Here is a 57671-nt window from a genome sequence, read left to right as displayed (position 1 = left end):
CTGAACCAGCCGCAAATGCTCGCAGCTTCCCAAGCTGATGTCCTCAGAGCGGTCCTCGCACTGATGTCTCTGTCCTCACTGTTACGGGGAGATCGTTCAGCGTGCTGTGGTTCTGGCACGACCCTGGGGGAGACCTCTAGCGACCCGTTCAAGGCCAGCTGAGGGAGATGGGCCCGTGACAAGGCACGACGAAGCGCAGACGCCAAAGTGGACGACCGACTACGCCCAGAAGGTGCTGAGTCCTCAGCACCTTCTCGACGCCTCTCTGCCTGAGCTTCTCGCTGAGCTAGACGTCACGTTGGATGAGTCTTCGATCACCGACCCAAGCTTCACGGGTGCTGCTGTCGTCACCGGAGACCGCTTGATCCTTTCGATGAGACCAGGCCAACCGGGCTCAGAGCGCGACGCAGTTGCACGAGCCCTGTTGGGGCGCGTGCTCGGCGTGCCGTTGTCGCCGTTGCCTGAGCCGTACCGGATGAGTGAGGTCTGAGCCGGCTGGCTGTCTGGGCCGTCCCTGGGCCGTGCGAGGCCGCCCGTCAGTGGCCAATGACGACCAATGACGACCACCAGGCGCTCGGGCCCACCGCCCCTGAGCAGGGAAGAAGCAGGGAGCCGAGACCCCCGACAAGACCCAGGGCAAGAAGAAGTAGCCAGCCCGACCCTGCCTCCTGACTACAGCGTTCGCGTAGGCAGGAGGCTAGAAGGGACCTGCGCGAGCCTCAGCACGCCGAATCAACCAGTCGGCGCGTTGCGCCGATTGTTTTGTCCCTGAGCCGCCGGCCAATCGCGGGTCGGCACAGGGGAACCCTCTGACCGGCTGCGCGTAATACCAGTGCTTTGGCATTCGCTCACGCCCGGCTGGTTAGAAGTCGTCGTCCTCGACCCGAACGCGTGCACCTGCCTGTTCTGCCTTCTGCTCGATAGCCCCCTGTGCGCCCTCAGACGTAACAAGCGTGACGCTCAGACTAATGAGCTGGTGGTTAGTGCCGGGTGCATCAATGACCTTGCTCAGTTCCTTGAGGAGTTGCCAGACCTGCTCACGAGAATCCGGAGCGGTGATGCTGCGGTTGGTCAGGTCGATGATGTACCGCTTAAAGGAGTTGAGCTCCGAGCTGCTCGGAGCGGCATCTCCGGTGCTGGCCTCGCTCGCCTCTCCCGTCGTGGCTCGGTACTCATGGTCGTCGACGCCAAACAGCCTGCTGGACTCTCCGCCGCTGACTGACCCGCCTGGCTGCCTAGGGATCGAGATCGTCGTGGTGCTCTTGGACGCACCACCGGCTGCGGGCACGGTCTCAGCCACTTTGACCGCGCGGCGAAGATTCTGGCTGATGGAGCCGATCGAGATATGTTCCGGAGAGGCGATGGCGAGCTTGTTGCCGTCGGAGTCTGCCAGTTCCCAGCCGTTGTGGAGCAGAGCAAAGATTGCCTGGCGTATCTCGTCGGTCGCGGCAACCAGGGGGAACATGGGGTTCTTGTAGAAGGATTGGACGACTTCGCGCGGCGTAAGGGTGCGCTCGAAAGTGTCCAGCAGGGCTGCGAGATAGTCCGCCGAGAGGCCTGCCGTGTTCGTTGCGCGACCAGCCTCGACGAGCGCCGCCCACACCTGGTCCCCGCGCAGTGATGACTTGCTATCGTCGTCAAACCGCTTGAACTCCACATGCAGCCCGTCCGAGGCGCGGACGAGGTAGGCGTAGTGCTGGAAGGCTTTCTCGATGTCCTTCTTGAGTTTATCCTCAGCCTCGGTCACCTTGGTGGTGGCCTCGCGGAACTCGTCGGCGTCCTCGGGGTTGATCTGCTTTAGGACACTGCGCCAGGCGAGGACCTCTCTGGCGCGCTTGCGTGCCACGTCCCGCCTCTGTGTGTTCACGCAGGCCACGACGCAGCTGGCGGCATTGTCCACGCGCAGCGCGTCGGGCCCGAGCCCGAGGAGAGCGGTAATCTCGGCGCGGCTGAGGGTGTCCTTGCCGTTGAGCAGGGTCCAGCGGCGCGAGTCGAGCACGACGAGGCGGGTGACGGCCGAGTCCACCCCGTCAAACGTGCGCGGGAGGTCGATGTCCCCGGTAGCGGTCGGCGCGTCGATGAAGCGGATCTCGTCGAAGGTACCGCGCCGAGCGAGTCTCTGCGTCTGCTCCCAGACCAGCTTTTCGCACGAGGGTGGGTCTACGAGCGCGAAGGAGGCGGTGAAGTACATCCGGAGCGTCTGTCTGATGGACAGGTAGTAGCGCCCGGGTGCGTTGGTCGGCTGGGTGATCTCAAGTGCGCCGAGTCCGTCCTCGCCGGTGAGGGCGTTGAAGATCTCCTCAGCGTCGGTGTAAGGGGTCCCGGGGGCCGGAGTCGGCTCGAGGATGGCCGCAAGCATCTCAGCCTTTGTCGCCCCCCGGCCGCCGCGCGGGCGGGCAACCATGGAGTAACAGAACAGGGCGGTGGCCATGCGCACGCCCGCGTGGTCTTGGAGGGCGGTGACACTGGCAGCGCGCAGCCGCTGATCGATAGCGACGGCGCGTCCTGCGGACCCGTCGGTGCTGGTGATGTCGGTGGTGGCGACGGAGCGATAGCCCTGGATGGCCCGGTCGTTGCCCATGAAGAGGCCAGAGGAAAGCAACTGCTCGAGGGCGGTAGTAAGAGGGATGTCGCCGACGCCGATGAGGGCCGGCGCCCAGCGCCCGGCTTGGTGCTCGGTGACCCAGTGCAGCGCGGTCCGGGCGAAGATCGCAACCGTGGAGCGGACACGCTGGAAGTTCTGGACCTGTGACCACTCCTCTCGCACCAGTCGCATGAGCTCGGGGTGGAAGGGGTAACTTGCCTCGACTCGCTCGGCAAAGCCGGTCAACCCACGGTTCGGACCGAGCTTGTCAAGCACCTTGTCTCGCCAGGCGGTATCGCTCACCGTTTCGTACTGCCTGGCCACGCGCGACGCCGCAGCGCCCACCTCGGCCGGCTCGAACAGGCGACGCTGGATGATCGAGGCGAAGTCGTGGGACTCAGTCACCGCGACTCTGCCGTCCGGGCCGTTACGCACGAGCCGGTCGGAGACATAGCTGCGGAAGTCATCGGCTAGCGGCGGGTACCCGCGCTCGTCGAGCTCGCTGCGTATCATGACCACGACACATACGACGCGGGGAACGTCGTCGCAGGCGTCCATGAGGGCGTTGAGGAACGCCTTCTCGTTGGGCATGCGGTCGATGTTGGTCGCGTCGGCGAGTTGCAGCACGTAGTCCATGAGCTCGTCGAGCAAGATGAGCACCGGCCGTCCCGCGTCACTGAGCGCCTGCTGCAGCGTCCCCTTGTTTGGCCCGCCCTTGACGTAGCGCTTGTAGCGGTCCATGTCGCCGCCGGTCAGCGACCAGAGAAACCGCTCGAACAGGTTCGTGGCCGGGCCGAATGTCTCGCTAGGCCTACCCGGGCTGAAGTAGTCGGCTGTGAGGACAACGGCCTGGGCACCGGTGAGGTCTACGTCGTGGCCACCCAGCCCCGCTTCACTGCGGACCTTCCGGCCTAGCTCTGTGGCGAAGAACTCCTGCGGCGAGTTGGCCATGTGGTAAAGCCCGACGAGGGCGTGGCTCTTGCCTCCACCCATGCCTTGGTCCAGGTGGAACAGCGCCGTGGTCTCGGCGTCGGTGCCTAGCCGACGGGCGACACGGCTAAAGAAGCCGACGAGGTTCGGGGTGGGCTGAGTGATGTCGCCGTAGTAGTCGACCTTGCGGTATGGCACGTCAACGGTCTGGTAGACGGCCTTGTGCAGGCTCATCTGCAGCTCGCCGACTGAGCCGTCGGACGCAGTGACCTCGGGGCGGAGCGTGAGGACGTCGGCCCAATGCGAAGCGGTGCCGGTCGACATGCTCAGGACTCCTTAATGGTGAACGGAAGGGTGGGCTGGTCATCCCGCTCGCTAACGGCGAGCTCGGTAGCGACGCGGTGCGCAAGGTTGGCGATGGTGCCGGCGTTGCGCTGAACGGCTGTGAGAGCCTTGGCCACTGTGTCGCTGGGAGGTAGCTGCGCGAGGATCTCCCCGACGACGGCCCACAGGTGCGCGTCAGTGGGCTGCCGGTCAGACTCAGCGACGACAGCGGCAACGCCTTCAGTGGCGCCCTGGTCCCAGGCGGCGGCCATAGCCCGGACCACCTCGAACGTCGAGGACTTATCGCTGATAGCGCTCGGGGCGTCGAGACGCAACTTGTAGCCGCTCTTACTCTCGGTGAGTAGCGCGCCGCGCAGATCCTCCAGGCGCAGGTTGTCCGCCTGCGCCTGAAATCGGGCCTCGCCCTTCGGAACGTCCGAGCGTGCGAAGAGCCGCTGCCAGAAGACGGCGAAGCGGGTCGGCGCGTCGAACGTCTCAAGCGGCAGCTCGTCCAGCTTGAGCGCTGTGGCGTCGCGGACCGCGGTGCGCGCCAGAGTTAGGTAGCGATCGAGCTCGGCCTGAGTGCCGTCCGGCTTGAGGATTTTGGCGTAGCGGCCGTAGACCTCCATCGCCGGCCCGTAGGCAGCCATGAGCTGGTCGGTTAGGGCCAAGCCGTCACGGTCCCACTCCCGTACGGCGGTCTTGACCCGCTCGGCGACCTCACGATCGACCTGAGCAGCTGTGGCGACCGGTCGGTTCGCGGCGGCTACGCGGCAGCCGATCGCGACTGTGACCTTGATGCTCGCCACCCCGGTCGAGGCCGTCTCGGTCCTCGACGGCCAGGAGCTAGTGACGACGAAACCGGCATCGTGCAGCGCTCCAAGCAGCCGCCGCCACGCATCAGGGTCAGAGTGCCCGAACACGACGACGAGGTGGCCGTCCGCGCGCAGCACGCGCCGTGCCTCGCCGAAAGCACGGCTGAGCATTTGCTCGTAGAAGTCGCGGGTTCGGTGCTCACCCGGAGCGTTGCCGCGTTTGACGATGATCTCGTCGGTCTTGTCCTGCAGCCCCGGAACGTCGAAGAGATCCGGGAACACGTCGAAGAGGCAGCGCTTCAGCCAGACGTGGAAGAGATCCGACGCATCGGCGTAGTCGATCATGTTGTAGTACGGCGGGTCGGTTACGACCGCATCCACCGACCCGTCGCGGAAGGGGAGAGCTGTGGCGGAGGCTCGGCGGAATCGGCCCGGACGTCCTGCATCGCTTCCCTGGATGACCTTCTTAAGCGCCAGCAAACCACTGTCAGTGACGCTCTCCCAGGTGCCCGGCCCGGTGCCCGGCCCGGCCTCGAGGTAGTCGAACTGAAAGGACACCTTGCTTTCGTCCGCGAAGATGTCGTGAACCTGGACCCACGTGCCCTTGCGTGAGGCATTTCCACCGAAGGCGCGTAGCTTTGCGCCCCGAGTGGAGTACCTGAGTCGTCGCTGCATGTTGGCTGCGGCGTAGGCCGTGAGCGCGTCCACATAGTCGGTGGTGAGTCGCGCAGCCAGAAGGTCGGCGCGTATGCCTCGTATCGCACGGACTGTCTCCGCGAAGAGAAGAGCCTGCCGGTCGTTCATGAGGGCGCCGTAGGTGCGGTAGCCGTAACCACTGGCTCGGATCGTGTCTTGATTGCCAGGCGGGATCGCCTCGTCCGGAACAGCAGTGAAAGGGCCGAAGCCGTCGAGCCGGGCAAGGTCGACGGACTTGGCGGCTGTAATGTCGTCAGCCGTCGGGGCGCGAAAGGTCTTGCCGACCCCCTCGTTCTCCTCACCAACGGCGAGGATTTCGTCCTCATATTGGCCGGCGAAACCCTTCGCCTTGACGGTGTCGAGCGTGTGGACGTGTCCGCAGGAGGGAAACGGGCAGCGGGCGCTCTTACCCTTGCGGCCCGCCGCGGCCGAGAACGTCGGCTGCTGAGCGGGGTCCCCGTCCACCACCTGGGAACGCCATCGGTCCCCATCGATGACGAGCTCGAGCGACTGCCCGAAGTCCCCCTCACGCCCGGAAGGAAACTGCAGCCGCATGCTGCCGATGAGCGGGAAGCGCCGACGGCACTGGTCACAGGGGATGCTGACGGCCCACAGGTAGGCCCAGGGCACCTTGCCGCGGCTATTGGCCGGGTAGTAGGGCGCGACAGCCTTGGCCACACGCTTGTTCACTTCAGCGAGTACGGCGCGGACGTCGCGCAGCAGTCGAGGCTCATCGTCGCTGAAGAGTGTCTCTTCCGACTCAGCTCCGCTGGCGAAGGGAACGGCAGCCTCGGTCGACCAGTCGCGCAGCGGGTAGTCGGCCAGGAGGCGCCCACCCATTGTTGCGACCGGGCTGAGGTCCGTTCCGACCGCGGTCACGCCGAGGCGCGCTGCTTCGAGGGGGATGATGCCTCGGCCACTGAAGATATCGAGTACGACTGGGCGACCGGTGGGGTACTCCTCCGCGATGGCCTCGCGCAGACGACGCAGCGCAGTGGGGTTGCCCGCTTCGATGGCCGATCGGACATCTGCGTGAAGATCTTCGCGGTCAGGCAGCAGGGTGGTCAGAACGGCGGCGCGGGCCTGCGCGATGGGACGAGAGGCAAACCAGGTGAAGAGTGCCTTTTCGCTGCGGCCGGATCCCGCGGTGGTACCGACGGAGGCGTCGACCGATGAGCACGGGAACCAGTGGTCGATGAGGCGGCTGTGCACGTCACTGACGCGATCCGAGGTGGCCGCTGTGTCCGTCGACGGCGCCTTGGTGGTTGTGGTCACCGCTGCTCTCCCATCAGCCGACGCAGGTCGGCAACCTTGATCTGGAACCGCTCGATGCGCCGTGGCCCGGTGGCTAGGAGCTTGGCTGGGTCCTGGGCGCGGACGAGGACTGTCGGGGATGTGGCGCAGTCGGCCACGACGTAGAGCCAGTAATCCTGACCGCGCTGCTGCGCCTGAGCCCACTCGTGCTGCTCCAGCCACACCGGCTCCAAGCCCGCATGGAAACCCTTGACCTCGACGAGGCGTTGCTCTCGGGTCGTGCGGTGCCGGGCAAGCAGGTCGTAGCCGACACCAGCGGACTGGCGGTCGTCCACGTCGAAACCGAGCCGGTCAAGCTCGGCCAGGACCGTGGCCACCGCGACTGCTTCGCTGTCGGGGTCGTAGCCAAGCTGGTCGACGAGGGCCTCACCGACAACGTGGGCCCAACCGACCAAGCGGGGAGCGCTCTGCCCGACCTTGCTGATGTCTTCAAGCTGGGCGAGACGGTGGCGCTTAAGCTCCTCGAAGCGGGACATCCGCTCACGCCGTTCGGTGGCTGGCAGCTCCTCGAGCTCGTCCATATATCGGTACTCGACCTGGTCAAGCTGCTGGCGCGCCTTGTCGACCCACGCCTCCCGCTCCGCGCGGGCGCGGGCGACCTCCCGCGTAAGCGCCGCCCGGGCTTCCAGTGCACTGTCGTGCCGCAGCGCCGGAGATAGGGGCGGCGGGACATGGCTGGAACCGGTGGGCCTGAGCAACATGAGGGACTCCCAGGCGCTCTCGAATGCCCCGGCGCCGGAGTACCGAATGAGGACCGGAGACTTGCGCCGCTGCCGGCGGATGCCGTCATGTACTTCGACCTCGGCGTCGTAGACCAGGACGGTGTAATTCGTCAGCGACGCGGGGTCGCTGAGGACCGTGCCCCGAATGAGCTCGCTCTCGCCAGTGCGCAGGGCGAGGTCAGTCAGTTCGGCGAACGACTCCTCGGTAGGCCCAAGCACAACGACGTCATCCAGCCCCTGAGAGCCGTCGTTGATCGCCTGCCGGACAGAGGCACCGTCAGCAGCAACGAGCGCCTCGTGCGCACCGCCGAGTGTCGGCGGCAGCAGCCGGGCCGAGGTGACGCGGCGGATGCCCTTGGCCGGCCCCGGGCCGAGACGCCACTGCTCTGCACGGGCGAGCTGGTCGACGAAGCCATCGACGATGACCGGGTTGATCGCTTCCAGGCGGTCGCTACGGAACCGATCGAGCGCGGCCTCGGTGTTGGCGGGGGTGTGGAGCCGGTCCTCGTCGGTGACCAACTCCCGTGCCTTGGATAACAACTCGGCTGTACCGGGAACCGTGACGGCCTGACCGGCTTGAGCATCGATGAGCGCACGGGTGTAGTCGAAGCCAGCACGGGCGGCGGTCGCGTCGAGCAGGTCGAAGATCCGTCCGTCGAGCGCCTCGCCGGCGGCCTCCAGGTTACCGAGCATGACCTCCTGGACCCGGCCCTCACGGGTATCGGGCGCAACGAGGTGGTAGATGTGCACCGGCTTGGTCTGACCGATACGGTGCAATCGACCCATGCGCTGTTCGAGGCGAACCAGGGACCACGGAATGTCCCAGTTAATCATGACGTGGGCGGACTGCAGGTCGATGCCCTCGCCGCCGGCGTCGGTGGAGACGAGGACCTGGAACTCCCCGGCGAGAAACCGCTGCTGGAGCTGGTCGCGCTCATGGTGCTTGACTGCACCCTCAAGGGTCTCGACGCTGTACCCGGCGCGGGTGAACTGACTAGCAAGCCAGCGGGCAGTGTCGGCAAACTCGGTAAAGATGAGCAGCTGGCCCTGGCCCGGTGCGATGCCGTGGTGGGTGAGAAGTTTCTGGGTGCGTAGCCACTTCGCGGACGGGCCAGCGGTCGTGGCCAGTCGTATGGCCGCGATGACCTCGTCGATCGCCGTGAGCTCTTCGCTCTTGCTGCGGCTGCGGGCGTTGACGACGATGCCCTCGGCGCGTTCCCACGCCTCGTCGTCCTCGACGGCGAGGTTGACCGACCCGTCGCTCTGAGTGAACTCGTCAGGTGTGGGGCCGTCGACCCGGCTGGCCGCCGGCCCCTTCAGGGCCTCATGCCGTCGCGTGATCGTGGCGGCGGCAGCCACCAGTGCAGAGGCGGCCCGCTTGCCATATATAGAGCGGGCTAGGGTTGCGTTCTCTCCGTAGTACGTGTCGACGTAGTCCATCACCGCGGTGTAGGCCGCGAGTTCGGAGCCGCTAAGGTCAACGGACACGGTCTTGGCATACCGAGGCGGAAAGAGATCGTTGCCGTCGAAGTCTTTCAGCTCCTCCTTCATCCTCCGCAGAAAGGTCAGAGTCGAGGGCCTCAGCGCATTGTCGTACTCGGTCTGCCGCGGGTCCCAGGGGTACAGCGTGGGGTCAAGAAGACTGAGCAGGCCACGGAAGTAGTGCTCCTTACCGCGGTGCGGCGTGGCGGTGAGCAGCAGCAAGTGGTGGGTGCGGTTCGCCACCTCCCGCGCGGCGCCGAGGTACTGGGACGTAGGCGTCAGCCGGTGCGCCTCATCGAAGACCGTAAGTGACCACGATGCCCGGGCCCCGGAGATCTTGCGCCTAACGTCTGGGTTGTAGGTGTACAGGTCCACGCTCACAACCCACACGCTGACGCGCGGATCGAGGTCACGGGGGTCCCGGGCGACGTCAGGGGTGACTGTAGCCGCCTCGATCGCGAAGTAGCGAAGCAAGTCCCGCTTCCACTTCTCCACGAGGTGCGCTGGCACGATGATCACCGTCCTGCCGGGTATCAAACCTCGCCGCGTGCCCTCGGCGATGTACATACCCGTCATGATCGTCTTGCCAGTGCCCGGTTCGTCGGCGAGCAGGAACCGCAGGCGTGGCTGGGCCAACATGTGGCTGAACACCGCCTCGTCCTGGTGCGCGTAAGGCCGCAGCGGGCGTGTGGCGAGGACAGCGGACCGGATGCGGGGGACGGCATACTGCATCCACCGCCCCCACAGTGCGGCGAGCGCCCGGGCAGGATCACCACCGGCGTCGTTGACAGGCACAACAGCCGCATGCAACTCAGCGAGGCTCAGAGCAACGTCAGTGAGCGTCCCGTCACTGCGGCGCACGACGAGGTCGACTCCATCGCCAGCGCCGGTAGCCGCGACGACGGTAGCCATCCCGCCGTCGATGAAGAGTTGGCTACCAGGGGACGGTAGATCGTTCGAGTCCGTCCCGCTCATATCTAACCCCGCTCGCGACTGACGATCCCCACCCGACAACACACCTGCTAGAAGTCCCTCGCGGCGCCCACTACCCCCTGAACACCACAGAAAATCGTACGGAACTGTACGTGTTCTTGGGAGAGTTGGTGACCACAGACCTCTGGACCGCCGCCCTTGAGCATGTCGCCGACGTACCCCGCGGCGACGAACATCGCTGGTGAGCGGTTATGTGGATCATCATGCACACCGCGGAGGTCATGTGGTGATGGTGTGATCAAAGTGTAATCTACACGAAGCAGCATCACGAGGGCGACAGACCTGCACCTGTGAGCACTCGTCAGCACGGATAGAGCGCGGCGACAACGACTGCACCTGCGGGTCTGTAAACGTGTGCCGCCAGCCCTCCCGGTGTCGGCTTGGACTGGCCGACACCGTCGAACCTGGAACCCCAGTAGCTGGCGCTGACCACCCTCGGTCGCCCGTGGACCATCCGTGGACGGGAGCAGGTCATGGCGAACTATGAACAGCTCTGACCAGCACAGATACTGAGGAAACAATCGCCCTCCGGAACTGTTGCGAGTGCACCGCAGCCGAGCCCGTCGGCCGACGAGAACCATGGGGTTTCCGCAGGCAGACTGATCAGCACCTCAGAGTCTGAGAGAGCAGCGACGGCTACGGACCTCGCCCGACAGCGTCCGAGGCTGGCCGCTCTGCGGCCCCAAGCACGTGCCACGGGGCCGCAGAATGCTGAAGGTCGTCACCTGGGCCGTCGGACGTCAGTCAGAACGTCATCCAACAGTCCTCTCACGTCGCTTCCGCCCAGGACCAGCTGTCGATCCAGCAGCCGGTTTCCGGTCTCGCAGGAAGTCTCACTCACCAGGGAACACCCGTGGCAGGCCGAGAGGTTCAACTGTGAGGCTCCCTGACGGTCGCTTTCGATGCAGACCGGGTCGTTGGAGCAGAAGTCCGCGTCGTCCAGGGCTGCCACCAGGAGTGAGATCAGCTTCTTGGGATCCCCGAGCCTGACGAGACCACCCAGAGTCCCCTGGGCGTCCCCCGCTGCGGTATAGATCAGGATCCCGGCGGTCTTGTCCGTCCGGTCGGAGTTCGCGTAGATCCTTTCCTGCAGCGAGGCAGACGCGTAACCGCTGGCGAACGCCAACCGCCGGATGAGCAGGTGCGCCAGCGTGTGCAGGGCGATGTACCTGGGTTCCGGCACGTCGAGGCGGCTGGCCCAGGGAGAGTCCGCCCTCCTCTTCTTGAGGATGCCGGCGCGTGCCTGCACCTCCGGCTGTGCCTCCCATGCGGTGAGCTTCGCCTCGTCGAACTGCAGGAAGATTCCTTCCCCGAACAGTTCAATCGCCGGGTAGGTGGGTCGATACGACCGGTCCGACCCCAGATCGGCATTGATCAGCGTCGCTTCCGCGTCGTAGCGTCGGAACCCCCGCAGGGCACGGACCTCCCGTACCCGGCGTACCTGTCCGATGCCGCTGATCTTGGCGAGGAGGCTCCGCGGTCCCGCGAGCCCTTCGAGTCTTCTCCCGTCGACGACGAAGTCGCTTCCCGTGCGGTCGCGCCCTTCGTCGAGCTTCTTCAGGAACGCCGACCACTCACCGTCCTTCAAGTCGAGCAGCAGCTCACCCGCGGGACTTTCCTCCCCCGCCGCGACACCGAGGACGGTTTCCGCCGTCACCCCGAGATCGTCGGCGATCAACCGCGCCAACACTTCCGACTGGGGGCCGCCGTTGTCGGTCACGACTTTCCCGAAGAGCATGTGCCCACGGATCTTGTCGGCCATCTCCGCGGACTGCGGGCGCTCCTCCGGTATGTCGAGAGCCGAGATCCTCTCGGCGATGTAGTTGCCCGTGGCACCGCGCTGCACGGCGACCAACTCGTACGGGCAGGGCTTCTTGACGGAGGTCTCAGGCTCCCAGGGCTGCCGTCCCGCGCAACGGATCCCGTCCTGGTGCAGGGTCCCCTTCGTCACAAGTTCCGCGAGCTTGCGCTCGTTCTTGCACCCGTAGCACTTCACCACCAGTGCCGCGAGGCCTTCGCCGCGGGTGGCCAGCTTGTGAAACCTGAGTGCCTTGTAGTCACGGCAGAAGCGGACCCCTTCATTCAGGCTCGCCGCGCGCCCACGGTGCGCCCACTGGAACCAGTTGATGTCCTGAATGTGGCTGCCCTTTTCACAGACGGCGACATATCGCATCGGTACGAGCGCGCCGCCGCAGTCGCAGGTGTTGCTCCACTTGCCTTTCTTCCTACCGGTCAGCTTCGAGAGCTTGTCGCAACGCTCGCAGAACCGCCAAGCGGGAAAGCGCCAGTACGGCAGCGCAGGGGTTTCCTTTGCGGCCCGGTCCGCGTGCGCCGGCGGTTGTCTCAGGACCCCGGCACCGAGGCGGGCCATCAGACGCTCACAGCTGATCTCATGGGCGAACTTCTTGTCCCACCAGGACGTGTCCGGCGCCATGAGCGACTCGCCTCGCACGTCGACGATCGCTCCCACACCGAACGGTGAGATCGTCTCGGAGAGGCGCAGGTCATGCCTGATCTTCTCCATGGTGCACCTCCTCCTGCGGTTCCTGGACCTCGACCGCCACGTTGGGCTCCACGGACCTCATCGAGTCTGCGACGAGCCACCCCTCGCCGGGTTGGCCGAACTTCTTCAACAACGCTGCCTGGTCTTTCTTCGTCCGCTGGTAGTACAGAGACTCGCCCGACTCCCGTGCCTGACCTGCCCGTCGGTCCCAGTCCCTCAGGAGGCTCCATACCGCGGAGCGTGTTTCCGGGGCTTCGAGGCCGTCGGCGCGCGTCACGTAGCCGAGGAACCGTTCCACAAGTCGATCGACCGCTTCGCGGATCCTGTCGTCCCCGAGGTCGAACCGACCCGCCGCTTCGTTCGGGGCGAAAGCGGTAAACGACTGCCGCAGCAGTGCCACGAGCGCGCCGGCGAGCGATCGCTCGCGCGAGGCCAACGACCACGGTGTGACACTCGTGGGCTCCACGCTCCGGTAGAGGGCCTCGTGGTAGCCACGGAAGGTCTCGAAGTGCGACCGATCGCGGGCCCTTCCCGACCGGAACAGCGTGACGACGACGCCCTTCGTGTCTCCACGTCCGACGCGGCTCGTGGCCTGGATGTACTCGGCCGTGGTCTTCGGCTGCCCCACCATGAGCATCAGCGCGAGCCGCGGGATGTCGATGCCCACGGAGAGCATGTTCGACGAAAGGACCACGTCGACAGCCTCCGACGACTCGTCGGCTCTGACCCTGAGCGCGCGGAGATCGTTCGGCAGCTCCTCGGCTCCGCGACGGCTCGTCAGTTCCAGGACCTTCCCCGCCCTGACGGGCCGCAGCGGGAAGCCGAGCCTCTCGGCTCGGGGCTCCAGACGACCGTTGACGTCGTCGACGACCAGCGTCCCGGTACGTCCGAGCTCACGAAGACTGTTGTGGTACATGACCAGCGTCCAGTACGCGTCCCGTGACGCGGCGGACGGGGCGCGGGCGGCGAGCGCCTCCGGCATCTCCACCATGGGGGTGACGGCTGCGATGACGGCCGACGGTTGCGAGACCGACTGTGGCATCAGGCCGACGTAGAGACGTCCTTCTCCGCTCTCCACCGGGCGGGAGAAGAAGGTCCGGTCGTCGTCGAGTCCCGAGGGCGGATACAGGGCGACCTCACGCCCGTACAGTCCCTCCACCTGCTCCTCGGACGCGCGGATGGTGGCCGTCGAAGCCACGATCTTGGGACTGGAGCCCGACCGGCTCAGCAGGAGCTGGATCACCGCGTCGAAGACGGCGACGGTGGTTCCGAGCGGCCCCGAGAGCAGGTGCAGCTCGTCCTGGATGATCATGGATGGTTGCCTGAAGGTGGTCCCGAGACCGAGCAGCCTGCCCGCTTCCGGCTTGAACTGCAGACGCGCGAACTTGTCGACGGTGGCCAGGAGGATGGTGGGTGGTTCCTTGTACAGCACCTCGTCGACGACAGCGAGCGGAAGCTCGCCGGCGAAGTCGCACGACGCGTCGACACAGTGGAGCACGACGTCCACGCCGTCCAAGCGCATGCCGTAGTCCTCTGGCTTGTCGCTCCTGAGGCTCGGCACCAAGGGCGTCAGACACCATGGGCAACTCTCGACCTGGAATTCGTTCGCCTCTTCCGGGCGCGCGGCCTTCTGAAGCCGCTTGAGTGCTTCACGCGCCTCTGCTCGCGTGCCGGGGGTGACGTCGTTGCCCACCCACAGACCGATCGAGAACGGCGCCATGCCCTTCGCCCGGTCGTCCGTGGCCCGCAGCCGCTCCATCGCGCAGACCAGTGCCGCGGCCCGTTGGAACTGTTGAGAGGTCAGGAGCCGCAGGGTGTAGCGAGTGATGACGGCGGTTCCCCCGCCGGCCGTGCCGTGAGCGAGCCGTCGGCGAAACACCTCGATCGCGGCGAGACCCAGGTATGCCTCGGTCTTGCCGCCACCGGTCGGGAACCAGATGAGGTCGACGAGGTCCCGGTCCTTGTGCCCTTCATCGACGGTGGAGGCCAGCGACACGAGCAGGAAACCGAGCTGGAAGGGGCGCCACCGCGGCTCCGACTCCTGCTCCTCCGGCTTCCCGCGGTTGATGGACGCCTGCCGCATCTGAAGGCGCATGGCGGCCATGCCGAGTGAGAAGGCCGTTCGAAGGTCCTGTCGTCCCGGCGCCCGGAGGAGGTCTATGCCTTCCCTCATCCTGTCGACGGCGTCCTGCGAACGCCCGGCGATGCGGACGGCCACGGCCCTGTCGTCGCTGAATGCCTCAGCCCGTTCCATCTGTCGGGAGGCCCAGCCGGCGAACGCCTCAAGGAAGGCGTCCAACGATCGAAGGACCGCTTCGGGATCCTTGTCGATCTGCTGGAGATGCCCCAGCTCCAAGGCCTCGGCCTCGGCCGTCCCTTCCTCGAACCCCGTGGTCTCGACGGCGGGCACCACGAAGGCCGGCACGGGCTCGAGGAAGACCTTGGCACAACGGCCCTCCGCGAACTCCCAGTCCGCGGCCATTCCGTGTCCGACCGCGTAGACCTTTCGGTTGCGATATCGCAGGCGCAGCTCGGCGGCTTCCGGGTCGGTGTCGATCGAGCGCGTCGTGTCGTACTCCCGGATCTCCGCCCCGGCGGAGGGAGCGGCGGCCAGGTGGACCTGGAACAGCGTCCGAGGGATGTCGTGTCGGTCGTCGCCCGTGGATTCGGTCAGGACCCGTACGTGGACGGTGACCAACGAGTCGCCTTGGAAGTCACGCCACCGCGAGCCGATCTCGACCGAGACACCACCCACGGAAAGGCGCTCGGGCCCCTTGCCCCGCCGGAGGTCGAGGCCGTCGACGGAGAACGGGGTACGCCGCCACCTGGGCGGCCCGTCTCCCCCGACAGCGGCGTACGTACCGCACGAGAAGTCGACGTCGACGGAGTCGCCGTCGGTGACGAAGGAGAGCGCGACGGACGAGGGCTTCCAGTCCTCGGCCAGAGGGACACCGGCCCCGCTCTCCTCGACATCGCCGTCGGGGACATCCGCCGATACCTCTTCGTCCGTGTTCCCGTCGCCGTGAGAGCCTCGTGCCTCGGCTTCGACCGGGAACAGCATGCCGACGGCGTACTGCCGGTGAGGCAGGTTCGCCGTGACCTCCTCGTCTCCGGCCTCGGGCCCCACGTAGGAGGCTCGGAGATGGTGAAGGGCCTCCTTCTGGGCTGCTGTGAGGTTCACTTCCCAACCTGCTTTCGAAGAAGATCCTGGAGCCGCTTCTTGTCGTTCTTGGACGCGACCACGTGGAGCGTGACCCGCGCCCGCGTGACAGCCACGTAGAAAGCGGCGAGTCCCCGGTCGTTGTATTCCTGGGGCAGGTCGCAGACGATGACGTGCTCTGCCTCCAGCCCCTTGGCGTAGCGGGGGTTGGTCACGAGGAAGCCTGCCTCGCTCCTGCGTGGCTCGGCGTCCTCGGACACACTGATGATCCAGATGTCCTGTCGGCGGGCCCCGTTCGCGACGAGGTCGCGAGCCACGGTCTCGGCCGCGGAGACACCGGCCGTCCCGTCGGACCACCGCCATTCCACTCGGTCGCCATGGACGATGCCCGGGTCCCCGACGTCGGCGCCGAGGTACTCCTGCACGACGTGGACGATCGCACGGGTGTTGCGCACGTTCCGGTCCAGGTCGTACTGAAGCGCCTCCTGCTGGACCAACTCGCAGACCTCCGGGTCGAACTCGCCGTCGACGCGTGCCTGGTTGTTGGGGTCGAGGAACATCCTCCACCGGCCGCCTTCTCGACCCCCGCGGATCACGGCGTCCAAGGCATCCATGCCGCCAGCGTTCATGAGGTCCTGTGCCTCGTCGACGAAGACGACGTCGTACTGCTTGTCACCGGACAGGTCCGCGAACGGAAGGAGATCGATGTCTCTGCCCTCGATCCGCGGGCCGAAGAAGTCGACCAGGGCGGGCGAGTGAAAGGTGATGAGAACCGACTTCCCTTCGCCCGCCTCCTGCTTCGCGCCCTCCGCCAGCACCAGGGACTTCCCGGTGCCCGCGCCACCGAAGACGAGCATCCTTGGGTTCCGGGAGAGCGCGGCCAAGACCCTGGCCTGGCCCTCGGTCGCTCGATTCTGCTCCTCCAGCACGGCGCCCCGCTGCGCGTCGATGACGGGCATCCTGGTGAACTCACCGAAGAGGCGCACCCGGAGCGTCTCGGACCGGGCGACTCTGATTCCGTGGGGAGCGGTCCTCGCTTCGCCAGCGACCTTTTCGAAGGCTTCGGTCAGTGCGGCAATGCTCATCTGCTCCTTGGCCCACCAGTGGCTCCCCTTCCATTCGACGGCTGCCGGAGGCGCGTCTATGTCGGGGGTGAGGGCAACGGCCTCGGTCGCGAACCAACCGACGCCTTCCTCCTGGAGGATGTCGCGCAGCGCGTACATCGCCGACTGCGCCTGGTCCATCGGCGACTCGCGCAACTTCTTCCAGTCACCGTGGCGGTCGATGGAGTACCAGACACCGTCGTACTTCCTGACGCCCCCGCCCTTGACCTCAACGATGATGACTACGCCGTTCCAGAGCACGACGAAGTCCGCTTCCCCCTGCTGCTTGACCGCGTGACTCCGCAGCTTCACGGAGTGGAAGGCGACGGCGTCGGTGGGGCCGTCGACCGCACGCAGCAGTCGGGCCACCCGCCGTTCGGCGTTGCTGGTGGTGGTCGCCTCGATGTCGGCGAGATCCGGTATGAGGATCATGATCCCTGCTTTCGCCAGAGGCCCTCGTACGCACGGAATCCGAGGAAGTCGTTGACCGCGCCGAAGTTGTCGGCGACGTCCACGATGAGGCACTCCTCCTTGCCGCCGTTCTCAGGGCCACGCAGACCGCGGCCGGCCATCTGGATGTAGGCGCTGGGACTGAACGTGGGCCTCGCGATGTACAGCGCCCGGACGCCGGGCGCGTCGAATCCCTGAATCAGCAGGTCGCAGTTGGCCAGAACCCTGATCTCGTTCCTCTTGAACCTCTCGATGACGTCACGGCGCGTCTGCCGTCCGGTCTGGCCGCTGACCGCCTCGGCCGCGACCTTCCGGTAACGCAGTGTCGCGGCGAGGACCTGGGCGGACAGGACGTTCGGCGTGAACACGAGGATCGGCCATTCCGGATCGCGCTTCAGGATGTCGTCCACCAGGATCTTCATGCGGGCCTGGTCCCGGCCGATGCGGTCGAGGACCTGGGGTTCGAGTTTGCGCAGGGACCGCACCTGTGCGAGTTCATCCGGCTCCAGCGCGACCTTCACGCCGTCCAGCACTTCGTGTCGAACCCTGGCGAGGACACCTCTCTTCGACAACTCCGGGTAGGCGTTGCCGTCGAAGGCGCTCATCTTGTGGTGACCGAAGCGGGCCGCCAGTTCCTTCGTCGGCTCGGTGACATCGCCGCTGCCCTTGAACGGCGTCGCCGAGATGCCCACGAGAGGCCGTTCCCAGCTACGCCCGTCGACTCCGAGCCATCTGAGGATCTTCGTGTACATCTTCGACCCGCCGGCTCGGTGCGCCTCGTCGATGAACACTGCGGAGGCCTTGCTCAGCCACTCGTACTCAGGAGTGTCGGCCACCCGGTCGAGCTTGGCGTCGGTGGCCACGACCACACTGAACTCGGTGTCGGGTTCGTGGACGACATTGGTGTTCCAGAGCCGGCCGATCGTCAACGGACGCTCGTCCCCGAGCCAACGCCAGACGGTACCGAACGTCTGCACCGCCTGCTCGCAGAGCTCCTCCGACTGCGCGATCCAGAGCACGGTTCCGCTCATCTCGCCGTCGACGAACAGCCGCAGCACGGTTTCGGTGGCCACCCGGGTCTTCCCAGCTCCCGTCGGAAGTTCCACCATGCCCTTGAGCGCACGACCATCCCGTCCCCGGGACGTCAGGACCTCCTGCAGTTCCTCCCTGATCTTCTCCTGGAAGTCGTGCAATGGCTTGAGCTTCACGGCACCGGGCACGACGAACTCATCGTCCTGGTGTCGGGTGCGACGCCCGGCGTACTTGGCGCCGAACCCCATCTTCCGAAGCCAGGCGACGGTCGATGCTCCCCCCGCCCATGTCGTGGGAACGTCCGTGTACCCCTCGGCGCTGAACTCCTCCGCTAGAAGCTTGATCGAGTCGCTGCCATAGACGGTCAGGAACAGCTCGGCGACGGACGTGGAGCCGTCCACCAGGCCTTGGCCCTCAAGCGCCTGCCAAAGTCCCTTCGGCAGGTTCTCCTTCAGCGTGTCGTCACCGATGTAGATCGCCAGCCGCTCCACGTCACTAAACGCGCCCCGGGCATCTTGCCGTTGCATCTCCAGGTGTTGGTCGACGCGTGCCTGGAGGATGTCGCTCAACTCGGCGTTCGACAGGCGCAGGTCGAATGCCTCGTTGACGATCTGCAGGACACGAGGTTCGTCGAGTTCTGCCTGGACCACCAGGGTCATTCCCTGGCGGTGCCATTCGAGCGACTGGTCCTCGACACCGTCCTCCGTGGTCACACGCTTCGTGATCTGGACGGCCTTCGCCACGGTCGCGTTCGTGACCTTGTCCTCGACGAACGTCGAACGCAGTCCGGTGTACAAGTCGATGACGCGCTCCTCGACCTGCCGACCGTCGACCAGGAGCGAGAAGGAGAAGCTGTCCTCGAACCGTCGGCATCCGACCACTTCGACGAACTCGTCCGCTTCGTCCTCATCCACCTTGAGGTACGGCTTCTGCCTCAGGTTGAGGAACTCGCGTTCCTCTTCGGTCGTCGCCAAGTACACCGCGTCGGGACGCCTCCTCTCGATGGCACGTCCCACCCGGGCGGGGATGAACATCGGATGCCCCTCCGGGAATGCGAACCGACTCGCGGTGAGGACGAACCCCGTCAGCGCCACGTTGCTGATCGGCGAGGTGACCTCCGCCTCGAGCGCTTCACGCAGGACCTCCGCAGGGACCTCGCCCAGATCCTTGGGCAGCTTCAGAGCGTCCTCGACGTGGCGCGGTCCTCGGAACAGAGGCAGCAGGGCCTCGTACTCGACGAGCGACGCAGAGACTACGCGGTCGGGAGTCCGGTAGCCGCGAGCCGACTTCAGCAGGCCGGCTCGGCCAGCCGCCCATCGAACAGGGGACAGAACCCGGTGGCTGAGCCCCGTGTCGATGTCCGTGCAGAGCCAGTGACCTGCCTGGTCGAGTCTGAGCAGTCCTTCCGTCCACCGCTCGCGTACGAGTTCGGACGCGCCCGCGTCCTCCAACATCAGGAGTACCGAGAATGGACCGGGGCCGTCCCCCCTGTCGAACTCCACCTGCTCGATGGGGCGCTCTCCGGGCCCGAGCCTCCGGTTCACCTCGTCCAGCACGTACTGGCAGTAGTCATCGAAGTGGACCTCGTCCTCGAGCGAGTACGAGCCGACCGGCTCGGTGATGACACCTGCCGCGTGTGCGAGCTGGGGAACACACCTCGTCCGGTCCAGAACTCGATCGGGTGCGCTGTCGCCAAGACCGTCGATGTCCAGCACGTATGTGGGTGAAGCCCAACCCCCGTCGCGTGTAGGGACCTTGAGAGCGCCCGCCTTGTTGCCCGCCACGACCTTCTGTGCCTGTGCCATGGGCACATCGGTGGCAGCGTCCCAGAACTTCGGGAGCTCGTCGTCCTCGGCCTCCGGCGACAGCCTGGCCATCCTGGCCTCGAACATCGAGAGAGGATCGAGGTCCCGGAAGCCTCTGTCCCCGAGCTTCTTTTCGACGCCGGGAACGGCCAGGAACTCCGGGTCGACGAAGCACGCTCCTTCGATGTCGACATCCTCCGTACGATGGAGGAAGACCCGGTCACGGTCCTTGATGGACAACATGCCCCCGGTCGTCGGTATGACCTTCGCCGGACCGAAGCCGTTGGGATTGCGCAGCACGAAATCGAGCGCCTTCGCTGCAGAGGCCACGTCGGGCCCCTCCGCCCACTCACGCAGCCAGGACAGGACACCTCGCTTGGGGATCCTCTCCAACGCCTTCAAATCATCTCTGGGCCGTGAGTCGGCGAAGGCGGTGGAGACGCTGCACACGTAAAGCGCCCTCAAGCGAGTCACACGCTGCTGACCGTTGGCATAACAACGCCAGTGCGGCACGGCGTCGTCGGTGTGGGGCGACTTGATCCACTCTTCGTGGTCACGTTCGGACGCCTCACTGACGCCGAAGTCAAGGGGACGGAGCTCCGGCGGCGTGCGTAGCACGCCTGTTGCGTCGGGGATCAGAGCCTTCTCACAGCCGAGCTGCGGAACATGGGCACAGAGGATCTCGTCGCCGAACGAGTGGGTCTCACGGCCACGCGCCGGCATGTAGTCCAGGTGTGCTGCCGGATCGTCGACGGACGAGACCTTCGGCAGCATGTCGAGGAACATTCCCGAGAGGGTCACAAGGATCTCTCGGTTGTACGTGTTCGAAAGCAGGGTGGTGCGGTCGTCGTTGACGCTCCAGGGGGCGTTGAAAAGGGCGGATGCCGATGTCCTGTCCTGGAGCGGGAAATACGACCAGAACTCGCCCGTCCTCAGTTGTGCGAAGCGTGCCGGCATCGCGACCGTGACCTTCATTCGGTCACGAGACACCGCTTCGCCGACTTCGATCCGTGCCTCGGGGCTGGGTGCATGCATTCGGTTGTCGACGTACCACTCTTCGTGGTCACCGTCTGGACGCTCGATCCGAAACCTGCCGTCGCCCAGCTCCCGCGACACATGACTCGTCACGAAGTTCGCGTCGGCTCCGAGTACCCGGAGCCGGATCTCACGCACCGAGTTGACGAATAGGAGGAACTCGGATCGAAATTCCTCGATCTCCTTCTTGAGATTCTCCAGCCTCGTCGCATGCGGCAATCTGACTATCGTCACCGCCCACTCCGCCAGCTCGGCCAGGATCGCGTCCTTGACGAACTCGGCCTCCGCGTCGATCCGGGTCAGGGTCCTCAGGATCGGGAGTCTCTTGGAGGCGGGCACGATCGTCGCGATCGCCGCCTTCGCCTTCGACGAGTTGAACTCGAAAGCGACCGATCGGCTGAACACCTGTGGAGTGTCGGTGACCGCGAGCACAGACTTGAAACCGAGCCCGAACCGCCCGATCTCGTCGCCCCGCTTACCACTGAGATGCGCATGGGCGAGCGTGGTGAGGCCGCTTCGTGAAAACGGACGGCCGGCGTTCGCGCAGTACAGTGTCTGACGGTCAAGGTCGAGGACGATCTCGACCCGCCCTGCCCCCTCCTCGTGTTCGGCAGCTCCTGACATTGCGTCAGCCGCGTTCTGCACAAGTTCCAGAAGCGTGCGGTTCGAGTAACCGCCGACCCGGATGGACTCTTCTTGGTTGGCGTGCTCCGTGATCAGGTTCGGATTCGCACGATAGGAATCAATCGCCCGCCCGAAGAGGTCATCAACCTCGCGGACCAACCCGGCGTCGGGGACCCACTCGGCACGTTTGTTCATCACGACTACACCGCCTCAACTGCTGCCACCACGATGCACCACTGACAACCCTGCATTTACGTGGCTCCTGAACTACGATCGCCCCGTTTCCGCTAATGCGTTACTCGCACGCCGCGGGACCTGCTGCGGACAGTAAGAACAGCCCCCGACAGGTCGGTTTTTGTGGCCTTGGCGGACGAGCCGTGGTCATCCGGCGTCCGAACGTTCAACTTGTCGCAGGTCGGCGGGCTTAGGGCCCTAACCCTCTCTGCAACCAGCGCGTCCTGATGTCAGCGATCCGGTTCACAGGCTGGCATCGCGCATTCATTGCCGGGAGCAGCCGAAAGTATCCGTGCCCCAACGTGCCAATGTTCAGGGTGGACCCAGACCTCAAGCCACTGAGGCACGGCCGACTGCCCTGGAGGCGGAAGCCTTCGACATCGACCCTGCATGGACCCCGCTGCGGAAGTGGCCCTGCCAGCCCCAGTGGGGTGCAACCAGATCTCCTCGTATGTGACTGCAGGATCAATGAAAAGCCCGCGCCCCCCGCCTGACCCCCCGCCAGGCACGCACAACAACCTTCACAAGTCCCCCTCGTTCATGGAGTTTAAGCGTTCAACAAAACGCCGCGGCAGGGAACCCCTGTTACCGATTCGCAATCTACGTGCGACATGCGGTGCGCCGCGACAGAGGCGTCACACCCTCAGGAAGTTTGCCTGACAGGCAAAATGCCTCGCGCCGGGAGCCGCCTCGACCGAACCAACCGGCCACCTCAACGACGACCGCTGCCTAGCGCCCCACCTCGGTGACCCATGAATCGATCTTCACAAATCCCATGTTCGTACCCTGTTCAAGCGTTCAGGAACACCTCAGGAAGCGGAAGCAGTTTTGCCGAATCAGCTGTGCCCAGTGGGGCACACCACCGAGGGAGTGCGCCCCTTGTGCGCCCCCCTACCACCCCAGCGGACACGCAACGGCTCACGGCTGCGGCATAGCTCCGGCGTCACGGGCACGACGTCTCGCCCGGTCCTGCGCAGTAGCCCTCCCTGACGTCTGACAGAAGGTGTCGCACCTCAGAGGAGGAGCGCCCTCCGTCTCCCAAGGCAGAACGAGGGAGCCCAGATTCCCAGGGGAGCGGAACCTCGATGTACCCGCAGCCCCAGCGATCCGGTCGACGGCGAAGCTATGCCGCTCGGGGCCTGTATCAGCCAGCAGCGGGTCAAGAGCGGCCAGCTGTCGGTTCAGCGGGTCAAGGAGCTGTCGGCGCTGAACGTGTGCGGGTCGCGAGAAGCGGTCCCGCAGGCGCGTCGCGGCGGACAAGCGGTGCTGCAGAAGGCTGGCTGGGCTCCCTGATCGGGAAGCCCACGTGATCGCGGCGGAGCCAGACTTGCTGCCATTGCCGCGCTGGGATCCGGGAGGTCACCCACGGTCACTGGCGCGCCCGACGGCGGTCAGGAGGCAGAACCTGTAGCCCACACGGGGATGCGTGAGGCAGTCTGATCGTCAGTCGATCGGCGTCTGTTGAGGGAGCTCAGTGCGGTTCAAGGTTCTGGAGTACAGGGCGAGGGTGCCGAGACTCGACGGCGCCTATTTGATCAAAGACAGTTGGAACGACTATGGGTTCGTCACCACGTTCGACCTGCGGGTCCACCTGGAAGGAAGGGTGGAGCGTATCGGCTACGTTCGGATCGGGCATCTTGATCTGGACACCGAGCCGGAGGGCATGCGGGCCACCGCGGAGGTGCTACCTGAGGAGTTCTACTCACTTCCGGAGGACTTCGCCAGCCTCGCCCACCAGGAGGACTACTACGCGGCCCTGAATGAGCTGCCGGCGGGAATGGGCCGGGACATCCTGAGGGCCCTGAACGACATCGCCTACAACCCGGAAATGGCGGCAGTCTTCTCAGACCATCCCGTGCTAGCGAGTTCCCTGATGCGCGACAGAACAGGCAAGGATCTGCGTCTCCTGCAGCGGATCGCCACGGGTACGCGTGCACACCGAGTGCCTTTCAAGTGGTCTTACATCCCCGTCCAGGAGGGCTTGCTTCCGGCCCCGGAGTTTGAGTTCGAGGCCGTACCGGGGAGCCGGCCGGCGACGAACGTTCATGCATTGATCGGCCGCAACGGCGTCGGAAAGTCGCGGATGCTGCAAGGCATCGCAGAGCATGTGATGGCAAGACGCGTGTCATTGGAAAGTGCTTCGGGAGGCGAGGACAACAGCTTCACGGGCTGCGCGCTCGTAAGCTTCAGCCCCTTCGACAGGCCGCACCAAATAGAGGACTCTGGAGAAGACCTGCGTTTCAACTACATCGGTCTCAGGAAGACTAGGCGGGAGTTGAAGTCTGATGCCGACCTGCGCGAAGAGTTCGTAAAGAGCTTCCTCGAGGTCCGCATCGGTGCAACGGGGGAGCGCTGGCGCAAGGCGATCGACACGCTGAACTACTCAGCCAGCGGATTCCTCGACGAGTACTCCGACCTGATCAGCGGTCTTATGCGGCATCCCGACCAACGAGGCGTCGCAGATGCAATGGGCGAAGTCTTCGACGGACTCAGTTCCGGGCACAAGGTCGTACTCCTCATGGTGACTCGGTTGGTCAGGGTGGTCCGCGAGCGCACCCTTGTCCTGATTGACGAGCCGGAGATCCATCTGCACCCACCCCTCCTGGCCGCCCTCACCCGGGCCCTCTCCGACCTGCTCGCGGACCGAAACGGCATGGCCGTCATTGCCACCCACTCCCCCGTCGTGCTGCAAGAGGTACCCGCCTCCTGCGTATGGAGACTGGTCCGGAATGGCGCGGAGCTTACTGCCAGCAAGCCGACGATGGAGACGTACGGCGAGAGCGTGGGCGAGCTCACCCACGAAGCCTTCGGCCTGGAAACCACCTCTACTGGATTTCACGCTGCCATCGTCGATGCAGTGGAGGAGGGCGGCACCTACGAGGAGATCACTGCCCGCTTCACCGGACTGGGCTCGGAAGCGCGCTCCCTCCTGCGGGCAATGACCTATGCACGGACTCGGGGGCGGGACTGATGCTCCGTCCGGCGCGACCGGTATTCACCGTCAAAGAGGTCGTCGACGCCTGCTCAGCATGGCTGCAGAAGTACGGGTACGCCGATAGGGTCAACGAACACCTATTTGGACTCAGGGAGCTGGAACAGAAATACCGACTGGCTGGCCAGTATGGGATACTTCTTTCTTTCCTCCTGGTCGAGCTAATTAAGCAGAAAGACCACCAGGACCGCGCGATGTTTGAGGAGATCTACGCACAAGCCGTGGTAGGCCGCGCGGCGGGCCGTCAACTGTACGACGCAATCAAGGCGCTCGCGGCCGACAGACGGTGCCCCCTGTGCGGCATACAGGCGGTCGCACAAGTCGACCACCACGCACCGAAGGACAAATTTCCTCTCCTCGCCTTGGCCCCCCAGAACCTCGTCGCGGTATGTGGAACCTGCAACCAAGCCAAGTCGAACACCTTTGATCAAGAGCCCTCACGGGAGGCAATTCATCCCTACTTCGACGATTTCGGTTCCGAACGGTGGCTCTCCGCCCGCATCGACAGCGCAGCCGGCGGTGTCGCCGTGTTCCAGGCGATACCGCCTGGAACCTGGTCCGACACTAAGGCCGCACGGCTGCGGCGCCACTTCACCAAGTACCACCTGGCCGACCGCTACAGAGCCGAGGCAGGGCACGCCCTGTCCATGCGGAAGAGGAAGGACACGAGAACGCTCGAAGAGTCCGGACCCGACGGACTGCGTGACCACCTCCTCGCTGACGCCGGCGAGTATTCCGACTACGACCCAAACAGCTGGCAGGCCGCGTTGATCTTCGCCCTCGCAGACAGCTCCTGGTACCTCACCGGTGGGATGCGGAGCATCTGACTGATGCAATACCGCAGGGTCCCGTCGCGTGCGCAAGTCGGTGGTGCAGGTAGCTGAAGGACGCCGTCACCGGTGCCAGCGACTGGCACAGTCACCGCGACCGACGGCTACACAGCCCTAACAAGCGAGCCGTCGCCAAGGGCGCAGTGACCCTCTGGACCACCCGTGGACTGGTCACCCGCACCTTGTGAGGAAAGAGGTCTTGACCAGCACGTTTACTGCGAGATGAAAGGCCCTCCGGAGCCGTGTGCGCAGGATCGAATCCTGCCGGGGGCACTCCAGCTCGGACAGCGTGATCAACCCGCTGACCAGCGAGATTGCCCACCACAGAGACCCGGACTCAGTCCCACAGAGCCCGGGTCTCTGTCGTTGTGTGTCACTGTTCGCGAGTGAGTGGAGAGTGACATTGCCTGCCACTCGCCACCCCGAGCCGCCGGCTCGGTGATGGCCTCGGCGAATTAGCGGCGGGAGGCGAAGGCCCCGCCGGGGAGGGCTAGGGTCCCCAGTCCCCACGTCCCCCGACATCACCCCGCTCCCCGACGCCCTGCGCCGCTTTACGACAGCACGGTCGGGACCTAGACGGAGGGGCGGTGAGGTGGGGGCGCGGCAGTGAGCCGGGCGGGACGGAGAACTTCGTGGAACCTGGGGTCCGCGGAGGGCCGTTGAGCATCATCCTGGTCAGCGGGCATCATAAGGGCCTCTTCCCATCGGTCGATTCCCCGCGAGGGCGCCATGCACGGTACGGACCCGGAGGCGGCGACCTCCTCCGCCACGAGCAACACGCACTCCGCACCGCCCACCGGGGCCGCACTGCCTTCCGGGCCCGTATCAGCCCCGCAGAGCACGGGCATCGGCCCGGCTCCGGCGGCCACTCCACCCGCGTCGGCCCGAGGCGCGACGACTTTCGCCTTCGCGGCCGGAGCGCCCGACCCGAGTCCGCCCAGGCTACGTCGGCGCGAACTGATCGCCGAGGCTCTCGTGCCGGGCACGCTGGAGAGCCCGCCGGGACAGAGACGACGGAGGGTCCTGTGGACTCTGGCGTGCGGCGCCGTCATTGGTCTTCTCGCCTGGCTCGTTCCGGCTGCTCGCGACTATTTCGCTACCGAGCCGACGACACGCCACTCGAAGCAGGTCGAGGAGAACCTCGACCGTGAGGGTCCAGCTTTCACGGCGTCCACTCGCGTGGACGCGGACCCGCTCTACATGGCTTATGTACTGGATCGCCCGCTGACCCGTACCGAGACTGCCACCTTCCTGGAATCCGGCGCCGACGACAGCCCCGACTTCGGGGAGGTGGAAGAACTGGCCGCGACCCACGGTGGCCACGGTCTTGAGGACCCTGGCTGGGACAAGTCCGACGGATACTCGTCCTCGTGGCTCATCGATCTCTTCAGCGACAGATCGGCGGGCCTGACGATCACCGGCATGAGGGCCAAGGACGTGAGATGCGGCCCCGCCGCTGCGAAGACGGTCATCCTGGTCCGCCCCGAGGGCGGGGGCGCCTACGACGGAATTCATTTCAATCTCTCCGAGCCGAAGACGCCGTACTCACTCAGCCCCGACGACTACTTCGGAAAGCCGTACTTCTCGCACAAGAAGATCGACCTCGGTAACGGCACCGAGCCCGGAGGGCTGCGTGCGAGCCTTTCGTCCGGAGTGCAAGATTGCAACTTCCTGTTGGAAGCCGAGTGCAGGGATTCCTTGGGGCTGCACCAGCAGGAAATCAAAAATGCTTCGGGACGCTTCGCGGTGCGCGGACTTCCCGCAAATCCGTACCAGTTCTTCCTCTGGACGGATGGGGGTGTCTTCGATTGCGGCCCGCACCAGTTGCAGCGCCCCCGAATGTGCCCGGCGATCCCCTTCTCGGTCACCAACTGGTCTTCCGTCGTCTGAAGCGGCACCACACCGACTGCCGATCAGGTTCCGGCGTCTCCGCGAGCGATTCCACGCCGCCGCGTCGCTCCCGGGCGGGCGGTCGCGGTCCCCCCGGCAAGGCTCCCGCCGGACACACAGCCCGCACCATCCCCCTGCCGGGGGCCACCCTCGCCCAATGCGAGGAGGCCCTGGGCGACGCCCACCCCGACACCCTGACCAGCCGCAACAACCTCGCTTACGCCAGCAAAGCTGCGGCAGCTGTACAGCAACCCCAGCAACCGCCCCGACCTCCCCCTCAGACAAGCCCGAGCAACCGGTATGACCGTCCCCGACCAATCTCTGTAGAGCTACGGATCAGAAGGCTTCTGACATCCACGGCTGACATCAACGACGCCGGACAGAGACGTACACCAGCGTTCCTGTCCGGCCGTCGCACCAGCCGACGACCGCAGCCGGAGCAGGCTCGGATCGAACTCCTAAAGCGGTGCTCAGTCGGCGGTAGGACTATTCGAGGACTGGTTGCGTTTGAGTCGTCACATGCAGGGCCGTGACCTGCCGCGTTGCCCGGGTCCCAAGGGGCCTGCAGAGCCGTTGCAGCACAGCAGAGAAGTGCAGCAACTCCACCGACCGGCGCCAACCCCCCATGCCTCTCACAGTCAGGCTGACCAGCCCAGCAACCTCAGCCGCCTAGCCTGTAGTTCACATCAAGAGGGCCTGAAAGCGAGTAACGCCGACGGCCCCGGGGGTTATCCCTGGGGCCGTCGGAGGGTGCTTATCGACGACCAAGGCTGACAGCCGTCCCTGACCGGCTCCTCCCGCGCGGGTCGTCCGCGCGGGAGGGTCGGGGGTTGGCGGCCTGGTTTCAGTGGCGGGGCCGGACGGCCCGTAGCGGCGGAGGATCAGTAGAGGTCGGAGAAGATGTTCCACCCGCTGCCGATGCGGACCCGCGAGAGCAGCGAGCCGGAGGCGGTGAAGTCGTACCGCCACAGCACGCCGGAGGTGTCACGGGCGACGACCGAATCGAGCCCGTGACCGTCCACGTCGCCGACGCCGACCATCGCCGTGTAGATCTGGTAGCCCGTGCCGGTCTTCACCCGAGAGTTGAAGCCGCCGTTGCCGTTGCCCAGGTAGCGCCAGAGCCCGCCCGCGGTGTCGACCGCCAGCAGGTCGCCGTTGCGGTCGCCGTTCACGTCGCCGACGCCGACGATCCGGGTGTAGGTGTTCCAGCCCCTGCCGAGCGCGACCCGGGAACCGAAGCCGCCCCTGCCCGTACCGGGGTACATCCACAGCTCGCCCGAAGCATCGCGGGCGATCAGGTCGTCGTGGCCGTCCCGGTTCAGGTCGCCGACCGAGACCAGCCGGTTGTAGATGTTCCAGCCCCCACCGAGCGCCTTCGGCGAGGTGTTGTTGAGGACGCCGCCCGCCGCTTGGTTCGGGTAGTACTCCAACTCGCCGCCGCTGGTCCGGACGAGAATGTCGTTGAAGCCGTCGCCATTGATGTCGCCGAAGGGCACGACCGCGTTGAGTTGACCGGAGCCGGTACCGAGGTTCCAGTAGCTCGACGCGACCGGGCTGGAGTAGCCGCCATGGCCGTTGCCCTCGTAGTCCATGCCGTAGCCGTTGCGGTACCCGAAGGCGGACTGCTTCAGTACGCCGAGCAGGGTGGACCGGCCGTTCTCGCCGTAGGAGCGGAAGGGCATCCGGCCATAGAAGACACCCATCGTGCCGGAGGCCGCCTGCGTCGCAGCGGCGCCGGGCGCGTCCGCGGGGACGGTCAGCAGCTGCCAGTCGTAGGAGCCATTGAAGGCGGCCGTCTTGGCCTGGAGGATGCCGTCCCAGCTCATGGAGCCCTGAGCGGCGGTCGGGCCACCGGTGTAGCTGTGGACGACCTGTCCGGTGGTCGTCCGGCGGATCACCAACTGCCAGTTCGCCAGCGGACGGCTGGCCTCGAAACGGAAGTTCCACGCCTGGCCGGGCGTGATGAAGTTGTTCCAGGCCCCCGCGTTGGCCGCGACCGGGGACGCGGGCACGCCCGTGGTCAGCACGTGGACGATGTTGTCCGGGTGTAGGCAACGTCACCGCTGGTGCGGTCCACGGTCCAGTCGATGCCCCGGTCGTCGCTCGCCCCGGCGGCCTGCGAGAAAGTGGCCAGCACAGGGGTCGCGCCAACGGAGTCCGCGTGCACGTCGGTCAGCCGCAGCTCACCGTTTGCCGCGTCGTGACGCACCAGATAGCCGTCACCCAGCAGCACTGGGCCGGCGTCGACGCTGAACTTCACGTTGGTGGCCAGATCGTAGACCCCGGCCGGGCCGCTGCTGCCACAGCTCCAGTAGAGCCAGTGTTGCGCCACTTGCACTTCGCTGGGCGTGCAGGACGCCCCGGTGCTGATAGTCCGCTGGAGGGTGGGCGCGCTGCCCAGCCCCGTGTGGGGCGTGCTGGCCTGGATCTGGCCGGGCGCGGTGGCCCGCCAGAGCGTGCCCATCCACACCGTCGCCCCGCTCGCCGACCCCAGAGGAATCATCGCGCTCTGGCCTGGCTCCCAGAGGTATTGGGAGCCGGCCGAGTCGATGAGCACGAACTCGCTGTCCGCGTCCACGACGCGGGTGTCGGGCGAGGAGAAGGTCTCCGGGCTGAGGCCGCTGATGAACACCCGGGCGGAGGTCGCCGTGGTGGTCGTGTACACCGGCCCGTAGGAGTTGCCATCCGTCTCACGCACGCAGAAGGCGTCCACCGCGCAGGGACCGGCCTGCAGCGGCTGGCCGCCGTCGCTCAGGTAGCCGGTCGTCGTCTTGCCGATGGTGCTGCCGGAGCCGGTCAGCGGTGTGGTCGCCATCGCGAAGCGCGTGGCGGCGTTGAGCTGCGGAACGGTGAGGACCTGGCGCACCTGACCGTGCGCCATCGACAGCGTGGCGGTGGTCTCGGCCGGGGGCGGCAACTGCCGCACGGCGGTCACGTTCACGCTTCCGTCCGTTGCCGCAGTGAGCCGCTGCACGGCCTGGCTGGTGCTGGTGCCGCCGATGACGAGAGCGCCCCCGGGCCCCTGGGGCAGATAAGGGTGAACCCTGGTACCGAGAGTCGGCTGCAACCCGGTCACCGTGGCGTCGAGCTGAGTGGCCGGGCCGCCCGCGATCGGGACGGCGTTGAGCACGGGCGGTGCGCTCGACGAGGCCCGGGTCACCATGACGATCTGCTGGCCGACGACGTCGTAGTCGAGCAGCATGCCTGAACCGGCCGGTGCCAGGACCTGCGTCGGGGTGACCGTCCTCCCCGCGAGGACGTCGGCGACCGGGACCAGCGAGATGCCGCCGTTCGAGGGCCAGGTCAGGTAGTCGCCGTGGACGGTTGGGGCCACGGCGCTGGGCGGGGTGACAGCCGTCGCCGCGGTTGCCGCGCCCGTGTCCAGTCGCACGAGGTAGAACGCGGTGGTGCCGGTGACGCCGGGCTTCGGGGTGCTGCGGACCGTCACGTAGTCGCCGGCGCTCTGGTACGCGACGGCGTCGTTGATGTAGTCGGTACTCGACGGCAGGCCGGTCATGGCGACCTCGGTGACCGTGCCGTCAGCGTTGAGCTGGAGCAGATGGACACCGCCGGTCTCCCGCACCAGGGCGCGGGTCCCGTTCGCGCCGACGGCGACGACGGTGTGCAGCAAGGTGCCGCCGAGGGACGAGAGGTCGTAGCTGACCCAGCTGCCAGCCAGGGTCGGGTCACCGACGTCCAGTGTCGCGTCGTTCTGGTAGGCAACGTGGTCGCCCCCGGCGGAGAAGAAGTTCGTGTTGGTCAGCGCCACGGCGGTCAGTTGCGGCTGCGGGGTGTCCGTCCCGGACGCGTAGTCGGTCCACGTGTAGCCCGGCAGCCCCTGCTCCCGGTGCAGGAAGCCACTCGCACCCGCCACCAGCGGCATGTCCCCCCGGAACGCCGCGAGCTGCGGCGCGGGCAGCGTCGTGACCTCAGTCGGCGTGCCGCTCGTCACCGCCAGCGCGTGCCCGGGAACCGCACCAGCTATCGCCGCGGCGACCACAAGCGCCGCCGACCCGGATCTGAGCCTCCGTCGAAATGTCATGTGTCCCACCCCATCGTCCTGCAAGAAGAACCAGCGGGCTCCGGTCGCGGCGACGCGGGCCGCGGTCACGGAGCAGGCCGCGAGCCTAAGCCATCAGCGAGTGACGGCTGCTGGCGGGGATGACGGAGGTGGACAACGGCGCTCGTGGGTAGGCGGTTTGGTCCGATAACGCGAAACTCCTGGTCCCCTCAACAACGGCCCGGGCGCTCGGGGGAGGGAGCAACCACCGATCGACGCAGGCCACGCAAATCGCAGGTTCATGCCGAGTTGCCCACGGGCGGGATGCAGTTGCGGTACAGCAGCGAAGTACAGCAACCACCGCAACCGGAGGTGGCTGTCAACGCCCTCCGATGACCTCACGACCAGCGTCCCGGACCGCAATGACCACCGGGCCGAGAGTTCGGATGAAGAGGTCGTGTCAGATCGTGCGGGAACTGACGGGGCCGGAGCCCAAACGCCATGTGGCATCGCTTATGAGGCCCCTACTGGCTCCAACCCGAAGGGACTAGCGAGCCAAGATGCGGATGACACGGCCGCAGGGCATCGTGGGACAGAGGTGTCTTCGAGCCTAACCCTGCGTAGGAGGTGGTGCGCATGCGGTGGCTCGCAGGAATAAGCCTTTCTGGCACTCACCGCAGTCGCTACGGGCTGTAGCACAGTCACAACAGGCGGAGGGAACACTCAGCCTCCCCCTAGCCCGGTCACCACAACGATTGGGCCGACTGCAACCGTAACCAAGGAACCTCCGACAACGGTGACTATGACGGTTACGCCGCCCGTTAACGTTCAGCCCACAGGTCCGGCGACCTCTTGCAACTACACCGACAGCAGGCCGTCCATCAGCCGAGGCTCGAAGGGACCTGCTGTACAACAGACTCAGTGCTACCTGAATCTCTCCATTCGGGGTACACAACGCGTGGATCTCCCCATCCTGAACAGTGACTTCGGACCGCTCACAGATGGTGCCACGCGCAAATTCCAGCGGTGTGCAGGCATTACAGTCGATGGGCAAATCGGTCCGCAAACATGGGCTTACCTCGTCTACTGGGCAAGCCAGCCCAATTATCTCTGCTGATGTAGTGAAAGGCGGAGCTGGGCCCTGTCTCGGACGTGTCGACTGCAGCCGCGAGCTCCTGTCCCCCATATGTGGAGCCTCCGAGTGCTACTCGGCGAAGAGGCCGTGCCAGACCCGTGCCAGGTCGTGCGGGGAACACCGGGGAGCAGCGCGATGGGTGGCCCAAGCCCCGAAACCGCTTCGTAGCAGGTCAGCCGAGCAACCTCCACGAAACGCTCCCAGCTTCCCAAGCTGAGGGCACAACGCGCTGGGCGATGGTGGTGACCACCCTCGGCGGGGGGCTCATGTCAGCCTGTCGGGGCAGTGCTTGGCAGCCTCATCAGCGAAAGCGCACAGCTCGCATATGAATTCTCGGTAGCTGGCGGGGGCCTCGCGGTCCTTGCTGGGCGGCCCGTCGATCCACTGCTGCCAGAGTCCCTCAGGTGCGAGGAACCGGGCTGCGCAGTCAGCACCGAGCTTGGCGTCGAGCAACAGGAGCGCGCCGAGGGCGGCTTCCTGGTCGTAGTAGAGGTCGGGGCGCCGCAGGTAGCGGTCGAGGTAAGCGACCAGGAGGTCAGCATCAGCCCTGGTGCCGAAGATGGCCAGAGCGACACAGTAAGCCTGCCCGGCGTAGGGCCCTTCGCTGGCGAGCAGGAGTTCGCCGAGGCGATCCCGGAACTCGGATCTGCCAGCCACGGCGATGAGCCACGCTGCCGTCTTTCGCTCCCGCCACCCACCGTCGAGCAGCGTGTCCAGCTCACGAGGACTGGTCTTCCCGGCCGCCTGACCCAGCTTCTGCAGGAACTTGGTTCGTTCACGCCCGCCCATCCCGAGAAGGCTGCCGCCGAGTTTGAGGTACCGCCGGTCGGGCGTAACGTAGCGGCGGATCAACTTGAGGGGCTCTTCCTCTTCGTCTGCGCGGCGCATGGAAGCATCCTCGTATGGACGAAGCTGTCAGACCAGCAATCTTTCAGGTCGGGCGCCTCAGCCCCGCCTGCCCATCCGTCTGAGTTCCCGTCTCATTCAGCCCCGCTCACGACCGTTCAGATGAGACCATGAGCCGGGTGCGCCCCGGGCATCCGCTCATGAACGCAGGGAACGGCCCCGGACACAGCCCACCACCCCACCACCACAGTTGGAAAGCGTGCGGGCAGCGCTTAGAGCGCGCCGGTGGCGCGGGGCTTGCGGTCGCTGTCAGTCCTGGGCGTGCGGTCCCGCTGGCACCCTGTCTTCCTCGTCGTGCTCCCGCCCAGCACCTCACACCTGACGTGTTTATCCCACTCACCTGCAACGAGGTCCAAATGGAGTACTAGGCTCATGAGGAACTGGCTACGTCTTCCGGGGGTGCCCGTGTACTGCTTTCGTCTCCCCTTCACGATGCCGAGCCAGACGCTGCTCGGACTGACCGAAAGCCAGTTCTTACTGTGCGGCGAAGGAGAGCGACAGGTTTTGCTGAAGCCCTTCGGGGACGTCGGCCAACGCTTGTGTGATGCGACCAACCTCGTGATCCGGGGCGAGGGATACGCCACCCAAGACGAAGCTGCCAGAGAGGGTGAACGGTGGCGGGACGTTATTAGTCGTGCCTTCGCCCGGGTGCACCTAGCCGCCGACTTTGGGGATCGACAGCCCGTCGGGACCCTGACGAAAGCGGGTGAGGCGTGGCTCGCCGAGCGAGTGGGACACCCTGTGTTGGGACACCTGCCAGGTGTCACAGTCTTCGAAGATCAGCCAGGCCTTCGCTTCGTCGCCGCGCCAAGCATCGAGTCGTGCAAGCGTCCGTCCGAGGAGCGGAACCGCCTGGTGCTCATGCAGGCCGCGCAGCTCCATGACCCGCTGGAGGGTCCTGAGCGGCTGGCCTTCGATCTGTACAGCGGTTCCTTCTTCCAGCCTTCAGCGGACTCGAGGCTTCTGATGCTGACTATGGCGATTGAGACCTTGCTCGACCTCCAGCCCCGCTCGGATGCCGCCCAGGCGCACGTGACCGCCATGATCGAGGCGACCGAAGCCAACGCTGACCTCACCCGCTCTGAGCGAGAGTCGCTACGAGGGAGCCTCAAATGGTTGCGGAATGAGTCGATCGGGCAAGCCGGGCGGCGACTCGCCCGGACCCTGGGGCCTCGCACGTACTCGGGCAAAGCCCCCGCCGCTTTCTTCACCCGCTGTTACGAGATGCGCAGCGCGCTCACGCACGGGTACGTGCCGCGCCCTAACCGTCATGAAGTAGCGGGTCTCGCCGCAAGCCTCGAGTTTTTCGTCGGTGACCTCCTGGCCGGACGCCTTCTCACCGAGATCCCTGACTGATACTGGGCGAGGTCGCCGTCTCCCGGCCACGGCTTTGCGACGGCTGGCATCGACCTGCAGGGTGTTGTGGCGGCGCGCGGACCGGCACGCGTGGTGGCAGTGGGCGGACCGGCTAGACGATCCATTGGACGTCTGCCCCGTCCCGGCGATACAACAGCATCATCGGGCGACCGTCGGACCAGCCATCGACGGCCCCAGGGGCGGGTGTAGATCGAACTCCTAAAGCGGATGTCGCTTCCCCACCCCGCCCGGCTCGAACGGGCTGGTCACCTCCACAACGGGCCAGCACTGGGGGAAGCAGCCGCCGACCGACGCGGGCCGCTTCAATCTTGGGATCGTTGGTCCAGGCAAGTAGTACGCTCCGTCTACTAACTGTCCGCGCTCGAGGCCGTACGAGCTATGGACCCAATGTGTCGGTCTGTGGGGACAGGCCAGGTTGGGGGGCGTGCATGCTGTATCGGTTCAATCCGCCGCCAGGTTGGCCGGCACCGCCTCCGGGATGGATGCCGCCCCCCGGATGGCATCCGGACCCGTCGTGGCCACCGCTGCCGCCAGGTTGGCAGCTGTGGGTGCCTGACACCACGAGTAGCGTGAGTGCTGTAGGCGTCAGCGCTGACGCCACGCCAATGCCTGGCCAGGCTGCGGATGTCCATGGCGCGCTGACCGCGCCGCCCGGCCCGACATACGCCGACCTGGTCGTTGGTGCAGAGTCCTCCGCACTCCCGCAGGTGCCCATTCCGCCTGCTCGCCGCGGTGGCCTGTTCGGCAGACGTCGCCGCGACGAGACCCAAGAGATCGAACAGCTGCGAGCCTGGGTGGCGCGTACGCAGGGCATGGACGCCGTGCAGGTCCTCGATGCCCTGCGTCTGGCGCGAGAGGAAACCGCTGCTTTGCGCGAAGCTGCGGAAGCCGATGCAGAGCAGATCCGGCAGAGCGCTCGCGAAGAGGTTAAGAAGCAGAAAGAAGAAGCGAAAAAGGCTTCCAAGGACGCCGAGCTTGCCCGGAAGGAGACGGAGAGGATTCGGCAGGAAACCTATCAGGCCGGAAACCGCCTTGCCGAACTGCAGGCTCAGGTTGTCACCACCGACGAAACAGCCATGCTTCAGCAGGTCGGAATCTACGCCTACCGGCATCAGCTGCAGGATGCCATTGCCTACCGCTCTCAATTGGAGACACTGCAGGCCCATATCAAGGCGCTTGCGCGAACCGACCAAGCAGTGCTCGCCGCTCAGGACTGGACTGTCAACGGATCTGCCAGCGCCGGGCGCAAGATGGTACGGGACTTCTCGAAACTCATGCTCAGGGCGTACAACGCCGAGGCGGATTACGCGGTGCGCTCCATGCGCCCCCACCGTCTGAACTCCCTGATTGACCGCCTCTACAAGAGTCGGGAGACAATCGCCAAGCTCGGGGCGACCATGAACATCCGTATTTCGGACGCCTACCACGACGCCCGCGTGCGTGAGCTGCAACTGACTGCGGACTTCCTTCAGAAGAAGGAGGAGGAGAAGGAAGCTCAGCGGGAGGTCCGAGCGCGCGAGAAGGAAGAGGCCGCTGCGCAACGGGAGTTGGAACGCGAGCGGGAGAAGCTGCAAAAGGAGCTGAGCCACTACCAGGCCGCTTTGGAGCGACTCCGGGAACGTGGGGACACCGACGCGGTAGCGGAGATGGAAGTGAGGCTGGCAGAGATCGAGGAGTCCCTCAGTTCCGTCGAGGCGCGTGCCGCCAATGTCCGCGCTGGGTATGTATACGTGATCTCCAACATCGGCGCCTTCGGGGAGCGGATGGTCAAGATCGGGATGACGCGACGCCTGGAACCACTGGAGCGCGTTTACGAGCTGAGCGGTGCATCAGTGCCGTTCCGGTTCGATGTCCACGCACTGATCTTCAGCAAAGACGCGGTCGGCCTGGAGTTCCAGCTGCATCAGGAGTTCGCGGACCATCGAGTCAACCGCGTCAACACCCGAAAGGAGTTCTTCCGCGTCACCCCGGCGGATGTGCGCGATGCGCTCCAGCGGTACGCCGGCCAGCACCTTGTCGAGTTCACGGAAGAGCCTCAGGCCCTGGAGTGGCGCGCCAGCCAGCCGGGCTGATTCAACCCGATCCAGCGAGAGGGAACGCCTAAACCCTCTTTGCTGCGCACTGAACGTGTTGGTCTGCCGCTTCGTCCGGGCTGGGGCGCCGGTCCCTGCCGAGCGGCAGACCAACGGACGAAACGCGTTGCGTGCAGCAGAAGGCCCCGCACGTCGGTCGACGGGGATTGACTACGTGCGGGGCCAGGCCGGCCGGTCACCGTTCGAACCGCAACCGGCCGGAGTCTTACTGGCTGACGTGATCAGGCAGCCGATGAATTCCGACGGGCGCTGCCTGCCTCCACCGTCAGCGCATCGGCATCCATTTCCTTCTCTGCCCCGAGGCCCGACACGATCAGTCGGGCCAGCACCAGGGCTGCCTCCGGTCGGATGGTCCCGAGGCGTACCAGGCCGTCCCCCGAGACGTTCACGTCGGCCGAGAGACCTGGGAAGTCCGGCTCCACGGCCAGATTCGTCAGCTGTGCGGCCAAGGCGCCGGCGCTGCGTCGAGCCTGCCCCGAGCCGCGGACGTAGGGGACGCCGGGCATCAAATTCTCGGCGGGCTTGCAACGACTTCCCGTCGGTCGGTCATGGCGTCCCTCTCTTTCTGCGTAGTGTTCGAGGACCCTCTGGTCGAGCTTGTGGGATGGGTGGGTGAATGGGTGGGTGATCACTGAGGGCCGCTATCAGAAGCAGCGAGCCCAGACCGGTTTCCGCGTCGCTCAGCCACCGGAGGCCGACCGAAAAGGCGCCCGACCTGGGCTGTTGCCCTGTCAGGCGCCTTGCTCTCGCCCCCGCAGCCCCTGTGGCGGGCCGCCGGCTCGCGGCGGCGGCCCGCCACGGTGTGGCTAGCAGGAAGCGTGATCGGTGTCGACGGCGTCGAGTTCCACGGTCACGCTGCCCTGGTGCAGCAGCAAGAGCGAATCGCTCGCCCAGGTTCCGAAGGACTTATGCAGTTCGACGGTGAATGATCGGGCGGGTTGACGGTTGATCCTGGTTTTCCAGCCTGCGCCGCGGGCAATCGCCGCGATGCTCTGGGCGCTCTCGGTGTCCGCCTTCGCATGGAAATCCTCCGAGTAGGCAGGCGGCAGTTCCATGGTGCATTTCCAGCGGGTGACCGGATTGTCCGGCTGTCCCAGTTCTGCTCGGAAGGCCGTCAGGATCGGATCCTTTCTGAGTACGGCGATCCGGGCTTCGATCTGGGCGTCCGGTTGAGAGCGGTACCACTCGGCGATGGCCAGTGCTGCCACCAGGAGCAGGACGCAGATGACTGCCTGCCGGCGACGCGACCGAGGCCAGAGCCGTCTCGGCAGCCGCGCTGCGCCATCACCCATAGCAAACCCTCGCCTGGTAACCGACATAACGCGGCACATAGGCGTCCCCGTAGCAGGCCTCCAGCCACGACCACCAGACAACGGTCCGGGCGAATGCCCGCCCGCCGCGCGAATAGTGGTAGTAGTGCATGACCTCGCCGACTTCGATGCCGATGTTGTTGTTGTGCAGCGCCATGTATCTGGAATCGTTGCCGGAGAAGTCCTCATGGCGTTGTCCCGCGGCGCGTGCGGTTCCCGCCCCCACATCGTAGGAGAGGAGTGCCATCCACAGGATGTGCTGGAAGGCATCGCCGTAGCTGCGGCCGTTCACGCTGCCGAAGAGATACGTGGCCTCGGAGCGTGCGGCGTAGGCGTCCGCTGCGATGTAGGAGCAGATCCGCCAGTGCCAGGGCCAGTAGCACCAGTGCCGCTCGGCCGAAGTGCTCTGCGCGATGTTGCCGTCGTCGTACCTCCCGCTCAGGTCGGTGCAGTTGACCGGGTCACCCGAGCAGTAGACGTAGTCGTTGGCGCCGCCGCCCGGTACGGGGTCGACCGACAGGAAGCGCCCGAGTGCCGGGTTGTAGAGCCGCGCGCCCATCAGTACGTCCTCGGTGGGCGTCTCGCTGGAGACCTCCTTGCTGCCGAGCCAGTCGTAGCGGGTGCTGGGTGTGGTGGCGATCGGGTTGCCGTACTCGTCGGTGGCCGTCACGGTCACCGACGCGCCCGCGTCGTTGATCGGCAGGGACATGGTGATGTCCCCGTGCAGATCGCTGAGTTGCAGGGTGATGTCGCCGTTCGACGAGGAGTAGCTGGCACCCAGATCCCCGGTGATGTCGGCGATCTGGCGGGTGTAGGCGCCCGATGTGGTGTTCTCGACGGTCCAGGAGGGAGCGCTGGAGGAGCCGTCGTAGTGGTTGGTCCTCGACGCGGTCTGCGTCCAGGTGCCGGTGGTGTCGGACTCGGTGGTGTAGGCCCGGATGCGGCCTGTCGGGTCGGTCAGCCAGGTGGACCTGCCGGTGCCCTTGGTCTGCTGGTAGACGAGGTCGTTGACGTAGTAGGCGGTGGTGGTGCCGCCTGGTTCGGCCGTGGTGCGGCCGAAGGCGTCGTAGGTGTATCCGCTGGTGACCAGCCGGTCCGCGCTGTCGTAGCTGTAGGTGGTCGCCGTGCCGCCGCTGGTGGGGCAGCTCGGGGTGGAGCCGTCGAGGGTTGTTGTGCCCACGGCGCTGGTCAGTGAGGTGCGGTTGGAGTCGGCGTCGAAGGCGTAGGTCCGCTGCGTGCAGGTCTTCGCCTGGCCCTGGATCGCCGTCTCGGCCACCGAGGTGAGCCGCCCGGCCGCGTCGTAGCCGTAGCTGTCGTCGACGCCGAGCCCGCCCGAGGTGGACAGCGCGTGGCCGGCCTGCTGCCCGCTCGCGGAGAATGTCGCCTGGTCGCTGACCAGCACGTTGCCCGACGAGTCGGTGTAACTTCGGGCGGTGGTACGGCCCGTGGTGTCCAGGGTCTGCTGCATCGTGACCGAGCCGGGCATGGCCTCGGTGACCAGGTTGCCGTCGGCGTCGTAACCGGCCGTGAAGGTACCGGCGTTGGAGTCGTTCTGGGAGGTGAGCAGGCCGCGCGGGTCCTGCGCGGTGTCGTAGGTGTAGGTGGTCGTGGACGGGGCGGAGTCGGTCACCTTGGTGGGCCGGTCCAGCGCGTCGTACTGGGTGGCCGCGGTGTTGCCGTCGGCGTCGGTCGAGCTCATCAGCCGGCCGAGCTGGTCGTAGGCCTGGCTGACGCTGCGCCCGTCGGTGCCACTGGTCGACGACTCCTGGCCGCTGCCCGGGTCGTAGTCGGTGGTGGTGGTCTGCACCGCTTGGCCGACCCCGCCGGTGATCGTCACCTGGACCGGGCGGTCGGCGCTGTCGTGCGAGGTGGTGGTGGTCCGGGTGACGCCGTTCGCGGTCTCGGTGACGGTGGCGACCGTTCCGTACATGTCGTAGGTGGTCGTGGAGGTCACCCGCTGGGCCGGGTTGGAGCCGCCGCCGGTGATGTTCGCGGCCGGCCCGGTCTGGCAGACGAGGTCCGCCCAGTCCGGGTGACCGCCGCAGGGAGCCGAGCCGGTGGCCGTGTAGTAGCTGGTCGTGGTCGTTCCGGCGTCCGAACCGCTGGAGGCGGGCAGGGACGTCGAGGTCGTCGCCCCCTGGCTGTTGTACGCCTTGGTCGTGGTGATGGCCAGACCGTTCGGGTCGGTGACCGACCTGACCGGCTTGCCGAGGGTCCAGTCGTAGTAGGTCTTCACGGTGCGGGTGTCGGCGTCCGAGGCGTATCCCGGGATGCTGATGCCGGTGACCGTCGTGGTGATCTCGTCGGCGACGTTGGCGCTGCCGTCGGTGGGCCGGCCCTCGTCGAAGGTGTTGTGGATGTGGGCCCGTGCCGCCACCGCGGTGCCCGCGGCGAGCGCGGCGGACGATCCGGAAGCCGTGACCGCGTGCTGCAGGGTGACCTGGTGGGTCGGCCCGTAGGTGTCGGTCTCGTCGAGACCGCTCGCGTCGTAGACGTACTGGGTGGACAGGGCTGTCGCGCGCTGGGCGGTGGTCATCGAGGACAGGCCCAGGGTGACCAGCTCGGCGTTGGAGCTTGCCGCGAGGGCCAGTTCGCGGTTGGACGCGGACAGTTCACGGACGGTCTTGCCGTCCCCGTCGTACTCGGTGGTGGTGATGTGGCCGCCCGGTGCGGCGGTGTTGACCTCACGTCCCGAGACGTCGAGGTAGTGCACGGTGGCCCGGGTGTAGTCGCCGGTGGCCAGGTTTCCCGCTCCGGTGTGGGACGCCGGGGTCTGGTCGGGTGGGAAGACCGCGGTCGCGTCGGTGGGCACGTCGCTCTGCGCCCATGCCGCCACGTCCGAGGTCCCCATGGCGTCGGGGCCGCCCGCGCCGGTGGTCAGCGGCACGTCGTACACCAGGTTCGTGGTGGCGGTGCCGTTGGTGGTCGACGCGGTACCGGGGGCCAGGGTCGGCCGGGAGGCGGAGAGCAGCCGGCCGGCGTTGCTGTCGCCGTCGGTGCCCGCGGTTCCGTAGGCGAACGTCCACGGAAGCCGGCCGGGCGGCGTCAGCGTGGTGACCCGGCCGGTGGTGTCGTAGGAGTAGGAAGTGACCAGGTGGGGGCTGATCCGGGGGTCCCAGACCTGGCGCAGCATGCCGCTCGAGTCGTATGCGTACTGGGCCACGACCGTGGAGGTCTCGGTGCCGTCGGCGGGGTCGGTGGCCCACAGGACGATCTGGTCGGCCTGGCCCGAGTAGTCGCCGAAGGTGCCGTTGGTCGTGCCGGTGGCCGTGGTGGCCGACGCGTAGTCGACTTCCAGCACACGGCAGCCGACAGCGGGGGTGGCCGGGGTCAGGCACGAGGCGTTCAGGTCGGAGACCGCGGAGGTGGGTGCGGCGATCCGGGCCGGCCGCATCAGGGTGGCGCCGCCCTGGGTCACGGCGTCGAAGCGGTACAGGCTGGCGTTGCCCGAACCGGTCGGCGTGGTCGTGGCCACCGTCCACACCCCGGCGGTGCTCGCCGACTTGGCGAACACCGTCACGGTGCCGTTGTCGTCGGTGAGCGTGTACTTGTCCGCCGAGCTGTTGTAGCTGAGGGCGTACGACTCCCGGCCGGGCTCAGGCGTCCAGGATCCGTCGCTGTTCTTGGTGAAGGCCACCTCGCTGCCGTCCGCCAGCACGAGCTGGACTGCGGTGGAGGTCACCGGGCGGATCTCGGTGTAGGCCGTTGCCGCGTTGGCGGTGACGTCGCCCATGGTCCACTGCGGTCCGAAAGGGGCGGCCAGTCCGGTCAGCGATCCGTTGGAAGGGTTCCGGGAGGAGCTGCTGCGGCCGACCGAGATGCCGAATGCCGACGCATCGGTGGCCGACAGCGAGTAGTCGCCCGTCGACAGGTTCACCGTCCCGGGGCCGACCTGAGAGGTCGCCGACTGCGAGGACAACCGGTCCAGGGTGAAGGTGACCGCCGAGGAGTCATAGGTCCCGGAACCCGTGGCGAACTCGCCGCGGACCTGCACGGACCCGTCGTCGCCAAGAGTGGAGGCGACATCCCACAGCAGGGACGGAGAGGCCCCGCCGACCATGTTGACCGGCCAGGCGGAGACGGGGTTGCCGCCGTTGGTCACATTCGCGACCGGGACCGTGGTCCACGCATCGGTGGCCGAGCGCCGGTACTGGAAGGTCACCGACTGCGCGGTGCCGGGCCCGGCCGCGGCCAGGGTGACCCGCTTGTCGGTACGGGTGCCGTCCTCAGGCGCGGTCACGGCTCCCGCGCCCGCGTTGAACTGGTAGGTCGTCGATGAGGAGAGGTTGCCCGCCAGGTCCCGGGTGGCGACGGTGAGGGTGTGCGAACCGTCGGTCGGCGGGGTGACCGACACCGTCACCGCGCTGCCGGTGGTCGCGGTGGTCGTCGGCATGTTCGCGTCCAACTGCCAGACCACGCCGGAGGTGTCGGTGCCGGAGGCGGGCGGAGTGATGGTGAAGTTGCCGGCCTGGCCGGCTCCGTTCGCCCACGCTCCGGAGGGGTAGTCGGTCGAGGAGACCGCCGGCGCACCCGGCTTGGTGGTGTCGACGGTGAAGACCAGGCCTTTCGGCACGGTCTGCCGGGCCCACAGCGAGCCGTCGTATCCCCACGGCCAGGCCGTGTAGGTGTGGCCGTCCACCAGCTTGCCGGCGGGCACGGTGGCGCTGGAGATGCCGCCCGAGTCCGTCCAGGAGCCGTTGAGGTTCGCGATGACCTGAGTGTTGCCGCCTCCCGTGGTGTCGTAGACGTTCCACTGGGACATGACGTTGCCGCCGTCGGCGTCCGTCACCGTGGCCTGCAGCTGCGGGGTGGTGGTGTTGCTGTACAGGGTGGTGGTGGATCCGGAGACCGCGGAGACACCGGGTGCCGCCGTCGGCGCGGAGGTCATCGGGTACGAGTTGTACGTCACCGACAGATACGGCACGTTGCTGGGCGCGTTGGCCGAGTAGAACCGCTTCCAGCTGTTGGAGTCGGTCTCGTTGGTCGCCCGGATGCCCATGTTGGAGTAGCTGTAGCCGTGGTCACCCGCGTACTGCAGCAGCGTGGTGGGATCGATCGACACCCAGCCGGCCGGTATGGAACCTCCGCAGGAGGACGGGTACCCCTTGGTCTGGGTGGTGGTGGCGTACTTCGTCGTCCACGCCGGCTGGTTCGACCAGAGGGTGCCGGAGCCGGCGGCGCCGGTCTGCCACAACTCCCAGGAGTTCTGCACACAGTTGCCGGACCAGTACTCGTACAGGTTCAGCGACGAGGACAGGATCTTGGTGTTGTCCAGCTGGGAGACCGGGAACTGCAGGAAGGAGCGGGCGACATCGGTTCCCGCGTCGTAGGTGCCCAGCTTCAGGTCGGTCGACAGGTACTCGGCCGTGGCGTCGGTGTTCTCCACGAACGTGTCCAGCACGGTGGACAGAGTTGCGGAGGGATCGACGGTGACCGGGTACCGGGTCGCAGGGTCGGCCAGGAACTTCGCGTCCGGGGTGAGGGTGAGGTCCACCGTGTCGCCGGACTGCTTCATCGACATGGACACCCGCATGCGGTGGGTGTGTTCCAGCGACTTGGCGTCGACCTTGGCGTCCCACATCGCCGGTGCGGGGATGCGTCCGGCGACCTTCCCGGCCGCGTCGGTGAAAGTGATCGATCCGTTCTTCGCCTGCTTGGCGGTCAGACCTTTGGCGGAGACCGGGATGGTGACCGAATAACCGGCCGCCGGACGGGACTTCAGGACGACGTTCTCCTCGAAGCCGGTCCGCGTCGCCTGGACGGTCACGTCCGTGCCCGGTGTGACGTCGGAGTACCGGGCGGTGTCGCCGTGCAGGGAGGGCTTGGGCAGTGTGCCCTTCCAGCCCACCGCGACCTTGTGCCTGCCCGTGCCCTGCACGGCGAGAACGGCGTTCTTGCCGCCGTCCGCCAGTCGCAGACCGTCCGGCTGCGCCTTGGGAGCGACCGTGCCGTCAGCGGCCGCCTGGAGCGTGGTGTTCACGTCGACCCACGCCTTGTTCCGCTTGAACCGGACCGGTGCGGCGTAGGAGTTGGTGGTCAGCGAACCGTCAGGGTTGGCCCAGGTCGTCGTCTGGGCGGTCAACTCGTCCAGGATCTCGACCTTGCGCTTGCGCAGTCGCGCCGTGGCGATCGCCGAGGCGAGGTCGGAAGCGGTGAGCGGGCCGTTGGCCTTTGCCCGCGTTTTCCCTTGTGGGATGTGCTTCTGCGCCGATTGTTGCCATTTGAGATTGTCCGCGACTGCCTGTCCTGTCCCGCTCACCGTCGCCGCCGCCTGTGCGGTGAGCGAGAGGACCAGCGTGCCTACGACGCGCAGACTCCAGTGCCGGGACAGCAATCTGGGTGGTCTTCGCCGGGGAATCCCAAGCCGACTGGGCATGGAAGACGCCTCCTTCGAGCCTCAGCGACTCCCTGTCGCCCGAGTTCGAGGAGAGATATATCTGGCCATGATCAGTTAGGACCATCCCTGAAATCGGCATGATCAGTTCCGGTTCTGACAAAGACTCGGTTCCCTTGGAGGTCGTTTTCACCTCTGAAGTGCGCTTTATTCGGTCATCGCCGATCCCGGCGAGTACACGGGCGCCGCCGAGAGGACCGAGGCCCGGGAAGCTGGTGATGCTTTCGGCGCCGGGGTGCCTCTCGAACGCTTCGGCTGTCGCCTTTGCAGGATCATCTGCACCGACACAGGCGGCATCGAGTTGCCGCAGAAGTGCCGGAGCCTTCTGGGCCATCGCCTCTTCTACGAGGGGAAGTTGGCGCATCTGCGGAAGCCGCAGAGCCGTGTGGAGCCGTGCCGCCTCCGCGTCGACGGTGTTCTTGCGGCCGGCCTTCTTCAGCAGTGACCGAAGCTGGGCCTTCGTCAGCCGGGAGGCGCGTTCGGGGGTGGGCGCGGCAGCCGGCAGGACGCGGGCGATGGGGTGGCACACGCCTTCGCGTCGTACGCCGACCGCGCTGAGGAAGCCGGGGAAGTACTCGCGCCGGGTGCGAAGTGAGTTCGTTGCCGGCTTGGGTGCGGTCCCAGACAGCGTCCTGCTGGGCTCTGGCAAGGATGGCGACGGCCTGGGCGAGTTCCGTGTCCGCAGGGAGTGCGCCGTGGGCAGCGGCGTCAGTGCGCAGGATGTGCGCGGGCACCGTGGCGTCGAGGTGGTCGGATTTCTTGCGGGAGACGCTGCCTGTCGCGGTAGCGTGCGGCTGCCATCGGGTTGATCGCGCCAGTCAGGTTTTGGCTGGTCGGCCATCACATCCTCCCCTCTTCCGCAGGTCGGGACCTGTCTGAACTTCTGCGCAGGAGGGTGCCCCTTAAGTACTCAGGACATGGGAACGCTGCCATCGCCGGTCTCAGTGGTCGATCATGTGCTCGGGCCTGGGGCTGGGACAGTGACGCTGCAAGGGCCGGTCTCTCAGCCGCCGACGAGGCTGAGGAGCTTGATGAAGACCAGGTCTGAACCGGCGGTGAGATCCACGACTTCGTCAAGGTCCTCGACCTGGCGGTCGCCGGCCAGTACGAAGAACCCGTTGGCCAGGAAGGCGCGCTCGGCGATCTCGGCCTGGCGCTCCCAGTCGATACGGCGGGGTTCACGGAGTCGGTAGCCGTTCAGCTCCGTCTCGGCGTCGTCGGGGCGGACGAGGCCATTGAAGCGGATGGTCGGGCGGGCGTTGTGCCGGGCGACCTCCTCACGGACCCGCAGCCTGATCAGCTCCCGTACGGTCATCCGGTCGGGCTGCCCGACGACCTCCCACTCGGCGAGCGGCTTTCCCGTCGCGGTCTCGTCCCGGAACGTCACGGTCGCCATCAGGCACCTCGCTTGATCTGCATGAGGATGGACTCGTCGGTGATCTTGGTGTCGGCGGCGAGCAGGAACGCCTTGCTGAGGATCAGGGAGAGCCGTTCGTCCTCGAACGGCAGGAACACCTTGGCGTCGCCCTTACCGCGTGACGGGACGATGCACAGGTAGGCGTCGTCCGGTTCCATCAGGATGTTCGCCGAGCCCAGATGGATCTTGTACGTACGCAGATCGCCGTGGACGGTCAGGAAACGGCCGTCGAGCGAGCACCGGCCGGCGATCTTCAGGCGCGGCAGGATCCGGTCCAGCGCCTCACGGCGGACCTCCGCACTCGCCGTCAGCGCACCGAACGTGGCCGTCCGCCAGTACCCGGCATAGCGGTCCTCGCCCCGGTCGGTCCAGTCGGGATCGGCGGCGATCGAGGTCACACCGACAAAGAGGTCCACGTCGCGCATCGCCTCGCTGAACACCAGCGGGGGCACCTCCGCCAGCGGAACCTCCCGCCAGCGCCGGCCGTCCCGCCGCTCGAAGCGGACCTGGTCCGTCGCGGCGTGCTCGAGCGCGTAGCCGCCGCCGTCGTCCGCGGCGGGCTCGTGGTGGAAGCAGGCCCGCCACCGGCCGTCGCCGAACTCGCCCCGCGCCTGCCCGTCGTAGCCGCCGTCGTACCGACCCAGGAAGTTGGCCTGCCAGCCGCGTTCCTTGAACAGCGCGTAGAGCTGCCGGTAGTGGACGATGTGTGCGGCGAACCGGTTGGAGTAGACGCCGGTCTCCTCCTCGGCCGGGGTGAGCAGGTAGATCTCCCGGAAGGCCTGTTTGAACGGCTGTCGCAGCCGCTCGGCGACCAGCCGCTCCCGCCACGCCCTGATGTCGTCCGTCGACGCCCGGATCGGATGCCACAAGCGGACGCGCTCGGGCTCGCCGGGAGGCTCGGCCATCGGCGCCACCGCACGCCACTCGCCGTCCGCGCCCTGGAACTCCCAGATCAGGCCGCGGACGAGAGTCCCGGTGACCGGATGGTCGCGGTAGTAGCGGCACCACTCGTCGTACGGCCACTCGCGTCCGGCCGACATCAGCGCCTCGACGCGGGCCCGCTCACCTGCCAGTGTCCCCCGCACCTCCTTGGCCAGGGCCTTCAACTCCTGGAGCTCGTCCGGGAAGCCGTCCTTCACCACCGCCGGAGCCGTGCGGGACGTCCCTCCGTCGGGGCGTGTGAAGGTGAGCCGCACGGTCGCCGCTTCCTCGATCGCCATCCGTACCCGGTGGCCGCCCAGCTCCTGTTCCAGCGAGCCGTCCGGCGCCAGGCCGTGGTCCGGCACGCTGCGCTCGATGAGCTGCTCCGCCGTGATGCCCTGCTTCCCGGCTGCCGTCACCAGCGCGGTGTCGAGCTGCTTGCGCAGTGCCCGGTGCTTGATCCGGGACCGCAGCCGCCACAGGGCCTTCAGAGAGCCCGGATCGCCGGTCTCGGCCAGCGCGTTGATCGCCGCACCCGCGAGCTTGAGATCCTCGATCACGCCGGTTTCGAGACCGCCGGTCCGCCCGGCGAGCGCGCCGAGGTGCTGCACCGCGACCGGGCCGCCGGTCAGCGCGGCCGCCCAGACGACGCCGCGCGCCAAGTCACCGTCTTTCTGTTGGACGACGTAGTGGTAGTGGTAACCGTCGTACAACCCGCCGGCGTGCGCACCGTTTCCTCTGCTGCACAGCGGATCGTCCTCGGCCAGCGCCCGCAGGACGTCGGCCATGAGGTCCCGCGCGGACGCTGCGTCGGCGAGCTCGAGGCATGTCCGACGCCACCGCTGCGAGGGACGCGGCCCGGACAGACCCGCCAGGTGCCGGACGAAGTCGGCCAGCTCCGGCGTCGGCAACGTGTTCGCACGGTCGCGCAACGGGGCGGCCCAGGGGGCGTACGCCGGGATCAGCCCCTCGGGAATGTGCGCCTCGTCCACGCTCGCGAGCAGCGCACGGAGGCGTTTGACGAGCGGCCCACGCATGTGCGCGGGAGCATCGCCGCTCATGAGCTTCGCGTGAGCATGCCGCAGCCAGGGCGCCACCGTACGGCAGCCGTCGACGCCGAGCCGCTCGGCGGCGTCCAGCGCCATCCCCAGGGAACCAGCGGACCAGAAGCCCATGTCGAACTCGGTGACGCGGAGCAGCATCACCGCGACCTCCTCCGGCGTCCAGCCGCGCACCCGGGAGACCACGGTTCCGATCTCGACGTCGTACCGCCAAAAGCCGGTGTCGTCGAAACGGGAGGCCAGCATGAGGCACAGGGCCGCGGCCCTGCCCTCCTCGTCCGAGCAGGTCGCAAGCCGCCCGTCGATCTCGGACTGGGTCGCCGCGCGTATCGCCTGGATTCGCGCGAATTCCCCCTCCGAGCCCCGCAACGCCGCGGATGCGTCCCACCGGGGCTCCGTCCGCTGACGTTCCAAAAGGTCGACGAGCCAGCGGACGCGGTCAAGCGCGGCGGACCTCACGTCGTCGAGCGAGTCGTTCCTACGGGATTCCGCCACCAAGGTGTCGTAGAGCATGGCGGGATGATGGCAGGGGGGACTGACAATGCGATCAACCCGGAGAATCCACGCGCCTGTTGAATCACACCGTCCCCCAACTGCCGACGGATGACAGCCGGTCCGCGTACGGCGTCGGGCGCGCGAGCCGCGTCAGGGAAGGCGGCGAAGCACCCGACGTCCAGACATGTGCCGGGGCACGCTGGGCAGCGGCGCGAGTCTGCACCGGCCGAGCCGCACCCGCCGGTGGAGACGAGGGTCGGGCTCCCGCCGGGCCGCCCACGGGCGCCTGTGAGGACAGCCGGCACCTACTGAGGTGCACCGGCCCAACCACCAGGCTCCGGCGAGCCCCGGTGCGTCCTGATGCAGGGCCCGGGAGCTGACTGCCGCCCGCCAGGCAGACGCAGGACAACGGCACACCCGCCGCCTCCGCCGCGTCACGCAGGGTCACGGGCTTCCCACCAAGCCCTCTCCGCGCCGAAGCCGGTCGCCCACGAGATGCCGCGTCGGAGACGCCGTCCACCCGCGTCGGAGACGCCGTCCACGTCCGCAGGCCCTTACCGAAGCAGGCCCTTACCGAAGCCGCCGTCACACGCTGGTCCGTGCGCGGCAGGGCTGCCGGTTCGGCAGCCCGGTGCCTGCATCAAATCAACCCGGACGGCGCTTGCGGCGCAGGGACCCCAGACGGATATGGACCGGCAGCGAGGTAGCGTTTAGTGTTATTTGCCAGATTTACGGGCCACCCGTCACGGTATGTGCAGGTCCGCGACGTACGAGTGAGCAGGAGACGAGTTGGCCGATGCGACAGCCAGAGCCGGGAGCCATCCCCGGCGGCCGGGGCTGGGCTTTCCGGCCGCCTCGTACAAAGCACTTCGTGGCGCGGAGACGCTGACGCTGGCTCTCAAGGCCACGGAGTGCCTGGACGGCCGGGGCGCATTCCTGCACTGGTGCGATCCCGCTGCTCGGCGACTGCGCCTTGTTGCGGCCAGTGGGTTGGCTGGGGAGAGCGCCGAGGCGTGGGCGGATCTCTCGGATGAGCAGGACGTGGCGCCCGTACGCGCCATGCGGTGCGGGGACTATGCCTGGATGGTCGGGGACAGCCTGGGCATCGGTTCAGCGGGCACGGCATCGGTGCCCCTGCTCGGTGCCGATGGTCCGATAGGCGTGCTGTCCGTGATCATGGAAGGGGCCGGCGAGCCCGACGAGGTGCAGCGGTCCTTTCTGCATTCGGTGGCGGGATGGGCCGCCGCCTGCCTGGAAGATCTGCCCGGCAGACTGCCGGTCCGCGGTTCGGCGGCCGGCTCTGAGCAGACGGTACGGATGGGCAAACTGACCTCGGCGCTCGCCGAGGCGCTCACCTCCCGGGAAGTCGTCCAGGCCTTCGCGGCGCACGTCCTGCCCCCGTTCGGCGCCGACGGGCTCATATTCTGGGCCCTCGAAGGCGGCCGGCAACGTGTGGTCGGCTCCGCCGGATACACGCAGGAATTCCTCGACCTGCTCGACGGGATACCGGTGGCCGACTACCCCGTGGCCACCGACGTGCTGGGGAATCGCACTCCCCGGTTCATCGAATCAGCCGCAGACTACTGCGGGCGTTATCCAGCGCTGGCGCATATCCCGTCGGCGGCCAAGAAGAACGCGTGGGCCTTCCTCCCCATGATCGCGTCCGGACGTTCCATCGGCATGTGTCTGGTGTCCTTCGCCCAGCCGCGTTCCTTCAGCGACGAGGAGCGTACGCTGCTGACCGCGTTGAGCGGTCTGGCCGGCCAGTCGCTGGGACGCGCCCGGTTGTACGACGTGGAGCACGCCCGGGCACAGGGGCTGCAGCGTGGCCTGCTTCCCCGGACACTGCCCCGCCTGCCTGCCGCCCGCGCTGCCGCCCGCTACCTGCCGGCGGGCCGGGGCGAGCAAGTCGGTGGCGACTGGTACGACGTGATCCCGCTGTCCGCGGACAGGGTCGCCATGGTGATCGGCGACGTCATGGGGCACGGCATCCCCGAAGCAGCCACCATGGGCCAGCTGCGCACCGCAGTGCGCACCCTCGCCGACCTGGACATACCCCCTGACGAGCTGCTCAGCCGTCTCAACGACCTGGTCAGCGACTTGGGCGAGGACTGCTACGCCACCTGCCTTTACGCCGTCTTCGATCCGATCACCCGGATGTGCTCGTTCTCCCTGGCCGGTCATCCCCCGCCGGTCATCGTCCATCCCGACGGCACCGTCCACAGGCCCGACCTGGCCGCCGACCCGCCGCTCGGGGCGGCCGAGCCACCGTTCGAAACGCACCAGCTGCTTCTGCCCGAAGAGAGCCTGCTGGTCCTGTGCACCGACGGGCTCGTCGAAACCGCCACTCAGGGCGTCGACCGAGGACTGGCCCGACTGCAACAGATCCTCGCCCAGCATGCGGTGCACATCTTCACCGCGCGGAACGAGGTCGACGACGTCCACCACCTCGACGACCTGTGCGACGCAGTGGTCTCGGCTCTGCTGCCCGACCATGGCCGGACGAACGACGACGCAGCGCTACTGATCGCCCACACGAGGGCGATCGACGCCGGTGACGTCGCCTCCTGCGTCCTCCCGGACGATCCCCGCGCGGCCGGGGAGGCCCGCGAATTCGTCCGCAGGCAACTGGCCGCCTGGGGACTGGACGATCTCGCGATCACCACCGAGCTGCTGGCCAGTGAGCTGATCGGAAACGTGATCCGGCACGCCAAAGGCCCCATCCGCCTGCGCCTGCTGCGCAGCAGCTCCCTGACCTGCGAGGTCTACGACAGCAGCCTCAGCACCCCGCGCATCCGCCATGCCGCCTACACCGACGAGGGCGGCCGCGGCCTGCAACTCGTCGCCGCCCTCTCAAGACGCTGGGGCGCCCGTTACCTCCGCGACGGCAAATGCATCTGGACCGAGCAAGACATCCCTGTCCCGAGTGAGAACCTCAGTCGGGAATGCTGACCACGCCGCTCGCCCGACTGCGGTCAGGCTGCTTGCCGGTAATCGTTGACAAGGCCGCCGAGCCGGTCGCCGCCGGTGCCGGACGGGCGGGCAGGATACCTGTGGGTCCCGGCTTCGGCGCTGAGGCGTGGGGCGTGGGGCGTCAGGGACCGCTCGGACCGCCGGCGAAGCCGCCGGTGTTCTTGACGATCACTGTGTCGCCGGGCCGGCTGAAGTCGTAGAAGCGGTGGGCGTCCGCCGTGCTCAGGTGGATGCAGCCGTGGGAGGTGTCGGCCCGGCCGATGGCGTGGTCCCAGGGCGCCGCGTGGACGAACACGCCGGCACTGGTCAGGCGTACCGCCCAGTGGACCGTGAGGGCGTAGTAGTTGGGATTGTGCGGATCACATGTGATGTTCGCGCTGCACGAGGTCATCGTGACGACCGCGTCCTTGCCCAGTACATGGAAGGTTCCGGACGGCGTAGGGAAGTCGGGCTTTCCGAAGCCCGCGGTGAAGGTCATCACCGTCCGGCCGTGATCCGTGACGGTCATCTGGTGGGTCGCCGCGTCGATCGTCGAAACGTGGCCCGCGGAGGCCGCCCGGGCGGTACCGGCGCCAAGCGTCAGGACGGCGGCCAGGGAACCGGCCAGCACGAGCCGGACGGCGTCACGAAGGTGTGGGCGTGCGACTTGGCGTTGCTGTGCCACTTCTGATCACCGCCAATCTCTGCACAAACCAGAATATTCTGACCTCTTCTCCTTATCGAGGCGGCTTCGCCCTGTCTCGCCCGGGCGCACCCGTCTGACAGGGTCCGCCAAGCCCGTCCCGGTTTCCGTGCAGCCGTGTGCGGCCCGAAGCGGCCGTATGTCGAGGACTGTGGACGAGGCGTGGACGGGATCTTGGAGCATTGCCGCAGGTCGCCAGCTACTTCTGGCTCTCCGCTTGGCTTGCCCTCAAGACTGGGCGGATAACACGGCCCCAGCCGTGAAGTCCGCAGCACCCGACTGCTTGGATCGTCGGCATGACGGACTGGTCCCGGCTCCACCACGCCTACGGCACGGCAGAAGACATTCCCGGCCTGCTCACCGCAGTGAGCCCGGCACCGAAGGATCCAGCTTGGACCGCGCTATGGTCCAGGTTGTGCCATCAGGGCACCGTCTACTCAGCAAGCCACGCAGCCTTGCCGGCTCTCCGAGACATGGCACGCCAGTGGTCGCCTGCGGACAGACAGATGCCGCTCTTGCTGGCCGGCGCCATCGCGGCCAGCACCGATCAGCCATACGGCGAGCAAGATCCCCACGTGGCCTACGCCTCGGAGATGTCCGACCTGGTGCGACTGACCGAGGAAGCTCTCCGGGATCCGGCCCTCAGCGACGACTCCGGCACTTACGTCTACTTGCTGGCCGCACTCCTCAGCTTCGAGGGGGTCGAGGTTTGGGGCGAACAGCTCGACGGACTGAACGACGATGAATACGAAGTCCCCTGTCCCGCGTGCAGTACAGAGAACTTCATAGCCTTCGGCGAGTACGGCATCTTTTCGACCACGGACAGCATGTACATGGACGACACCGTGGCAAAGAAGATCCCGCTGCAGCCGGCGAACCCCTCAGCCCTGGAGGGGGTGGCCGAAAGACTTCACAGGCGCGCGCTCGCCGACGGCCAGACCGATGTCGCGGATAAGTTGACGTACGTTTTCGGCAAAGCACAGTGCGCCGAGTGCGATGCGGTCTTCAGCGTCGCGGAGGCCATCACCACCCGCTGGGACGCGTGATCCACAGTGGCCGATCAGCGGCACAACGTGACCATCGGCAGCGCAAGACCGCAGGCGAGCCGCGCGGCTCAGCCGCTCGTTCTGTTTGCAGCATCGCCGCGCTGAGGCCCCAGGCGGCATGTCTGGGGCCTCAGCGCGGGTGCGGGTTGTCTCACTCGTACTCGCGAAGCAGGTCCTCGATGCGCCGGTCGGCGGCATCCCGCCGTCCGTCAAGGCATTTCGCGTATCGGGTCAGCAGGACCTCAACGCCGATCCCGGCACGCTCGGCGACCTCGGTGGGATCGACCCCGGCGTTGAACCACGTCGACAGCGCCGAGTGCCGAAGATCGTACGGCCTACTCGCGAGCGGCGAGGCCGCTACGGGCGGCGGGTGCGACCGGCGCTCTTCCTCGTACTGTCGCGCCGGGGCCGGCGAGTTCCCTGGGGACGGCGCAGTTCAGCCGCTGGCGAGCACCGTCGCGTACCCAGGGGCCGACGTCCCCGTGGGCGAGAGGGGCTCCGCCGTGGTCGTGCCGCTACTTGAGCTCGGCGGCGGTGTAGAAGCCGCTCAGGACCAGAACAAGGTTGTAGTTGGTCTTGTCGACGCTCGTTGGCTGCAGCAAGTAGGCGGGCACGGTCTTGACACCGTTGTTGTAGCCATATCTGCTGTTCACCTGCGGCGGCTTGTTGTTGAGTATGTCGACGACCATGGTTGAGGCGGCCTGGGCGAGCTGGCGGACGTCCTTGTAAATGGTCTGTGACTGCTGACCCGCGATGATCGACTTCACCGAGGGCAGTTCGGCGTCCTGACCGGTGATGACCGGGAGGGGCTTGCTGCCGGAGCCGTAGCCGTCCGACTTCAGCGCGGACAGGATGCCGATGGAGATGCCGTCGTACGGCGACAGCACCGCGTCGATCTTCCTGGTCCTGTACGACGTGGCGAGGATGCCGTTCATGCGCTTCTGCGCGGTGGATCCGTCCCAGCGCAGGGTGGTGACCTGGTTGAGCGCGGTCTGACCGGACCGGACGACCAACTGCTTGTTGTCCAGGTACGGCTGCAGGAGGTGCATCGCGCCGTCGAAGAAGTATTTGGTGTTGTTGTCGTCGGGGGAGCCGGCGAACAGCTCGATGTTGAACGGGCCCTTGCCGTGCTCCAGGCCGAGCTTGTCGATGATGTACAAGGCCTGGAGCCGGCCGACCTGGTCGTTGTCGAAGGAGACGTAGTAGTCGACGTTCTTGGTGCCGAGGATGAGCCGGTCGTAGGAGATCACCGGGATGTGCGCGTCGGCGGCCTGTTGGAGCACGCCGTTCAGCGACTTGTTGTCGATGGCCGCGATGATCAGTGCATCGACGCCCTGCTTTATCAGGTTCTCGATCTGTGAGACCTGGGTCTTCGGGTCGTTGTTGCCGTAGACCAGCTTGCTCTTGTACCCCTGGTCCTGTAGGTCCTGGACCACGCTCTTGCCGTCGGTGATCCACCGCTCGGAGGACTGGGTCGGCATGGCGATGCCGATGGTGCCGCCCTTGGAGCTGCCCTCGCTGTTCTGGCCGGAGCCGCAGGCGGACAAGGTGAGGGCGAGGGAGGCGGCTCCGGCGATGACAGCGAGGGCGGCTCTTCGGTCGTGCATGGTGATGGTTCCTTGTTCTGCTCGTCGTTGGAAGTATGACGGTGCGTCAGGTGATGTTGTAGGGACAAGCTGTGGAGCGGGGCCGGGCAGCCGGCGAGCAGGTCGAGAGCGTGTCGATCGCGTCGTATCCGCTTCCGGGCGATGTCCAGGTTCAGGTTCCGCAGGTGGGTGCTGTACGGGCGGGTCTCCGGGCGCCCTGGACAGAGCGGTGCGCCGCGGCGGATCGGCTCGGCGACCTCGTAGATCCGCACGTAGCCGCCGGGGGTGTCGGCGTCTTGGTGCACCGGTCTAAGGGGAGTGAACGACCAGCGGGTCTCGCTGAATTGGTGGCAAGTCAGGTCACCTGGCACGTTGCTCGAGTCGGCGCTCAGTCGCCTCGGTGTCCCTCGGATCGCCGATCAGCGCGCCGACGTGGTCTGTCATCCGGGCCTCGCCGAGTCTCGTGATCCCTTTGTCGGCACGCAGCTGTACGTGCGTCAGGCTGCACCACAATGCACCGGCCACGTGTGTACTGATTCCAGTGATACGCGGGACACTCGTCCTTCAACCGTTCGAAATATCGTCACATGTTCAGAATGTTGGCGTGACCCTAAGAGGGGGTGTGCGGGGTGTCAACGGGGCGAACGGGAACGGTTATGGAAAGGTGCTGGAGATCGTCTCGGTCTCCGACAGAACTTTGCGGCAGCGCCTCGTGCCGTCACCCCGCCCGGATGGGAGCGCCGCTGCCCGGCGAGATTGACGCCTCCAACCCCTCGCTCCCGCTCATCCGCTCCCGAGTGGGTCAGGCGAGGCCAGGCCCGCCCCCATCGACACAGGTTCGTCCTCGAAGACCACCTGGTGCCGCCGTCACGGGATGGCCCAAGCTGGCCCGCATGGATTGGTTGCCACTGCTCTCCACCCTGGCCGGGGCCACGATCGGCATCGTCGCCACTCTCATCGCCGATCGGAATCGGTGGAAGCGCGAGGATGCCAAAGACGCTCTTCGGCTGCGGCTCGACATCTACACGCAGTACACGACCACCGTGAAGGTACTCGGTGAAACCCTGCGGGCCTTGGCCGAGCGAGAGCACCCGTCCGACCACGAGCGGGCGCTTGCGCTGCGCGAAGCCTTTCGGGACTCAGGCATAGCCATCGCATCAGAACGGATGTGGCTCATCGCGCCCCAACCCGTCGTCAAGGCCTCCAACAGCGTGTTCCACTGCCTGCGAAGCATCTGCGACGGCTACGCCGACGGCACTGCCGTCAGCAGTCCGGAGGACCGCGCCCGCTGGGACGAACGCGGCAAAGCAGCCGCCGAGATGCGCAAGCTCATGCGTGAAGACCTCGGCGTCGGCCCACTCACCGAACGCCACAGCCCCGTGCTCAACGACTACAACAACCCCACGGCGCAATGATCGCGACCGTGACACCAACGTCATGAGACGGCACAACCAGTAGCTAGTATCGGTGGTTCCAGTGGGCCGCGCGTGGGGGGCGGGGATGGTCGCGAGGTACTTGGTCTCGCCGCACGGTGGGCGCCGCGCTTACCCCGACATCACCTCCGCGCTCGCTGCCGCGGCCAGACGGGGTCGGGCGGCGCTGGTCGAGATCGCGCCCGGTCGCTACGAGGAGGCGCTCACCGTCCAGGGCGAGGTCCAGTTGGCTGCGCTCGGCGATCCGGGCTCCGTGGTGGTGAGCCGGTCCCGTGGTCCCGTCCTCGACGCCTTCGGGTCGGTTCGTGTGCACGGTCTCGTATTGGTGGGCCGTGACGCCGACGTCGTCGGCTGCCATGCGGGAACGCTCACGCTTGACCACTGCGATGTCCGAGCGCACAACGGCGTCAGCGTGCACGCGAGGCCGAACACCTTCGTGACGCTGCGGGACAGCGTGTTCCTCCACGGCAGAGCCCTCTTCAGCGGGGCGAACGGGCTCGTCGAACGGTGCCGGTTCACCGACGCCACCGACAACGCGGTCGCGGTGATCGAAGGTGCCGACGTCTCGGTCCGGAGCAGTTGGATCGGGGGCAGCATGATCCATGGCGTGCGGGTCAGCGGTGCCCGTGCCCAGGTCACCGGGTGCGAGCTGACCGGCACCGGCAAAGCGGCCGTCATGGCGGACTCGCAGGCGGAGCTCACCGTGACCGACTGCGCGATCAACGCTGTGCACGCGGAGGGAGTCGCGTTCATCGAGCAGTCGAAGGGTTCCGTGGACGACACGCGGGTCTTCGACGCGCAGCACGGGATCGCGGTGGTGAGTGGTGCCGACCCTGTGGTGCGCGGCTGCGCGTTCACCGAGTGTCGCGACACCGGCATCAACGTCCACACCTCAGGCCGTGGCAGGTTCGAGGACTGCGAGGTCTTCGGCGCGGGCAACATCGCGGTGTTCTCGACCAAGGGCGGCGCTCCCGAGGTTCACGGTTGCCGCATCTCGCGCGGCAACGTCGGCATAGCCGTCACCGATGGCGGCAGAGGCCGCTTCACCCGGGTCGAGATCGAGGACCTGACGAGCGTCGCGCTGCGGGTCCACGACGAGGCCAGGGCCGTGTTCGAGCAGGTCCGCGTCGAGCGCTGCCCGTCGCACCTGGAGACACGGGGCAACGGCGGTACCACGGCCGACGTCGCCGACTCGGTGTTCCGTGATTTCGGCATGTCCGCAGCGGAGGTCCTGGGTCAGTCCCGGGTCACGTTGAAAGGGGTGTCGGCGGAGCGGGGAGTGGTGGGCTTCGGCGTCGGCGAGGAGGCTCAGCTGTTCCTGCAT

At 66.7% G+C, this 57671-nt stretch carries 28 protein-coding genes and 2 pseudogenes (1 of these 30 running past the window's edge); 11 read left to right on the top strand and 19 right to left on the bottom strand.

All coding sequences use genetic code 11. The features are described 5' to 3' along the window. Nucleotides 1–175: 175 nt before the first annotated feature. Nucleotides 176–490 carry a hypothetical protein gene (locus N8I84_RS26925; protein WP_263232072.1) on the top strand — a complete coding sequence of 105 codons (315 nt, stop codon included), beginning with the start codon at nt 176–178 and terminating at the stop codon, nt 488–490. Between the two features lie 372 nt (nt 491–862). Here the strand turns inward: N8I84_RS26925 and N8I84_RS26920 are convergent, their stop codons facing one another. The 7 genes from N8I84_RS26920 to N8I84_RS26890 form a co-directional block, all read right to left on the bottom strand. Beyond that, nucleotides 863–3838: a DUF499 domain-containing protein gene (locus N8I84_RS26920; RefSeq protein WP_263232071.1), complete on the bottom strand. Its 2976-nt coding sequence runs from the start codon at nt 3836–3838 to the stop codon at nt 863–865. Nucleotides 3839–3840: 2 nt separating this feature from the next. After that, nucleotides 3841–6624 (bottom strand): DUF1156 domain-containing protein, encoded by a 2784-nt coding sequence (locus N8I84_RS26915; protein ID WP_263232070.1) that lies wholly within the window; start codon nt 6622–6624, stop codon nt 3841–3843. Then, the gene (locus N8I84_RS26910; RefSeq protein ID WP_263232069.1) at nt 6621–9779 is read right to left on the bottom strand and encodes a helicase-related protein; all 3159 of its coding nucleotides are present in this window, start codon (nt 9777–9779) and stop codon (nt 6621–6623) included. Before N8I84_RS26910 ends, N8I84_RS26915 begins: the two co-directional genes overlap by 4 nt. Nucleotides 9780–10581: 802 nt before the next feature. Then, entirely contained in the window at nt 10582–12384 is a 1803-nt protein-coding gene (gene drmB, locus N8I84_RS26905) for a DUF1998 domain-containing protein (protein WP_263232068.1), read from the bottom strand. Then, complete coding sequence (locus tag N8I84_RS26900; RefSeq protein ID WP_263232067.1) at nt 12365–15544, bottom strand: helicase-related protein; 3180 nt, start codon at nt 15542–15544, stop codon at nt 12365–12367. Before N8I84_RS26900 ends, drmB begins: the two co-directional genes overlap by 20 nt. After that, nucleotides 15541–17058, bottom strand: a complete 1518-nt coding sequence (locus N8I84_RS26895) for a nuclease-related domain-containing DEAD/DEAH box helicase (protein WP_263232066.1) — start codon at nt 17056–17058, stop codon at nt 15541–15543. The genes N8I84_RS26900 and N8I84_RS26895 overlap by 4 nt, the downstream gene beginning before the upstream one ends. Further along, nucleotides 17055–21767 (bottom strand): DEAD/DEAH box helicase, encoded by a 4713-nt coding sequence (locus tag N8I84_RS26890; RefSeq protein ID WP_263232065.1) that lies wholly within the window; start codon nt 21765–21767, stop codon nt 17055–17057. The genes N8I84_RS26895 and N8I84_RS26890 overlap by 4 nt, the downstream gene beginning before the upstream one ends. A 1513-nt stretch (nt 21768–23280) precedes the next feature. Between N8I84_RS26890 and N8I84_RS26885 the strand changes: the two genes are divergently transcribed. The 3 genes from N8I84_RS26885 to N8I84_RS26875 all read left to right on the top strand — a co-directional run bounded on the left by N8I84_RS26885 (nt 23281) and on the right by N8I84_RS26875 (nt 27518). Further along, nucleotides 23281–24777, top strand: a complete 1497-nt coding sequence (locus N8I84_RS26885) for an AAA family ATPase (RefSeq protein ID WP_263232064.1) — start codon at nt 23281–23283, stop codon at nt 24775–24777. Further along, nucleotides 24777–25625 carry an HNH endonuclease gene (locus N8I84_RS26880; protein ID WP_263232063.1) on the top strand — a complete coding sequence of 283 codons (849 nt, stop codon included), beginning with the start codon at nt 24777–24779 and terminating at the stop codon, nt 25623–25625. The genes N8I84_RS26885 and N8I84_RS26880 overlap by 1 nt, the downstream gene beginning before the upstream one ends. 1203 nt (nt 25626–26828) lie before the next feature. Next, nucleotides 26829–27518: a hypothetical protein gene (locus tag N8I84_RS26875; protein ID WP_263232062.1), complete on the top strand. Its 690-nt coding sequence runs from the start codon at nt 26829–26831 to the stop codon at nt 27516–27518. 881 nt (nt 27519–28399) lie between these two features. Here N8I84_RS26875 and N8I84_RS26870 read toward each other — a convergent pair. After that, a complete protein-coding gene (locus N8I84_RS26870) occupies nt 28400–29545 on the bottom strand; it encodes an FG-GAP repeat domain-containing protein (protein WP_263232061.1) in 1146 nt (381 codons plus the stop codon). Next, nucleotides 29539–31560, bottom strand: coding sequence for a hypothetical protein (locus N8I84_RS26865; RefSeq protein ID WP_263232060.1), 2022 nt, complete (start codon nt 31558–31560; stop codon nt 29539–29541). Before N8I84_RS26865 ends, N8I84_RS26870 begins: the two co-directional genes overlap by 7 nt. Before the next feature lie 760 nt (nt 31561–32320). On the opposite strand from N8I84_RS26865, the gene N8I84_RS43180 reads away from it, so the two are divergent. Next, nucleotides 32321–32635 (top strand): peptidoglycan-binding domain-containing protein, encoded by a 315-nt coding sequence (locus N8I84_RS43180; protein ID WP_390899056.1) that lies wholly within the window; start codon nt 32321–32323, stop codon nt 32633–32635. A 282-nt stretch (nt 32636–32917) separates the two neighbouring features. On the opposite strand, the gene N8I84_RS26860 is transcribed toward N8I84_RS43180, so the two are convergent. Then, on the bottom strand, nt 32918–33541 hold the full coding sequence (locus tag N8I84_RS26860; protein ID WP_263232059.1) for a DUF6000 family protein: 624 nt from the start codon (nt 33539–33541) through the stop codon (nt 32918–32920). A 450-nt stretch (nt 33542–33991) separates the two neighbouring features. Here N8I84_RS26860 and N8I84_RS26855 point away from each other — a divergent pair, with 450 nt between their 5' ends. Continuing rightward, nucleotides 33992–34915 (top strand): hypothetical protein, encoded by a 924-nt coding sequence (locus N8I84_RS26855; RefSeq protein ID WP_263232058.1) that lies wholly within the window; start codon nt 33992–33994, stop codon nt 34913–34915. Nucleotides 34916–35505: 590 nt separating this feature from the next. Further along, entirely contained in the window at nt 35506–37008 is a 1503-nt protein-coding gene (locus tag N8I84_RS26850; RefSeq protein ID WP_263232057.1) for a DUF4041 domain-containing protein, read from the top strand. A 242-nt stretch (nt 37009–37250) separates the two neighbouring features. Here the strand turns inward: N8I84_RS26850 and N8I84_RS26845 are convergent, their stop codons facing one another. The 6 genes and pseudogenes from N8I84_RS26845 to N8I84_RS26820 form a co-directional block, all read right to left on the bottom strand. Then, nucleotides 37251–37478 carry a hypothetical protein gene (locus tag N8I84_RS26845; protein WP_263232056.1) on the bottom strand — a complete coding sequence of 76 codons (228 nt, stop codon included), beginning with the start codon at nt 37476–37478 and terminating at the stop codon, nt 37251–37253. A gap of 357 nt (nt 37479–37835) precedes the next feature. Further along, complete coding sequence (locus tag N8I84_RS26840) at nt 37836–38237, bottom strand: hypothetical protein (RefSeq protein WP_263232055.1); 402 nt, start codon at nt 38235–38237, stop codon at nt 37836–37838. Between the two features lie 76 nt (nt 38238–38313). Further along, nucleotides 38314–44715 carry a DNRLRE domain-containing protein gene (locus N8I84_RS26835; protein WP_263232054.1) on the bottom strand — a complete coding sequence of 2134 codons (6402 nt, stop codon included), beginning with the start codon at nt 44713–44715 and terminating at the stop codon, nt 38314–38316. A gap of 169 nt (nt 44716–44884) precedes the next feature. Further along, nucleotides 44885–45546 (bottom strand): annotated as a pseudogene (locus tag N8I84_RS26830) (IS110 family transposase); the annotation flags it as partial. Between the two features lie 190 nt (nt 45547–45736). Next, nucleotides 45737–46129, bottom strand: a complete 393-nt coding sequence (locus N8I84_RS26825) for a hypothetical protein (protein ID WP_263232052.1) — start codon at nt 46127–46129, stop codon at nt 45737–45739. After that, the gene (locus N8I84_RS26820) at nt 46129–48645 is read right to left on the bottom strand and encodes a DUF4132 domain-containing protein (RefSeq protein WP_263232051.1); all 2517 of its coding nucleotides are present in this window, start codon (nt 48643–48645) and stop codon (nt 46129–46131) included. The genes N8I84_RS26825 and N8I84_RS26820 overlap by 1 nt, the downstream gene beginning before the upstream one ends. 1065 nt (nt 48646–49710) lie before the next feature. On the opposite strand from N8I84_RS26820, the gene N8I84_RS26815 reads away from it, so the two are divergent. After that, a complete protein-coding gene (locus N8I84_RS26815) occupies nt 49711–51579 on the top strand; it encodes an ATP-binding SpoIIE family protein phosphatase (protein ID WP_263232050.1) in 1869 nt (622 codons plus the stop codon). Between the two features lie 142 nt (nt 51580–51721). Here N8I84_RS26815 and N8I84_RS26810 read toward each other — a convergent pair whose 3' ends face one another. Continuing rightward, nucleotides 51722–52210: a L,D-transpeptidase gene (locus N8I84_RS26810; protein WP_263232049.1), complete on the bottom strand. Its 489-nt coding sequence runs from the start codon at nt 52208–52210 to the stop codon at nt 51722–51724. A gap of 578 nt (nt 52211–52788) precedes the next feature. On the opposite strand from N8I84_RS26810, the gene N8I84_RS26805 reads away from it, so the two are divergent. Next, nucleotides 52789–53328 (top strand): hypothetical protein, encoded by a 540-nt coding sequence (locus N8I84_RS26805; protein ID WP_263232048.1) that lies wholly within the window; start codon nt 52789–52791, stop codon nt 53326–53328. Between the two features lie 151 nt (nt 53329–53479). Here N8I84_RS26805 and N8I84_RS26800 read toward each other — a convergent pair. Both N8I84_RS26800 and chvE read right to left on the bottom strand, forming a co-directional pair. Then, nucleotides 53480–53698, bottom strand: a pseudogene (locus N8I84_RS26800) (tyrosine-type recombinase/integrase); the annotation flags it as partial. Between the two features lie 145 nt (nt 53699–53843). Then, nucleotides 53844–54935, bottom strand: a complete 1092-nt coding sequence (gene chvE, locus N8I84_RS26795; protein ID WP_263232047.1) for a multiple monosaccharide ABC transporter substrate-binding protein — start codon at nt 54933–54935, stop codon at nt 53844–53846. An 872-nt stretch (nt 54936–55807) separates the two neighbouring features. Between chvE and N8I84_RS26790 the strand changes: the two genes are divergently transcribed. Both N8I84_RS26790 and N8I84_RS26785 read left to right on the top strand, forming a co-directional pair. Next, on the top strand, nt 55808–56329 hold the full coding sequence (locus N8I84_RS26790) for a hypothetical protein (RefSeq protein WP_263232046.1): 522 nt from the start codon (nt 55808–55810) through the stop codon (nt 56327–56329). Nucleotides 56330–56414: 85 nt separating this feature from the next. Beyond that, nucleotides 56415–57671, top strand: partial view of a right-handed parallel beta-helix repeat-containing protein gene (locus tag N8I84_RS26785; RefSeq protein ID WP_263232045.1) — the 5' portion only. It continues 450 nt past the right edge of the window; 1257 of the gene's 1707 nt are visible here — the first part of the coding sequence; it begins with the start codon at nt 56415–56417; its stop codon lies off the right edge, out of view.

It is taken from the genome of Streptomyces cynarae (genome assembly GCF_025642135.1).
GTDB classification, from domain to species: domain Bacteria; phylum Actinomycetota; class Actinomycetes; order Streptomycetales; family Streptomycetaceae; genus Streptomyces; species Streptomyces cynarae.
This window is presented reverse-complemented; position numbering and strand designations above follow the sequence as displayed.

Bases quoted from the DNA above. Each gene is read 5' to 3' on its own strand.
- N8I84_RS43180 (WP_390899056.1), top strand. From the start codon at position 32,321: ATGACGGTTACGCCGCCCGTTAACGTTCAGCCCACAGGTCCGGCGACC.
- N8I84_RS26880 (WP_263232063.1), top strand. From the start codon at position 24,777: ATGCTCCGTCCGGCGCGACCGGTATTCACCGTCAAAGAGGTCGTCGAC.
- N8I84_RS26910 (WP_263232069.1), bottom strand. From the start codon at position 9,779: ATGGCTACCGTCGTCGCGGCTACCGGCGCTGGCGATGGAGTCGACCTC.
- N8I84_RS26895 (WP_263232066.1), bottom strand. From the start codon at position 17,058: ATGATCCTCATACCGGATCTCGCCGACATCGAGGCGACCACCACCAGC.
- N8I84_RS26815 (WP_263232050.1), top strand. From the start codon at position 49,711: ATGGTCGGGGACAGCCTGGGCATCGGTTCAGCGGGCACGGCATCGGTG.
- N8I84_RS26825 (WP_263232052.1), bottom strand. From the start codon at position 46,129: ATGGCGACCGTGACGTTCCGGGACGAGACCGCGACGGGAAAGCCGCTC.
- N8I84_RS26835 (WP_263232054.1), bottom strand. From the start codon at position 44,715: ATGCCCAGTCGGCTTGGGATTCCCCGGCGAAGACCACCCAGATTGCTG.
- N8I84_RS26805 (WP_263232048.1), top strand. From the start codon at position 52,789: ATGCCGCTCTTGCTGGCCGGCGCCATCGCGGCCAGCACCGATCAGCCA.
- N8I84_RS26855 (WP_263232058.1), top strand. From the start codon at position 33,992: ATGCCGAGCCAGACGCTGCTCGGACTGACCGAAAGCCAGTTCTTACTG.
- N8I84_RS26865 (WP_263232060.1), bottom strand. From the start codon at position 31,560: ATGACATTTCGACGGAGGCTCAGATCCGGGTCGGCGGCGCTTGTGGTC.
- chvE (WP_263232047.1), bottom strand. From the start codon at position 54,935: ATGCACGACCGAAGAGCCGCCCTCGCTGTCATCGCCGGAGCCGCCTCC.
- N8I84_RS26890 (WP_263232065.1), bottom strand. From the start codon at position 21,767: ATGAACAAACGTGCCGAGTGGGTCCCCGACGCCGGGTTGGTCCGCGAG.
- N8I84_RS26875 (WP_263232062.1), top strand. From the start codon at position 26,829: ATGGCTTATGTACTGGATCGCCCGCTGACCCGTACCGAGACTGCCACC.
- drmB (WP_263232068.1), bottom strand. From the start codon at position 12,384: ATGGAGAAGATCAGGCATGACCTGCGCCTCTCCGAGACGATCTCACCG.
- N8I84_RS26820 (WP_263232051.1), bottom strand. From the start codon at position 48,645: ATGCTCTACGACACCTTGGTGGCGGAATCCCGTAGGAACGACTCGCTC.
- N8I84_RS26920 (WP_263232071.1), bottom strand. From the start codon at position 3,838: ATGTCGACCGGCACCGCTTCGCATTGGGCCGACGTCCTCACGCTCCGC.
- N8I84_RS26860 (WP_263232059.1), bottom strand. From the start codon at position 33,541: ATGCGCCGCGCAGACGAAGAGGAAGAGCCCCTCAAGTTGATCCGCCGC.
- N8I84_RS26790 (WP_263232046.1), top strand. From the start codon at position 55,808: ATGGATTGGTTGCCACTGCTCTCCACCCTGGCCGGGGCCACGATCGGC.